We start from the raw sequence: 57671 nt of genomic DNA, 5'->3' as shown, positions 1-57671 counted from the left end.
CTACGCGTTGCGGTTTCGGTAATGATTTATTATGGATAATGCCCTTGTGACCCATTAAGCCGTATTGCGAAAAGTCTTCAGACTGGGCGAGTAAATCAGTACTAAAATAATTGCGAATAAATTGCCCCGGCGGAATGGGTTGAGCCAAATTTTTTACTTCTATTTTTATTTCTGCTGACTCATTTTGAGGAGCGCCTACAATGGCTTTACGCTGGTTTTCAACCTCCCACTCTTTGGGGAAAACTAAAGTAAAACCGAGTTTGTTATGAATATATCGATTTTCGTCTTTCTTTTTCGCGTCTGCCGCTTGTTTAGCTTGCGTCATCATTGCCGCATAGTTATTGCCAAACACCAGCCCTTCCATTGCTTTACGAAAACGCACATTCTGCTTGTTGTAATTAGATTGCTCCGACGGTTCGTACGTGCCTGCTTTTGCCACTACTTCTTTTAACCGTACGTCGTTTCTTGGGTGGCTGGCAAATACACCATGATAACTGCGCGGCTTTTGTCCGGCATCTTTCGCGCGGTAACGTGAAAATTTTTCATGATCTTTCAGTACACCAATGGCTTGCACCATTGCTTGTGGGTCGTAACCTGTGCGGTATAAATACTCGGCACCAAATTGATCGGCTTCTAGCTCCATGTCTCGGCCATAACCTTTTACCGCCGCGGTGCTCCATAATGACGTTACATCACCCATTGCCATGCTACCCGTAGTTAATACAGATAAAAACGATAACACGCCTGCGCCTTTTCTTGCGGCGTCTTGCCGTACTGCATGGCGTGCCGTTACATGGCCAATTTCGTGCGCCAGTACTGCGGCAAGTTGCGCTTCAGAGTTTAAGTAAGCTAACAGCCCCCGGTTAATAAAAATATAACCCGCAGGCAGTGCAAAGGCGTTAATGTCTGGCGAATCTATAATGGTAAACACGTATTCGTATTCTGGACTGTCACTTTTTGCTGCAACCTGCTGTCCAATCTCTTCAATATACTTTTGTAACTGTTCGTCTTTGTATATCGGCATCGATTTTATGATTTTTTCGTAGTTTTCTTTGCCAATTTCTTTCTCACGACTTTTTGACATTAATACTGTATCGATGGAGCCCGTAGCAGGGTTTACCGCACAGCCTTGCAAACTTAATCCTAAACCAATTGCACTAGCGGCAATTAGCCAGCCAGAATAAGCACTTACTAACGCTGCTGTTTTAAAAAGCGGCTTAGATTTTGAAGTTGGTAAAGCCATGCTATTTCCTTAAATTAAGTTACTGGTTTAAACATAAATAAAGTAACGCTATAACGATTCGTCATCATCTGAAGAGGCGCTATCTAAACCTAAAAATACGCGCAACTGGGCGCCCATTGCTTTACAGGCATCGCCTTGAACAGGTGCGATAATAGGAATAGGAACAACAATTGCTGGCATGTAAGACGTACCATCAGCGGTGCTACTTACTTTGCCAATTAACGTTTTGGTTTTGTAATCCCAAATAGACGCTTCGTAATCTGCTTTTTTATCCCAACTGCCAAAACCAAAACAACTAAATCCCGCCGCGGTTAAACCGCAATTTATTTGCCCAAAACTATTCATGGTTTGGGTGCTGCCATCTACCCATACAAAATAACGCACGTTGTAATCATCAATAATGTTGGCGAGTTTTTCGTGCTCAACTAAGCGATACAGATCTTTCGCGCGAACAGGAGCCGTTCTGGGTTCAAACCACGGGTATAAGCTGTCTACAAATTCAGCTTCGGGAATTACATGAATGTTTGTTGAGCCGCTACTTAATACTTTGCCAACACAATCAACCAAGTCAGGCTCAGTTTCATAATCCGTTCCGCTTCGTCGACCAATCACCACGACGGACTCGCCTTCAATAATATTGGTTTCTGCACGACGAGTTTCGTCGATAGTCACGGTGGTACAACCGCTTGATATAACAATGGCTATCAATGAAAAGAGAGACAGCAAGGAAGCGTATGTCTGTCGAATGTATCCGTGCAGTTTGCTAACACTTTGCGTACATAGAGTGCAGCTGGGTTTTCGATTGCGTTGCTTACCGTAAACCCTCACGTTTTCTGTTTTATCAACGCTTGATTCTTCAGCACTTACTGTATCAACACTTATTGTATTAATAGGAGCCGTATAATTTGCCCTGCTAGTTAACCACATACTCAACCTCTCTTGCCGTGCATTGGCTGGCTTTCTCTGCTGCTACTTTGTGACCTATTAAAAGCCACAAGCGGGTATTTACTTGTTCATCTTTTTTTCACTACTTTTACCACTACTATTGTTACTGCTTTATTTGAGCCCATTCTAGTTGCTCGCTTTGTCTTGTTTTGTTGCCTACTCACATAACAACTAATTGTTAGACAGCTAATTATTAGGCGACTAATGATTAGACAACAGGGAAGCATTAGCCGTTTCCAAACTTGCTAATTTTGCGTTCTGTTTTTTCAACCATGCATTAATCTCTGGTACTTTGGTAAATGTAAGCGACACGCCCGCCCCTAGATCACGCAATGCAATGACCATGGCTTGATTAAGTGCTTCTTCATTTGATGTCATAAAGCCAACAGGTGTTTTGCCATACGCGGTTAAAATCCAGTCTGCGATTAATTCACCGTCTGGTTCATATACGCGCAGGTTGTACTTCATCCATACTTCGTACATTTTCACTTTGGTTTCTTTAGGTAAGTTATATTGAAAATCAGTTAGTACTGGCGACAAGACTAAATCCACATTGTTTGCCATGGTTTCTGGTTCAATTGCTCTATTACGTTGTGTTGCGGCGGTTACATGCGACAATGGTACAACCGCTTCAAACATGGCAGGTAAAATGGTGGAAAATAGCTCTGTTTGAGCGTCTCCAATATCAATATGCCACTCGGCTCGCCCTTTTGCTGATTCCACATATTCGTAATTTCGAAATGCATCGTCGTATACCACGCCCAAGGTATAAGGTAATTGATTTACTATCGGCGTAGGATAGTCCCCTTCAACTTTAAAACTAGACGAGCAACTGATTAGCAATATGGAACTTGCGGCTAACAGCACGCCGAGCCAACTCGTTTTGTTTAATGTTTTATGCCCAAGTTTTACCATCCTATTCTCCTTTGCTATTACGCCTAGGGTTTAAAATCGTTTAGCCCCACAAATGTGCCGCCATTTCTGTGTGTGAGTTCTCGCATTAATGTAGCAAATCGAATGCCCGTAGCTTGTAAATTTTCAGGGCGTGAAAACTGCACTGGAAAGCCCACGGCATGAATTCGCACCATGCGCTCTTTGTTTTGGTTCATACGGTTGAGCCGCTCTACTGTGTCGAGCACTTGTTTAATCGACCGACCAGAAAATTCGTCACCAAATACATACAGGCTAATTTTTTTGTTTTGGTCGTAAAAACTTCTTATCGCACGTTGTACACCTTCAACTGGCGACGAATTACTAAACGGATTCCAGCTGCGTAGCCGCTTGATTATGGCTTTGCGACGCCCCGGCGTATCGGGGATCCATTTTCCACGGTAGTTGGTAAACATGTAATCGCCCATGTCGTTCATAATTTGTAAGCCTTTTACTTGCGGATATATATCAAGAGTAGCAATTAGCTCGTCCATCATGCGCTGCCAACCATAATTAAACATACTGCCAGAGGTGTCGATAATAAAAATGATGTACTCGCTATCGACTGGGATCCCTGCAATCATATTATTTTTACGTTGATAACTTTGTCCCAGTAGCCGTTCCATCTCTTCAGTTAAGCTTTGTAATGCAAGGGTAAGTTTACCTAGCTCTTCACTGCTCATTGATGCTGCTTTAGCAATTTGCGCATACTGGGTTTCTAGCGTAGCAAGTTGTGTTTTAAGAATGGCAATGCGTTTTTTTTCTAACGACAGTTGTTCATGTTTGGCGTTGAGATCGCGATTATAAACAGTCGTTTCACCGCGAATGGTGAATAAGGTTTGTTGCAGCTTTTCGACTTGTCCATCTAAATTAACGGTAGACTCTTCTAACACCACAGGCTCAGTGGTTTTTGTGATCATAAGTAACAACACAATAGCGCCAAAGCCACAACAAATGACATCTAAGAAAGACACATTAAAATGTTCTGAATTACGACGGTTAGCATGACTCATGGCCAGTCCTTAGCGGGGCTGATAAATGAGCCGCGAGATGCCAGTGCTAATTTCCAAAAAGCGGAGGCAGCCATAGGATCGCCTTCCATCGGCCATAGCAGCACATTAATAGGTATGCCTTGCGGCATCACTGAAACTGCGTTTTTAAACAATTCCAGCCTATCTTTCGCACTTACTGTATTACTTTTTGGTGCGCTTAACCCTTGTGTAGGTAGACCATCTGTTAATAAAAACACGTTGTCCGGCAGCGGATCCATTTGTGCAATTGCCCAAAATGCTTTAACTAAACTGGTGCCGCCTTCTGGCACTTGTTCCCGCAGCGCTTTTACTACTAGCTCAAGTTGATCTCTATCTTCGGTTAATAACCACTCGTTGGCCGTGGTCGCTAAGGCGGGTTTAACCTGCGTATTAAAGGTAAGAATTTGATATTGGCTTTGTATTGGCAATTGCGCGGTTAACCATTCAATGGTCATAATGGCGCGTTGCCACTTTTTAGACGAGCGTTTTGTGTCGTCCGACATATTTTTACGGCGAATAATATTTACAATATCTTCATCTAGCATGCTAGCCGAGATATCAAGCAAGATAACAATGCGATTACCACCTAAGTTAAGCCCCGTTAAATATTGCCTATTACCTGTTCCTACAAAACGTCTTACTTGATTGCCTTGTTGCTGTTCATCTTCTAGCTTCTTCTTTTCTTGCGCGATAGTTTTTAATTTTTCTTCAAGTAATTTAATTTGTTGATCGCTGTCTAAACTATCTAATTCGACAATTTTGTCTTCTACCGCATCAATTTGATCATTAATCCTTCTTGCTAATCCTTCAGCGGTCACTAATTGCTGATCCAGTTCTGATACGGTGTTTCGCACTCGGACTAGCTGCTCTTGTCCGTCTTGTATGTCTTCTTCAAGTAAAGACACTTCTGCCAGCAAGTCTTGATTTTCTATCTCAATTTTATTGTCTACGTCGTGTTTAATGATTAAAAAAACCAACACAACCGCGCCGAATCCGCACGACATAATATCGAGAAAAGATAAGCTGAAGGCGGAAAACGAACGCTTACGAGCCATACATTCCCTCGCTGGGAGTTAACGTATCTGTTTCTGGTTTGCTGGTTACATGAATAATTTTCAGTACATCGTCACTACCAAGTATGCGTATTTCGTCTCCTGTAGTTATAGCGATACGCTCTGAGTCTGCTAATGATTTGCCATTAACTTGAATGATGCGTTTTTCTTGCTGCGTGAGTACTGTTAAGTAAAGTTGGTTACGTTCACGAGTAAACTTGCAACAAGCATGGGATGATGGTGAAAGTGACAATACAAGCCGACTTGCGAGCCGACTAATATCGCTGCGGTTAATTTCACAATACAGCCCTTGTGCATTTATAGGACAAGCGTTGTTGTTTAATAAAACATGCTGCCTAGCTGATGCGCTAACTTCTTTACTCGCCTGTTTTTCTGGGTGTGAAAACTCTGGGTGTGAAAACTCTGGGCGTGATAGCTCTGAATGTGAAAGCTCTGAGTGTTTAAGCCCAGAATGTTTGAGTGAACGGGCAGAGGAAATAGATGAAGATTGGATGTCGGTATCATGCGCATGCTGACGCACCATTTCTGCACTAATATGAAACGGCACCGATGAAACATAATGCACGTCGTCATCATCAAATAATATGTGCTGTTGAAATTGACATATTTGATGTGCAATTTGCCTATGACTGACCCCTTTATCATGAATGTGGATGTCAATAGATGGCATTTTTAGCCGAACCTCATCTACTTCATGATGCAATTCAGCCGACAATCCTGAAATACTGGCTAACTGCTGCCCCATCACAATATGCAGCGAAGCAGGAATGCCGTGCAACGATGCCGTTTTTTGATGTGCACCGCAATGCAACTGCATAAATGTATTTAACCCCTGCTTAATTTGATGAAACAGAGGTTGAGATTTAGCGATCAGCGTTTTTCTATCCACTTTTACCTGCTTGTCATCGATTGCGACTTGCACCACATCGCTGCGGGCTGAGTGCACAGGCTGGATTAATAAGTCAGGTAACAGGTTATATAAGGCTTGTTCTGAGTTAGCATGATGCAAAGGATCAAACCGACAACTGTGGACAAATTCATTGGTTAATAAGTGTGCCCATTGCTTATAAATATCGACAAGGCCGCATTGGTTAATCACGTAATGATCCGACAATTGCAGCTGATACTCCGCTTGCTTATTAAGCTCGGTAAGGTGCTTAGGTGAACGTGGTATACGGGCGATGTCAGAGGCTTGCGCTGTTAACGCAGACTCTAATCCTGCATCTGTTATTTGATATAAACTTAACAGCACATGATGCAGGTGCAATTCTGCATATATAATCTGATGCTCAAACGCAGTACCGATATTACGGGTAAAATTAATCGCCGACTCTGTGCTCGCTAATAAGCCATTGTCCACAATGCCTATCACTTCGAACGGGCATTGTTCTGCAATGCCCAGCAATAACGCCAGCTGTTCTTGATTAAAATGACTGGGAACCGCCAAGATGATGTGTTCACAACTTGTATCATGCTGATAAAGGTGCAATAAGTGCTGATACGCCAAGTCAGCAAAATTAGCGACTAACTTATGGTCAAAAGACAGCGGTTCTAACGATAGGCGATGCCAGAAATGGTCTACACAACGCAGTGGATGTAATCTAGATTGTTGCCATGCTTGTTCACCAAACAGAATCTCGTCATCATTCACTACCGCTATCGCCATACTTTGCCAAGCACGTTGCGTATAGGGCTCTGAATTTTTTTTCGATGTGGCAATATGGCTAGCATCGTCTGTTGTACGCTTGCTGGCGACCGTATAACACACCGACACATCGTTTATTTCTATAATTCCAACACTGTGTAATGGATTGATTTTATTCATATCACTTTTCTCATCTTACAGCTGGCCTGTTTTTAAGTGTGACAATAACTTATCGTCGCAATAATCTAAGGTTCGTTGGACTAAGCGCTCTTGTTGTAATTGCAGTTGATGGGAAAAAAACATGATAAAAATACTGATCACCAAAGCAATAAAAGTCGAGTTAAATGCCACGCCTAAATTGAGTGTTACGCCTGCAATATCGCCTTCTACTGCGCGATGCGCTTGCCCCAATGCCGCTCCTATACCGCGCACGGTACCAATAAACCCAATCGACGGAATTGCCCAACCAATGTAGCGGATCATCGATAATTCACTGTCTAACCTATCTGCCTCTGCATCACAGGCATCTTTTACCGCTGTTGCAGCAGCTGCAACATCTTCCGTTGAGCCAAACCGTTGCAAACCAAGTAACAATACTCGTGGCGCTAAACGCCGTTGTTCAGACGCAGGTAATTGCTGAATAACACGGGCATAATTGCGCGTATCATCCGGCAGAATACTGGTGCCTTCATTCAGTGTTAATAAATCACGGTGCAATGCCGCACGTTCTTTTTTTAGCAAATAGGCTTTATGTCCCATAATGAGCAACGCCCACAACATCAGCACTAAGCAGGTTTCTTGTTCATAATCTTTAAGCACCACATATACCGAGCGCTGCTCTACATAAACTTCACCCGCCGCTTGTTGTGCCATTTGATGCTGCACAATGGCGTCGGCATTTGGTCTGATTAACATCACGTATATTGAATGAATAACGATAAACGAGAACATTAATGCAAACAGTTGATACAAAAATTCTGAACCTGATTCTTTTCTCATTATTCGTACTCGCTATATATCAATCGGGAAAGACACGGCTAAATCTTCTGAGATTTCTTCTGTAGGAATAAATCGCTCTTTATTGGAAGCCTGCTGTGCTGTGTCGCCTTGTTGCTGCGAGCTTTCTGGTTTACTGTTCACCTTAGAGTCGGCCGCTTGCTGCTCTTCAGGTGTAACTGTTTCAGGCGGTGGTGTGGCCGCTGTTGTTGAACGCGCATTCGCCAAAGAGGCTCTGTACAAATCCGTTAATGTGTAATTTGGCTGCGCTTGCGCCTGACTTAATTCCACCACGGTTGAGCTGTTATTATTGCCTTGCTCAATATCTTTAATGTATGAAGACTGATAAGAATGAATGCCTACACCCGCGCCTAATAGCATTAATGGCGCAAGCTTGATGGTCCCCGAAAGTAGACTCGATAAGCTGGAACTTATGCCCGTTTCTGAACCTAAAGAAGGCGCAGATTTCTGTGGCATCATGACTGAACTTGAATAAACCTTACTATTACGCATAGCTCCCCCATTAAATAACTTCACCGCTTTTACTTATTTGATCCCCATTAATAACGTGTAACTTTCCTAACCTAAACACCTAGGTGTATAGGAAAGCGTGCCAATGCACGAGGTCTCGTTAAGTAAAGCGGGTGTGGGCCTTACTATTTCTGGCAAGTTTTTGTGAATGCTTGTTCATTCACCCTAGCTTGTCAGTACCGCATAAATGTTTAACCCTGTATTATTTTGTATTGTTAAATTTTGTATAGTTAACTTTTGTATAGATAAATTCTATCTTGTTTATGATGACCTTAATTAGCTTGTGCTAATTGACTGGCCGACTGCAAACCACCTTTCTCTTCTGGTGGTGTTTCTGTTTCGTCTTGTGACTTTTCATCTACATAGCGGGCAATTCTAAACCCAACATCAGTGCGGCCTTCAAAGCCATAGTCGCGATAAGCAAGCCGCAATGTGGTCATGGTGCCATGGCGCCAACTTGAACCTCGGATCACATGAAAGTCACTTTTCGTTTTACCAACAGGATCAACTTCCGCCTTTAATGATAATCCTGTTTTAATTTGGTAATAATCATTCGTCCACTCTGCTACATTTCCCGCGAGATCCGCGATCTCTTCAATTAAATCGCCTTGAAAGGTATTCACCGGAGCAGCCACAATAAATCCGTCATCGTAATTAGGTACGATATTCCCCAAAATACTTGCAGCAGTGCGGTCTGCAAAATTGCCTGACTGCACACTAGGAGGTAGTTGTTGCCCCCAGCTATATTTAGTGGTGGTCAACGGAGCGGCAAATGCCGAGGATAATTTGGTGCTAGCCGTCATGGTAGAGGTGTCAGCCATTTTTCCTTTATAACGCGCTAGCCACGTAAACTCAGCTTCGGTAGGCATGCGATATCCATTTGATGATTCATTCATTCCTACCACCACACCCTCTTCAACTTTATAAAATGCAGGTAGGTTTTCCTGTTCTGAAAGCCAATTACAATAAAGTGCAGCTTGATTCCAAGTTACTTTTACAACTGGAAAGTTTTCATTGTTTAAGCTATTTCCCTGTACATTGCCAGAAGAGTGCATCCGTTCAAAACGGCGAAATTGCTTATTGGTTATTTCATACTTAGAAATATAAAACGGGCGAGTTAACTTAACAGTATGCCGAGCCTCGTTAGCACGACGCCCTTGCTCACGCCGAGAAGAACCCATCATAAAAGTGACGTTAGGCTTAAATAGCTTTAGTTCTGGTCCTGCATCAAGCGTAATTTGGCGGGCAATGGTTTCCCATTTATGCTGCTCTGTAGTTTTTAATTGAATATTTAATACTTGTTGCTGGCTGGGTAATGGCGTAACTGTGGTTGAATAGTCTACAAAGCCGTCTTTTTTCACTACCACTTCATGCGCTTTTGCAGATAAACGAACGGTTTGCGATGCCCTGCCCATTAAAATGCCATCAATATAAAGTAACGCGTCACTAGGATTAGCTTGTAATTTTATCTCACCTAAATCGGGCTGTAGATTAATGGTGAGCTTGTCGGTTTCGCCTGACGCTAATTGCACTGTTTTAGTGGCGGCTTGGTAGCCATCTTTGAACAACGTAAGTTGATGCTTTTCATCAGGTAATAGCGCCACACTAAGCGGAGTATTTCCTAAAAAAACGGGGGCTTGGTTAGGCCGAGTTAACGTAACTGACGCATTGGAGGGCTTAGAGCCAACCACTAACTCGCCATCTAAACGCGTAAGCAGCACATCGTTAAGGGAAAATGCTTGCCCGGGAGTGAGGCTAATGTCTTTACGCCATGATTTAAACCCTGGCTTTTCAATGGTAACCAAGTAATCCCCAGCTATAACTGGCGTAACAATGGGTGTTTCACCCAGCATCCATAAACCTGAACCGACTTGCTTTGAAAGGTTTTTCTGAGTTAATTTCACCTTTGCATCTAACGGGGTTGAAGCGATGTTCACATCAGCCCAATTAGGCGCTAAAGTAACCGATATCACTTGATGAGAGTCAGCGCCGTTCACCGTTATTTCTTGCTGATAAGGCTGATACCATTTAGATTTAATCGAGAGTAAATACTGGCCTGCTTCAACATGTTCAATTCGCTCTAATAGGTTACCAACTACTTCATCGTTTAACGAAACCGTGGCCTGCGCTAGCACATTTTCTTGGGGGGTTGGCGTGGCTAATACTTCTACTGTAATGTGACCGGGCAGTATTTGCAGCGTAAGTGGCAATAGTTGATTTTGTGCTTTACCCACTGAAATAGTTTGTTTTAATGGCTGAAACCCTTCTGCGTGGGCAGTTACCTGATAATCACCGGGTAGCATTAAGTAGTGATCAGCTAATTCAAATAGTACGCCGCCTTCAACGTTAATTTGCGCAGTGACTGGCTCACCTAAATTAGATTCAGTGGAAAAGCGTACCGCCTTAGCGGTAAATAAAAACCATATCACTACGGCTCCCGCCAAAAGCAATATACCAAGAACTACAAGCGCAGGCTTAATAACAATGCTTAATCCTGAGCGCTTTACTTGAGTCGGTGTAAAACTGGTGGGTTTTATTACCGTATCATTGACGTTGTGCTTTAAAGACATACTACTTCCTTCTTACGAATACGAGTGATGCCGCTTTTACCACTATTTTGAAGACGTATCTTCAATGGCATTAGGTGTACATTAGATATAACGCCGCCATATATTTATATCGGCGCGAAACAACTTCAATTAACTATTTTTTCTTCACATCGCACCACTACTGTTAACGGTGTTGCATAGGGTTCAAGTGTAAATTCCTGTCTTACGTCGCGATAACCTTGGCGCGTACCAATGGCCGTGTATTTGCCCGGCGTTAACTTTACTTGTTTGTCAGAAAACGCACCCAACGTACCTAATCGATGTAATTTTACTAATGTTTGATTATCAGATTGCAGGTTAACTAATACTGGTTTTTTTATAGCTGCAAGTAATTGGTTTAGCTCATTAATCTGTTTTTGCAATATTGGGCCAGCTGATTTAATCCCTTTTGCATCGGCCAAGGTACGCTGCGCAGCTTGATACACACGCGCATCAGCAAGCCTTAATGGTTTATCAATGGCGTGTGATATTTTTTTATCGAGTTGCAATCGGGTGTTCGTTTTTATTAGTCCGACTTTTGCTTTTACTAAACTTTTATCTACATCCAATATTGCTTGATAGGTGTTTTTTGCTTGTTGCCACGCCTCTTTCTTTTCCGCAGTTTGCGCCTGCTTAAAGAGTTTACTAACTTGTTGTTGACGCTGTTTGTTACCGCTTAATGTAACCCCTTGCTTTGCTTGCTTGGCATTTGGCTTGATAGCAAGTGCCTGTTCAAATGCTTGTTTAGCGGCATGAAATTGATTTGCACTTAACGCGGCGTATCCAACCGACATTTTATGCTGATAGTTGTGATCTTTAATTGTGCTGGAAACCTTCTCGACCAACTTTGTTGCACGCTGCGAATGTCTATCTAACTCAACCGCTTGTTTCGCCATAGTCAGCGCCTGCGCTAATGAGTCTTGAGTTTTCGGTGCTTTTAACGCTAGATTGACTTGTTTTTCAATATCAATAATTTGCTTTAATACCGTTGCGCTACTTAGCCCTTGCTGCGCCTTCTGATCATCCTGATCAATAGCTAGTGCCAATTCAAAGTGCTGCTGCGCTTTGTTTGCTTTACCTTGTTCAATTGCAGCCAATCCGCTTTTAACCTGCTGATTAAATACGCGGTCAGTACGCGCTTCAAGCTCTTCAAAAATCGCTAACGTTTTTGCGTAGCCTTGTTTAGCTTGTTCAAACTGACGCTGGCGATATTCAAGGTCAGCTTGCTCTGCTGTTGCCATCGCTAATTGATAATCAGCAAGCCCCCATTGTGTTACTTGCTGTTTTTCTAATCGGCTTTGTAAAGTAACAATACGCGATAAAATATCCTGCGCTTCACGTCTTTGTTTCGCCAGTTGCGCATCCTGCCAAGGCGACTCTTTAATGGCAGTTATTCCAGCTTGGTTTGTTTCCGCACCGTTTTGAATGCTTTGTTGAGACTGTGTGGAAAGCGAACTATTTGGATCAGTTAGTGCGACCTGCACCTTGCCGGGTAACCAAAACACCACGATCGCGGTCAGCGCACTAAACAAAATAAACGCAAGCGTCTGCCATTTTGCCTGCTTCCACCAAGGCACATAAAAGTCATCTGCATCTGCCATAGCATCTGTGCCTGCTTGGCTGGAACGCTTTACTACATCAAGACTTTCATCTGTCTGCTTTGTATGTGATTTATTTTCTTCCATATTAAAACACTACCACCTTAATTATTGAGCCTACTGACTTGCGCTAACTTTCACTTGTTGTGTTAACTCAATGAATGACCCTTTGTTCAGCAGTCGAGTCTAATTTATAAATGTCGTGCAGTATTTCTCGCCATTGCTTGTATTGATTCTCTACTGTACCAGTTAGTGTTACCGTACGGTCTTCTAACTCGATCACTTGTGGTTCGATGCTCGCTTCTAGCGAATCACCGAGCTCTTGCAGTGCTTCAACATGAATTTGCGCTTCGGCTTCTTTGTCAAAACCGCTTTTAGTTATATATGATCCCGCTGCGGCTGCCACACTTCCCGCTGCTCGACCTAACTGGCTATTCGACTTACCCATTGCAAGCACCCCCGTCAGTACTGCTGCAATACCCGTAATCTTGCTACGATCTGCACTGCGCTGTAATGCTCGCATGGCCATTACTTCCGAGTAACTTTCTTTGCGCCATTGCTGATAAGGCAGTTTCATGGTGCGGGCAAAACCGCCATAGTATTCTTGTAGCGTGTCTATATATAAATAGTCGCGTTCTCTAATTTGTCTAATACGATTAAACATAGGATCTTGTTCAGACGGTAGTCGCACAACAACAAGTAACCCGTCTTCATCTTTTCGTAAATACGGTTCAAATGCTTGCGGTGAGAACATTGCAGCAAATTTAAGTTCAGCAACGGTATGAATAGTGGCTAGCTCATTCATTGCTAAGCTTCTGCGGTAATTTAGAATATCGTTGGCGATTCGGTTGTACACATCCTGAAACGGATCAATATCCACTTTATTGCGTCTATCATAAGCATAACGGCTTGATTTATCTTCATATTGGCGTGTAAACCAGTGTTTTCCAGTCGCGTCCTGCACCGATATTTCAAGGCTTAATATTTCACCGTCAGATTGTAAAATTGTGCCATCTACTAACACATCCACTACCGCTTCGCTGCTAGGCACTACCCTTACCGCGCCCCACGCCGCACTCTGTTGAATGGTTTCCATCAACAGGTAAGAGAAATAGCGCGATTCAGCATGACGAATTTCCGCAAATACGATCTCATCTTCATCACTCTCGTCTTCTTCGCGTGCTAATCCAGGATCGAATAATTTAATCCCTACATCTAGCAACATTGTTTCTGGCAGTTCTTCACGTTCTTGAATCACAGGCGTCACCGAGGTGCTTTTTACTTCAGTAGTCGACATACACCCTTGTAGCATTACGGCTGTTGATAACAACAAAAGCATCAATATTCGTTGCCCCACTAACTGTCCCAGAGAAGTATAATTTTGAGTATTGCTCATTCGTCTTCCCCTCTTACTTGGTTTTTATATTTACGATATTCCTGCCATAGTTTTTCTCGTAGCTCTGGATCTTGCTCTTTTAGCGCAGCTTCACGAATTTGCCTTGCTACCACATCGTCATCGCTACCATCGGGAATATCGACTGGCGCGGGCGCTGCAGGTGCCGTGTGCTGATAATCGCCTTGTCGGGCGGTTGCTGGTAAATTAGGACGAGAACCACCACCTGATGCACCATTATCAATTCCGCCAGCGCTGGCTCCTTCACCTGCATTGCCAGACTGCACTGTGGTGGTGCCATAAGGATTATTGCCACCCTGACCGTCAGCTTCATCTAATCCTGCTTCGTCATATAATGGTCCTGTTGACGCTTGTTCTAATAAATCTTCACTGCCCTGTTCATCCGCTCTGTTTTGAATATATTCGCGTTCACGCAAAATCATGCCATCGTAATCGCCCATTGACTCATCTAGTTGCCCTTCCATTTTGGCAACTTGCTCTGACACCGTAAGTACCTGTTGACTACCAGCACTTCCTTGGCTTGATTGCTGAGCGGAGGCTGGGCTACCTTGCATACCGCCTTGACCTCCCGAGACGCTTGCTGATGCTGAGCTATTTGAAGATGAACTGGAGGAAGCACTTTGTGATGCTGATGACGAAGCCGACTGGCTACTCGAATTCGATGCGCTGGCCGCTGTTTGTTCTTCTTCTGAAAAGTCCACATCATCACTTTGCGATTGAGACTGCTGTCCTGTCATGGGGTCGTTATTAGCGCTTTCACTGTTATTTGCCCCCGCATTTTCCGCTGTTTGTTGCGCCTGTGCATCTGACTGACTACTGGCAGAAGATTGCTCGGTAGGCAATTGTGGCTCCATATAAATATCCGACTCTGATTGCGTGCCTTGTTGTTGCTCGGCAGAAGATGATGAAGCGGTTTGTGAGCTAGATTGACTTCCACTTGGCGCACTAGACTTGGAAGATGACTGGCGACTAGATGACGACGAGGTTTGCGATGACGAACTTGAACTGGACTGCGATGAACTGGATGACGCACTGGAAGGTGACTGCTGGCGTGATTGAGACTGAGACGACGAACTGCTTGATGTACTTGGCGAACTTGGCGGACTCGCTGATGGCGCACTAGGCGTGCTTGGTGGTTGTTGCTGCGAGGTTTGAGTAGACTCACATCCGGCCAACATCACCAAACATGCAGCACTGAATGTTATTAAGCAGCGACGATAATGACTCTTGCTGGTAGTAGAAGCATACGACTTAATGATGCTGGTTGCGATATTGTGTTTAGTCATGATGTCTTTACTCTTCTCACTTGCTGTTCAAGTATTAATGTCAATCCAGTCTGTTTTATTTATTGATACATAACAAAGCCTAGCTTGGTATTCAGTGCCACTTCGGGCTCGCCATTAACGATTTTTGGACGCAATTTTGCAGCCCTTAAACTACGGATCACTTTCGGGTGAACTTGTTCACCGTCATCTAAATTAGACTCAATAACTTCTATATTTCTCACTTTGCCAAAACGGCTCACATCAAACGAGACCAGCATGTATTTTTCTTCTTTATCGATATTTTCAATATTTTTCTCGGGTCTCAGTCCGCGTTTTGCATATTCAATTTGGGGCAATAGTTCTGGCGAATCGAACAGATCTTTAAATTGCATTTCGTCTGCCTGATGTAAGCTGAGTAATTCGTATGCTTCTTGGTAATTTTGAAACGCGGTAGAACGCTTATTGAACAGTAAAAACCAATCAGCCAACATTACTTGAGCACGCGCAATTACATAGGGGTGATCAGGTTCGTTCACTTTTATCACATCAATAATTTTTTGATGTGCTTCTCGGCCACGGCGATAACTCAACTGAATAAGGCGGTACATATCATCAACTTTTTTTGCTCCCATACTATGGGAGTTTTCAGCCGACATAGTTTGTACACGTGAAGATCGTTCGCCTTTATAAGTCGCAAAATAGTAATTAGTTAAAATAATGCCTTTTAACGGTCTTAATAAACGAATATCAGTAGGTGAGTAATGCTGCTCAATTAAATTAGCACCATGTATGAATAGAGAGTTAGCAGTGATCAAATGGGCTTCGTAGCTGTCACCTATTTTCAACGTGTATGCTTTAAGGTGCCACTGCGACAGTTTTTCGATTGCTGGCAAAGTTTCAATATTATTTTCACCATAATGCCTAAAGGTGAGCCAAAGGTAATATTGATATTTATTGTTTACTTCTTCCCACTTTTTCTGTGCCGCCAAGCTATATATCATGTGATCAATGATTTGCAGTTGCGTGATGTTGTATAGCCCTTCATGAATGCGAGTAAGGTGCATGGCACGGCCAAATATTTTATTCGCTTGTGCATGGCGATTTTTATGCTGATAGGCTAGCCCTAAACTAACCAGCTGCTGTGCAATACCATCACCATAATATCCAACCTGATCCTCTAGTGCTTCTATCGCATTTTCATACTCTATAATTCGCTTGTTAATCGATTCGATCGATTGACCGTCAAACATTTTATGCTTGGCTTTTAGTTGGCCATCACGAGAAAAAATACTGTCAGCTGAAATAACGCTATTTGGTTTATTGGGTATTTTGATGGTAACTGGCGGAAGTGGCGTAACAGGCGTGTAATTTGCCAATTTTAATCCGGTATTATTTGGTGCCTTACTTGGCTGTTCATCATCCAGCGCTTTCGCGTGAAGATTGCTCGAATTAATAGTCGTAAAAATAAGTAATATTAATGCCGTTGCTAACGCGTTAAGCCGGACTTGATAGCGAGCGACATTGGCGGCATGAAGATGCTGATAGACGCGTTGTCGAAAATTAACCAACCGCGTGACTTGCTTCAGAGTAGGAACCCAAAAGAGTAATGATCTTAAAAAATGATTCATAATTCCCCCACCAATAACCCGCTTGTTTGCTAAGTATATTCACGTGACCCAAATGCTATTGATTACAACAACTACATTAAGCAGCTTTATTTACCTAACTATTCACTCCGTCCTACTGGAAAACGCCTTGCTTGGCTAGGGTTGAAGGGGGACTACTCAATATCATGTCAATATTGAACACCTATAAACCTTAACTTTCAACGCGTACCGCTTTACTATCCAAGTAAACGGCGCAATCAATAACGTATCACTTTGCTGGTGGGCTAACTTCGCCTAAATAAAATAGAGAAACATGCATATAAAAACATTTAAAACAGCAAGTTACGCATCATATTTAAATAAATAACGGCTACATACCGATATCATTCAATAATTCTTTGTTGTTCATAAAAGTATAGATAACATTTTTTATTTGACCTCATTCAATTAAAAAAATGAGCAATTTTTTATTTCTTAAAAACGTTATTTGTTTACCTAATACATGTGTTCAAATGACTTAAACCCCATTCGAACATGAACAAAAAATGAACAACTTTAAAATTCAGATATTCAAAAACTTAAATGGTTCCAAATAAATTCAACTATTTTTACGCTAAATCCGATTAATTTTGAGAATCACTCTAATTTTTTTAGCAAAGTCAGCTAGATGCGCTAAATCATGCTAAACTTTGACGATACTTACAGCCCTACTCTGCGGGTAATAGCTTCATATAGGCATCACTTTTTTAAATGTTTATCAATAGTATACGTACAAACCTTATCTTAATTTCAACCGTTGCCATTCTGTGTTTTGGTGCAAGTATTTTGTACGTTACACTTGAAAAGCATGAAACCTTATACAGAGACTCTGTACAGCAAAACCTCGCCGCCTTATCTGAAAATATGGCATCAGACTTAGTGAGGCATCTTGCCATTGATCCTCAAGATATCGATCCAATCGAACTCACTACCTTATTGCTACGTTTAGAAAAATATCACAATGTTGAATACGCCAAGGTGTTCGCAAAAAACTGGGAAGAAATCACCCCTTATTATTCGCCTAAGTTTATGAAAAACAATTCATTAGAGGATGCATTTGACACCAATACCTTGAAGTATTTGGATGTGGGTATTCACATTTACAAAGGAAAACTAATTGCCAAGCGCCCCGTAGGTGAAGCAAAGCTTACGCTGGGTTATCTTATTATTGTTACTGAATACCAAAAACCTATTATTCAAAGTAGGCAATCGCTGCTATTAGGGCTACTCCCCTATTTTTCGTTAGTCATGTTAGTTACCTTTTTGGGGTTACTATGGGCGCACCATCGCTTTTTAACGCCGCTGTCGCATTTATCATCCTTTGCTAAACGTGTTCAAAAAACCAAAGATTACTCAACCAAAGTACCCGCTGTGGGTGTATATGAGGTTGCTGAACTGCGTAGCAATATTAATAAGATGATGAAAACCATTCATGCCGAAGTGAATAAGAACACACGTTATACGCAACAGCTTATTGAACAACAAAAAACCATGGAACGATTAGCTAACTTTGATAGCTTAACTGGTCTACCTAATCGTCAATTTTTTATGGAAAATGTGCGTATTGCATTAGCACGAAGCAAGCGTTATTCCTCCAATATTGCGTTAATGTTTTTTGATTTAGATGGCTTCAAAGAAGTTAATGATGCGTACGGACATGAAGTTGGCGATTTCTTACTCATTGAAGTGAGTGAGCGCTTAAAGCACTGTTTTCGAGATGAAGATATTATTGCGCGATTAGGCGGCGATGAATTTTTAATTTTAGTGAACGATGAGCCAGACGACTTACAACTGATCACCATTGCTGAACGCGTGATAGAACAGTTTAAGCGCCCCATTATGGTTAAGTCTTGGGAAGTGCAAATTGGGGTCAGTATTGGCATTGCACACGCCAGCGACTCTAACTTTAATTTATCGAACTTTATTAGTAATGCCGACATTGCCATGTATCACTCTAAAGCAAGCGGTAAAGGCACTTACACCATGTTTGCATCGCACATGATGGAAGACGCAAAAAGACGACTAATCATCGCTAACAGCTTAGCCCCTGCACTACAGAATGATGAATTTACTTTGTACTACCATGCCAAAGTTAACGCTGATGAAGAGATCGTTGGCTACGAAATTTTATTGCGTTGGATTAGCAAAGAGCACGGCTTTATATCACCTGCCGAATTTATTCCTATTGCAGAACAAACTGGTAAAATGTCAGCGGTTACTCAATGGGTATTAAAACGTATGTGTATTGAAATGCCCACACTTTTAGAAGTAAACGACCCGCCAGTTAGTGTGGCCGTTAACTTGTCTGTGTATGATTTAAAAGATTCAAATTTAATTAATTACATTAAAGACTTATTTGATGAGTATCGAATTGACCCTAAGCTAATTGAATTTGAAATTACTGAATCAGCCTATTTAGAAAATTTTGAGAAAGCAAACGCCTTCTTCGAACAAATAAAAGAACTTGGTAGCTCATTGGCACTGGATGATTTTGGCACAGGTTACTCGTCATTAGGTTATTTAACTCAGTTACCAATTAATACGTTAAAGATAGACAAGCAGTTTGTTGATAACCTTGGATTATCCGAGCGCGATACACTCGTTATTCAAACTATCATCAACATGGCACATAGCCTAAAACTAGATATTTGTGCAGAAGGTGTAGAAACACGTGAGCAGTTTGATGCATTGGTGGGTTATGGCTGCCACCAGCTTCAAGGTTACTTGTTTGCCAAACCAGTCCCTCTATCTGATCTTACACAAAGAAAATCATAATAAAAACGTTTGATTTTCCTGCAATTTGACCGGGCTTTGCTACACTTTCATTACTTCCTATAATTGGTTATTTTGTTAATTGTTTATGAGAAAATCACGGCTCTGCCTTACTAACAATTCAGCTAAACTGTGTTCAGCGTTAATGCTTGCAGTAAGTTGTTGTGGTTTTTATTCTCAGGCGAACGACAACCTCCAACTTAGTGGCTTTGGTACACTAGGCTTAACATTAGCTGACTCAGACATTTATGGCTTTCGTTATGATGTATCACAACCTAACGGCGTTTATAAAGATGAAATAGACTTTAGTGTTTCATCGTTAATTGGCGGACAAGCTGAGTTTACGATCACGCCTGAATTTGATGTGGTGACTCAAGCAGTAATAAAAAAGCGCTTTAATGCAGATATTGATGACTACATAGAGCTCGCTTTTTTACGCTATAACCCATCGCCTGACTGGACATTTCGAGTTGGCCGCATGGGAGCCAATATGTTCATGATGACGGAGTATCGTGATATAAGCTATGCCTACACCATGACTACTCCTCCTCCAGAGTTTTATGGTTTGATCCCGCATCGGCAACTAGATGGAATTGAAGCCATTTATCGTCAACCTGTTGATCGAGGTATTTTACAAGCCTCCTTATCGTACGGCCGCTCTGAGGCGTATATCGTCAGTGATTCATTTGAATGGAACGTCAAGCTTTCTCCTATCCTGCTGATGGCGCTTGACTACGAGTATGACAACTGGCTTTTTCGCTTAAATGCGACACGAGCTAAAACCACCAATACCAGCGACCCGGGCATATTTGTTGAACAGTTTATTAGCGAACTTCCAGAATCAGTTTGGCCTAATAAAGATAAAACGCTAAATAGAATCAAATCAAAAGATAAATACGCAAACTACTATGGGCTGGGATTCAAATACGACAACTTTATTTGGCAAGTGCAATCGGAGATTGCTTACATAGACTACAAAACGGAGTCATTACCCGACTCATTAAATGGCTACCTAAACGTGACAAAGCGATTTGATGAACACGCCGTATTTGCTGGCATATCAAGTACACGCTCTCACTTTTTAAACTTTACGGTGCCGCCACTGGCTAAGCAAATTCCAGAGCTGGAAGAAAACTTTCTATCATACGTAAACTTCTACGGGACAAATCAAACAACATTATCAGCAGGGTGGCGCTGGGATTATGCAGAAAATTGGGCGTTTAAATTACAGTTAAACCGAACTCAACCACAGCGCGGAGGCGATCGAATTTACTTAAAAAGCGTTGATGGAGGGCATGAAAACGCCGTTCATTCTCTAATACTTAGTGTGAGCTTTATTTTCTAATGAACCAAATTAAGCTCTTATTCATCACAATATTACTTATTTGCACTTCGAAGATATGTCACGCCAATGATCCATTAGTGATCATTGTTAATATTGATAACAAACACGATACCCTTACTAAAAAGCAATTAATTGATTTATATTTAGGTCGGTATGTTGCCTTTCCAGATGGCACCACTGCCGTCCCACTAGATCGTGAAAAATCAGCATCAATCAGAAAAGACTTTTTTGAAGCATTAACCGAAAAGCCCATGTCACAAATTAACGCCTACTGGTCTAGAATTAAATTCACAGGCAGGGTATCACCACCACAAGTTGTTAGCGACGATCAAGCCGTTATTGATGCTGTATCAAAGCAAGTTGATGCAATCGGGTACATTCCTCTATCTAAGATTAATAATAAGGTTAAGGTGGTTTATAAAATTGCTAAATAGACAAAGCCTAATAACTCGGTTAACACTTGCCATCTTTATCGTTTCTCTTATTGTAGGTATAACCGCTGCAATAATGTATTACAGTTATGCTTACAAACATGAAGTTGAGCACGCGTCCACCAGCATCGACCAAATTGTCAAAACCATCTCCAGAACAGCTTCAATAGCGCTTTATGTTGAAGATAAAGACTTAGCGACAGAAGTTATTAACGGTCTAGCATTAAATGACACCATTACAGCCGCTGCAATTGCAGACAAATCAGAATACCTCGCTCAGGGTGAAAACTTTAACATTACTAATGCCCAAACTTACCCTTTAACGAACCCCTTCTTTACAGATGAAGTGTTAGGTTATGTACACATAGTTCCTAATACACAAATTATCATTAATCAGGCAAATCAAATTGCTGTTGGTAATGCCAAAGCGTTGGCCTTACATACCCTTGTGGTTGTGATTATATTTATTTTTGTCGCTTACTACTTAATCACTAACCCCTTGGGTAAATTAAGCCAAATGATGCAGCATATTATTCCTGGGCACGATAATCGAGTAGCACCACCTAAAGGCCATAAGCACAGTGAAATAGGCAGTGTTAGTGATAGCATTAATGCATTTTTGGATAAAACCCAATCTCTATTTGAACAGGAGCGCAAGCTAAGAACAGAGCTAGAAGTGCTCGGAAAACGCTTGCGGCTATTATTCGAAAATGCAGGCACTGCATCCTTATTAGCTCGGCTTGACGGTGAAATTATTCTTTATAATTCAGCAGTCACCAAGCTTCTTAATAAGCTTGGTTTTGAAATGGAAGACAACTTTACACGATTTATTAAAGACGTGTTTCAAGACCCTGCTACTCTTTTAGCATTGTCTCAAACCGCGATTAAGGAAAATGAAGTGGTACAAGGTGAGTTTCAATTAAATAATCATTGCTCAGATGATGAAATTTGGATCCAAATTTTAATAATGACCACGGTCAATGATGAGGGTGAAACGTTCTTACAAGTGTTTGCTAACGATATTAGTAGCCGTAAAGCTGAGCTTAAATGCCTAAAGCAAAAAGCCAATTTCGACAAGCTTACAGGATTATTTAACCGCCAAGGCGCCATTCCAGCTATTGAAGAACAAGTAAAACATAACAAAACCGTTGCCGTATTACTGTTAGATCTTGACGGCTTTAAACCTATTAACGACATTCATGGTCACGATGCAGGCGACAAAATGCTGCAACATATTAGCGAAAAAATTTCTTCTTCAATACGTAAAGATGATATTGCTGCCCGTTGGGGCGGAGATGAATTTGTTGTCACCATTCATGACATAGACAAGCATGCAGCGCGAGTTATTGCCGAAAAACTCATTGGTAATATTTCCACCCCACTCTATTTAACGGCACAACAATGTAACGTCACCGTTGGCGCAAGCATCGGCGTTGCCTTTTATCCAGAAGACGGCGATAGCGTTGAAAAGTTGATTGAACACGCTGATGAAGCGATGTATGAAGTAAAACGCGCAGGCAAGAATGATGTGAGTTTTTATCGTAAAAGTGTGACCCATCACTAATTCGACAGAACTTATGACGACGAAAGTAGCAAAAAAACGTTATATGACATAACCTTATTTACTCAATCACCATTTAACATCTAAAAATAATAAGAGAAATCCCATGGAGCAATTGACCGAGCTTTATTACAAAATGCTAGATGTTTTACCTTTAGTGCTGTTAGGCATACTCATTTTGGTGGTGTTTATTTACGTTTCTGGGCCTATCACTCAATGGTTAATGCGACCACTCAGTATGCTAAGTAAAAGTCAGTTGATACAAGTTGTCATGCGAAGAGCACTCAGGTTGCTAATTATCCTTATCGGCTTATATGTCTTTTTATATTTAGCCGGGCTCACTCAATTCGCAGTAGCGATAATAAGCGGTACAGGCGTAATGGGGTTAATTCTCGGTTTTGCTTTTAGAGACATCGCCGAAAACTTTATCTCAAGCGTATTACTAAGCGTGCAACGACCATTCAAAATTGGCGATGTCATTGAAGTGCAAGGGCAAACGGGTGTGATTAAACAGGTAACTGCACGTGCGACCACCTTGGTTGATTTTGACGGCAACCATATTCAAATTCCTAATGCAACCATCTATAAAAATATCATTAAAAACTTTACTGCTAATCCTAAAATGCGAGGTCACTTTATTCTAGGCATTGGCTACGATGCCAGTATTAAACAAGCTCAGCAACTCGCGATGAATATTTTAAAGAATCATCACGCAGTATTAGACGAACCAGAACCTCAGGTGCTAGTAGACAACTTAGGCTCAGCAACCGTTAATCTTAAAATCTACTTTTGGATAAACAGCGAAAGTAATAGCATTCTTAAAGTTGGCTCCTTACTTATGCGACTTGTAGTCAGAGAGTTTGATAAGCATGACATCAGTATGCCTGACGACGCCCGTGAACGCGTTTTCCCAGAAGGGGTGCCGCTCATTACCGCCGAACAAGCAGATACCAACTCAACCAGTGGCGAAAAGGGAAGTAACGAAAAAAACAGTAACGAAAAAACCAATGCGTCACCAAAATCAGCCGCGACTAAAGGTGACGTATCAGATGAAACAATAAAACATGACCAAACTGAGCAACCAGAAACAGATGATGTTTCGAGCGACACTGATGAAATTCGTCAGCAAGCCGAACAAGCAAGAGATCCAGAACAAGGGAATAATATTTTATAAATGACAAGAAAAGAAAAAGCGCGGAATAATCCGCGCTGATTTATGAAAGCTACTCCGCTTGGGTACTCACTCAGTTTTCACTCGCTAGCACACAAGTATTACCTTATGCGCCATGCGCGATATTTTTTACCTTTAATTTTTCCATTTTCAAGCTTTTTAAGCGCAGCTGCCGCTACACCTTTATCTACACCAACATAAGCGCAATGGTCAAAAACATTAATTTTACCAACGTGTTTGCTGTCAATGCCAGTGTCGCCAGTTAATGCGCCTAAAATATCTCCTGCCCGTACTTTTTGTTTTTTACCGCCGCCAATGCGAATAGTGCCCATCGTAGGTGTGTATACCGCTTGATTAAGTACACTGTCATCAGGTAATGCTGACTCTTCTATACGCATGTCTAAGTAATCTTCAATATTCACCACTTTATGCGAATCATTATGACTGAATAGACTGCATGCAACTCCTTTACTGCCTGCGCGCCCCGTTCTGCCAATACGGTGTACGTGCGTATCAGGATCATGTGCAAGCTGATAATTAATTACTGCGTCTAAATTATCGATATCTAAACCACGTGAAGCCACATCAGTCGCCACTAAAATAGAGACGCTTTTATTCGCAAAGCGCACTATTGCTTGATCGCGATCTTTTTGCTCTAAATCACCATTTAATGCCAGTGCGCTAAATCCACAACTAGCCAGAAAGTCGGTTACCTCTAATGTTTCAATTTTGGTATTACAAAAAACCACGCATGACGCAGGTTGATACTTCATCAGTAACAGCTCTAATCCGGCAAGGCGCTGATCATTAGGCACATTAAAAAATAACTGCGAAATGCTCGACTCACTATGTGTCGATGCCACTTTCACGGTTTTTGGGTTAACGAGTAACTTACTGGCGATTGACTCGATTTGCTTAGGAAAAGTGGCGCTAAATAATAATGACTGACGTTGCTTTGGAGCTTGTTCAATGATTGCATCTACTGCATCCTGAAACCCCATTTCGAGCATTTTATCTGCTTCATCTAACACTAATGTGTTAATTTGCGACAAATCTAAGCGCTCTTTTTCTAAATGATCTAACACTCTACCCGGGGTACCAACAATGATGTGCGCACCATGCTCTAACGAACTAACTTGAGCGCGCACAGGCATACCACCACACAAGGTTAAGACTTTTATATTTTGAATGCCGCGTGCTAACTTTCTAATTTCAGTTGCAACTTGGTCGGCAAGTTCTCTGGTTGGGCATAAAATTAACGACTGGACGCAAAACTGAGTGACGTCCAAGTTTTGCAGTAACCCTAAACCAAACGCGGCCGTTTTACCTGAGCCTGTTTTAGCCTGTCCTATCAAGTCATGTCCTTCAATGATTAAAGGCAGTGACTCCGCTTGAATAGGTGTCATTTCGTTATAGTTTAACGATGCGAGGTTACTAACCAGTTCGCTTTTTAATGAAAGTGAAGAAAAAGATAATTGCGTCAAGTGAATGCCTTAATGAATGTAGAGATGAAATGAGTGTAGAAAATATCGATAGATTTGCGCACCTAACAGCGATTATTTAATCATCGCTGTTAGGTGTATTTTTGATAATCGTTTATATCAGTGCACTTATGCGAGTGTTATTTATGCAACAGTAACTTTTGCAAACTTACGCTTACCAACTTGGTAAATTTCAACGCTGCCGCTTGCTACTTGCAGTTTATTGTCAGTAATTTTGTCTTTACCGTTTAACTTTACAGCCCCTTGTTTAATCATGCGCATTGCTTCAGAAGTAGAGGCTACTAAGCCAGCTTCTTTTAACAAATTAGCGATACCAATATTACCTTCCTCAGCATTGACTGTAACTTCTGGAATGTCGTCTGGTAATGCATTCTTTTGGAAGCGTTTAATAAAGTCTTGGTGCGCTGCTTCAGCATCTTCTTCTGTGTGGAAGCGGGCAATGATTTCTTTTGCTAATGCAATTTTGGTATCACGAGGGTTTGCGCCATCTGCAATTTGTTGCTTAAACGTCTCAACTTCTTCAACTGGCCTAAACGACAGCAATTCGTAGTAACGCCACATTAATTCGTCAGAAATAGACATGATCTTACCGAACATATCGTTTGGCGTGTCTGTAATGCCAATGTAATTATTTAACGACTTAGACATCTTTTGAACGCCGTCTGTCCCTTCAAGTAATGGCATCATTAATACCGTTTGCGGACGTTGGCCTTCTTCTTTTTGCAACTCACGGCCCATTAATAGATTAAAGCGCTGATCGGTACCACCAAGCTCAACATCAGCTTCTAATGCTACTGAGTCCCAACCTTGTACAAGTGGATATAAAAATTCATGAATCGCAATCGACTGACCGTTAGCATAACGTTTTTTAAAGTCGTCACGTTCTAGCATACGTGCAACGGTTTGGCGTGCAGCTAATTTAATCATGCCCGCAGCGCCTAATTTATCCATCCATTCAGCATTAAACGCAACCGTAGTTTTTGCAGGATCAAGTATTTTAAAAACCTGCTCTTTATAGGTTTCAGCATTTGCAAGCACTTGTTCTTTTGTTAGCGGCTTACGGGTTGCATTTTTACCAGTGGGATCACCAATTAATGCGGTAAAGTCACCAATCAAGAAAATAACTTCATGGCCTAATTCTTGGAATGTGCGCAGTTTATTGATTAACACGGTATGACCAATGTGGATGTCTGGTGCTGTTGGATCAAAGCCAGCCTTAATTTTAAGCGGCTTGCCCGTTTTCAATTTTTCTTTTAATTCATCTTCTAACAAGATTTCTTCTGCACCACGTTTTATTTCTAAAAACGCTTTTTCCAAATCAGCCATGTTTTACTCCGCGCTAGTACCAGCAATAGATCTTAATAATTTTTTCTGCGCGCGATTCTACTTGAAACTGGCTATTAATGAAATACAGCAAAATAAATGTACATTTTTTATTCAGCCGTATTTTTTATCTATCCGTTTGGAATATAAATAAAAAATGCATAAATTTCAGATGTTCACCTACAAATGATAATGCTAATGAAGCGCGCTAATTGGCCGATAACATTGTAATTAATGCGAAATAATTATATTCTCAATGGTGATTAACTCAATTTTCCCTACAATTTATTCAACCAGAAGTTAATATTTATGCAGCAGTTAGTTCAAAACTTACCAAAAAAGCACCGCCTGATTATCGCCTCATTAGTGGCGCTTATTACGATTATTGCTTTATTACCTTCCCAAAAAGCAACAGCATCTAAAGTTACAAATACAACTGCATTAGAGATTGGCAAGCGCTACGAGCTGGCATTAGAGCTTGAACAAGCGCAATTAGCCGATCAAGAAGAACAACTCATCGAAACTACGCAAAAAACAATAAAAGTTAAGCGTGGAGATAATTTAGCAAAAATATTCAAACGTGCAGGCTTTAGCTCTCAACTACTACATAAAGTTATTAATTCAAATTCAGAAGCTAAATCATTAACCAAAATTCATCCGGGTGAGCATATTGTATTCATTAGCAACATGCAGCAAGAGCTGGTCGCACTTCACTATGCAGTAAACCCAACCAAAACCCTCATTATTGAAAAACAAGCCAACGACACATTTTCTTCAACATACGATATTAAAGAAGTTGAAACACGTAACGAGTTTGCGTCAGCTGAAATTACTTCTAATTTCTGGAATGCAGGCATTGAAGCGGGCTTGTCAGAAAAACAAATCATGCAAGTTGCTAACATTTTTGGTTGGGACTTAGACTTTGGATTAGACATTCGTAAAGGCGATAGCTTTTCTGTTATCTATGAAGAAAAATATATAGATGGTGAACATGTTGGCGAAGGCGACATTGTTGCTGCCGAATTTGTAAACCAAGGTGAAAAATTTCAAACCATTCTGTACAAAGACGGTGAATATTACACACCTGAAGGTCGTAGTATGAAAAAGACCTTTTTGCGTGCTCCCGTTAACTTTAAATATATTAGCTCTAGCTTTAACCCTCGCCGTAAGCACCCTGTAACCGGTCGCGTTAGCGCGCACCGCGGCATTGACTACGCGGCAAGAACAGGCACACCTGTTGTTTCACCCGGTGCAGGAAAAGTAATAAAAGCAGGCTATAACCGATTAAATGGTAACTATATTTTTATTAAACATGGTGAGCGTTATGTAACCAAGTATCTTCACCTTTCTAAAAAGATGGTAAGAAAGAATGACTGGGTTAAACAAGGCCAATTAATTGGTAAAGTAGGTGCTACAGGTCGTGTAACAGGCGCGCATTTACATTATGAATTTTTACTAGACGGTGTACACCGCAACCCAAAAACCATTATGAATAAGTTGCCTAAAGCGAACCCTATTTCTAAAAAAGAACGTGCTAATTTTGCACTTCACGCAGAAGAACTTCTGCTAGCATTAAACACTAAAAAGCGTGTATTACTTGCTATGAGAAATTAATCGATGTACATCGGGATCATGTCTGGAACCAGTATCGACGCCATAGATGCCGTACTGGTTTCATTTGACGATAGCGGCACACACACACAACCTACTTTAATTCAACAACACACTCATCCATTTTCCTCTGCATTACAACAAGCGTTAAATCGGTTATGTCATTCCGGTGATAATGAAATTGAGTTGATGGGGCAAGCAAGCCATCAATTAGCAATAGAATACGCAGACGCGGTTCAAGCATTACTAGAACATGCTGACATCAATGCTGATCAAGTAACCGCGATTGGTTGCCATGGACAAACCATTCGCCACAGGCCTAATCAAGACCACCCGTTTACCCTGCAAATTGGCGATCACTTTACCCTAGCCGTGAAAACAGGAATAAACGTAATAGGCGACTTTCGCAGCAAAGATATGGCGTTAGGCGGGCAAGGTGCTCCCCTCGTTCCTGCATTCCATAAAGCGGTCTTTCAAAACGATAAACACGATGTAGTGGTTGTTAATTTAGGTGGCATTGCAAACATTACTTATCTACCCACGAATACCGCAAAAGCGCCTCCAATCATCGGCTTTGATACAGGCCCAGCTAATACTTTATTAGATGGCTGGATCAGGCACGTTAAACACAAGCATTATGACATGAGCGGTGCTTGGGCGAGTCAGGGGACAGTTAATCAGGACTTACTAACTGCTTTATTAGCAGATCCCTACTTTGCTCAGGCTTATCCAAAAAGTACTGGGCGCGAGTATTTCAACCTTGACTGGTTGGCATCACTATTACCAAACGGTCAACAGTTAAATGACTTTAAGCCAGAAGATATTCAGGCGACTTTGGCAGAATTAACCTGCATTACAGTGGCTGATGCAATTAAGCAAATTTCAGATTCAGCACATGTTTATATTTGTGGGGGCGGGGCTTACAATCAAAAATTAATGTATGGCTTGTCACATCACCTACCAAATTACCCCTTTGCTGCAACAGACATGTTAGGCATAGCACCCAATTGGGTAGAAGCAATGGCATTTGCATGGTTAGCCTATGCCTACGAAAAACGTATTTCAGGAAATATTGCCAGTGTGACTGGTGCTAGCAAAGACACCGTATTAGGGGTTAAGTACAGCTTCAACTAATCAATGATTAAGTAAACTGTGAGTGGGTGAAGTCATCCCTGACTTCGTGGTTGGTTGTCTATTTTTGTGGGATTTACTTCAGCTGATTAAATTGACCATGCCCCATGTTAGGTGCTTGCCACTTATCAAGTTGCTCTACCTGTTGCAGCACAATCATGCGGCTTTGATCAACCAGTTTTACTTGAGTGATATGAATCGGTGCACGAAACCCTTGTAGCTTGCTCATGTTAAATGGTATTTCAACACTTGCTTTACCATTTAGCCATTGCGCGACCTCAACGGTTTCAATTTTTTCTAATTCACCGCTTTTATTTGTTGCTTCTAATGTCGCAGTAATAGCGTAACGTCCTGCTTCAAGTGCATTTACTGGAATTGCAACGGTACGCTCGCCATGTGCGTTAATACGTAGTGTTGAACCTACATCTAACTCTGCAGTTTTAACAACATTTGAAAATGGCACTTTGATGGTTCGCTTAACCGCCTTTCCATTCACCATTTCTGTTGTTGTCAGCTCAATGTCATAAAACCCTTTATGTGCACCAACATGCATTAACGGCTGTTGAAATACAATGTTGCCTTGCTCAAACGCTGCAGCTTTTGCAATGCCATCTGGATTAATTAAGCGCACAGTGGTGTTACTATCAGAAAGTGATTTAGCATTGATCTTTGCATCAAGCTCAAAGCTGCTTTTTACGTTTGCTTGAAACACACGCGGTGCTGTTACTGCTAATTTAACTTGGCTATTTTTTTCAACTACGTGAACTAAATAACGATCATTCGCAGCCAAACGCTGTTCAGATTTTAAATACAAAGCAGATGCTTTATGCGTGTTAGCTTTGCTGAGCTTTGTATTGTTTACTGGCTGACTATCAAGCTTAATCGCAACACTACCATCATTAAAGCCAGCAAATTCCATGTCTTTTTGTGACGCTAACTGCGCCACTTTCGCGCGTTGATTAGTCGTTTTATCAATAATATATAACTGTTCTGCCTGTAACGGAGCAGCATTTGATGACGTAGTTTGTTTGCCAGTCGCCTTCGGTGCCAATCTAACAAAGGCATCTGCGCTGCTGTTGTACAACTTAACGCCTTGATTAAGCTGCTTTCCTGATACCTCTTGCCAATACTCTTTACTTTCAAGGTTTTGTTGTTTAGCCGCAACACTCATTGCTTGCTGAACTTCAGGCCATGTATAACTTACACGCTGTTGACTATGCTCGATGCCAGCAGACACCGCATGCGTTGGTAACACTTGTACTTTATAAGCGGCGGCGTTATCAGTGTTAGCAATGGCAGTTTGCGCAAATAACGCTGTAGACAGTGCCGCAGTTAGGGCTGTAACTTTTTTATTATTAAATTTCATGTGGTTCTCCTAGATGCGGTCACGGATTAGTTTGTCTAAATCAAAACACTTTCTTCGGCTTTGCTGATGGCTTAAAGGCTCTTGCCCCTTTGTTTTCTGTTTATCAACAAACCACGTGCTGCCTGCGGCTGATTGCGACGAACACTCTAAAAAGCCATCAGAGCATGAATTTAGCCAGTTTTGTGTTACTTCTAACCCCACTTGATTATGATAACCACCACAATAGCTGTCACCATCCCACACTGCAGAATCCACATCACTCCCCACTACCGCTTCAAACGTTTTTGGTAAACTTGGACGCCCTGCTGTGCCAAATAGCCAATCTTGATTGTAATTAGCCATCCAGCCAACTTGCTGCATTCTTACTGCATCATTTTTGACTCCAACTAACCACCCCACAACCGACTCAAATACATTACCTGCAATTGCTGCATCTGCTAATGGTGTACCACCACTAGAAGGCGCAAGTGCAATCACTCGTGAAGTTTTATCAATAATGTTTGGATAACGACTATCCCATGTAGGATTAGACATAATCCAACGCATTACATTACCCCCATTTGAATGCGTAATGACTTTTAAATCAGTGATTTGTTTTTGCGCCATGAAGCTACTGACCTGATCTGCTACACAGCCTGCCGCACGAACATCCCACATATATTGCTCAAAATCACAATTGATAACTGTTACAAGCGACTCGTTTGGAAGCCCTTTTTTTACGGAGTTAATGAAATCCCCAGTCCAATAATCATCATATGCATTGGTTTGCTTACCTGTTCCATGAATTAATGCAAGCCCTGTATTCGCAGAAGCGATTGACGACGCAAGGCTTAGCGCAACTACCCCGATAAGTTTTTTATTCATATCTTCATACTCTTTTTTATTATTAGATATCGGGTTTTACTGTTGTAAAACCGTTAGATGTCCGAGGTGCGTCCTCAGACCTCATTAGGTATGGTCGATATTTATTTATAGCGCAAACCTTTTTAACCAAAATTATACATTTTCATGAGCAATAAGCCGTTTTCTATGAGTTAATTACTACCTAATTTAGGGGCTTGAAAGCATCATAAAGATAGAGTAAAGGTGGTTTTAGCGCTAAAATTTAACGAATCTGCTAAAAATTCATCTTGGAAACTAGCCTTGCCAGCCTTCAAAAAACGCTATTTTTTAATTTGATTTATATCGTTGTTGTTATCAAAAATTCATCTATATTTAGGTTACCTGTGGTGGAACAGGAGACAAGATGAATATACAAGATTTACACATAGGCATGTTATGTAATACCAGAAAAGGTTCGGGAACAGTGGCATGGGTAGACGCAGAGTCGCGCTCAGTCCATATGACCGACGTATCTGACAATCATCACTTTGAAGTTAACTTTGAAGATATTTTTGATGATGCACAAATTCACAATAGAGAAGATACGTATTATTAATGTGCTTAGGTAGCAAATGAAGGTACACCCTAGATGAGCTAAAAACATTGTGCTCATACGTTACTACTCGTAAGTAGTGAAAATACCGTCATTAGCTGTACATGGTGTAAGTTTTAAAGCGGCGAGTAGCAAAAGCGACAATAAGCGAACGATGCCACGCTCAATAAATATCAATACGCCGTGGGCTAAATGCTAAAATCGCTAATTCATTGGTAAACGTTACATACATACCGTATTAATGTATTAAGTGCCTGCTGTTATGCTTACATCCATATTAATTGCACGTGCAAGAAACAAAATGGCCCACCATAAGGTGGGTCGTTCTCTTTCTGTGCTTACATTCTTTCATCATATGCATTCACGCATAAGCGCTATCACTTGTTAAGTTTCAGTTAATTTATTTTCCAATATCCTTGTAAAACTGACTTTTAGCGATTAAATTAATTTATGTCTGACTAGGGCGTGCCCTAATTGTTGACCGTTGTGGCAATCAGTGAGATAAGCAACACAAGTTTTCAAACATATATAAATTGCAAATAGAGGAAACACGTAAATTTGCGCTATGAATGTAGGCTGTTGTTGCGCTCAAATCTAAATTACTTAATTAACCCTAAAAAATCTTAAGGATTGAGTATGAAAAAATTAATCACAGGGCTTTGCATTTTACTATTCAGTATTTCTGTTCACGCCGACCAAGCACTTTCTAAATCGCTTATCAAAAAATATGTCGCATCCACCGAAGAAGTCGATATGCTTGCCGAGAAATATCCGGTCGTTAATCAGCAGTTAGAAGACTTAATGACTCTTGATAAAAAAGAAGTCATTACTTCTATGAAGTCATCTGGGGCTTATTCAAAAATTCAATCTGCTATCGCATCCTATGGTTTTAATGATGTTGAAGCCTACCTTGATATTGGCTACCGAATTATGGGAGCTGTTTATAAAAGCCAGCTGCAACAAATGCCAGACAGCGCCTCACTTGATACCTATGTCGAGCAAATGCGACAGCAAATAGATGCAATGAAAGAAAGAGGTATGCCAAAAGAAGCGTTAGCTGAAATGGAAGCAAGTATTGAAGAGCAACTTAGTAGCATGGAATTTATGAAAAAAGCGGCGGCTTCTGCCTCAGAAGAAGATGTTAAGTTTGTGAATGAAAACATGGCTTGGATCATGAGTGTGATGCCAGCAGAATAAGTACATTCATAATAATACATTGTTGTTCGTACTATTATGCGTTTGTGCTTACTTGCCGTTTATATTTATCGTCATTGCGCAGCATTAATATCAATTTTCTGAAGTGATAAAAATGCTGCCAACCGTAAGTGAAGTTAAAAGGGCTAGTAAGCTCTAAGTTATCTCACTAGAGCTACGCCCCAACACCTAGCCTACTAATGCTAGCAAAATACCTGCGGCAACCGCTGAGCCCAATACACCTGCCACATTAGGGCCCATCGCGTGCATTAATAAAAAATTATGCGGATTCGCTTCCAACCCCACTTTATTAACCACCCTAGCAGCCATTGGTACTGCAGAAACACCTGCGGCACCAACCAGCGGATTAATTTTACCACCTGATAAGCGGCTCATTAACTTTGCCATTAACACCCCTGATGCAGTGCCTATAGCAAATGCCACAGCACCTAATGATAAAATGCCTAGGGTTTCAAACGTTAAAAACTTATCTGCACTTAGCTTTGAACCAACTGCTAATCCTAAAAAGATCGTCACTATATTAATGAGTTCATTTTGTGCAGTTTTGCTCAGTCGCTCAACCACACCCGACTCTTTCATTAAGTTGCCTAAACAAAACATACCTACTAGCGGCGTCGCAGCGGGTAAGAACAAAATAGTCATCAATAACACAGCTAAAGGAAATAGCACTTTTTCAAACGTAGAAACAGGGCGTAATTGCTCCATTACAATACTGCGCTCTTGCTCTGTTGTTAGTAACTTCATAATTGGAGGCTGAATAATGGGCACTAAGGCCATGTATGAATATGCGGCTACGGCAATCGCGCCTAGCAAGTCTGGCGCTAGCTTTGATGCCAAAAAGATTGCAGTTGGTCCATCGGCGCCACCAATAATCGCAATGGCCGATGCATCTTTCAACGTGAAATCAAATCCTGGAATTAAATTGAGTAAAATCGCACCAAATAGTGTGGCAAAAATACCAAATTGCGCAGCAGCACCTAAAAATAACATTTTAGGATTGGCAATAAGTGCACTAAAATCTGTCAGCGCACCAACGCCCATAAATATAAGCAGTGGAAAAACGCCCGTACTGATCCCTACTTCGTAAATATAATACAGTATCCCCCCTGCCTCGCTAAAACCTGCAGTTGGGATATTCGTTAAAATCGCACCAAAGCCTATTGGTAATAACAGTAGTGGTTCAAACTTTTTTCTAATTGCCAAGTAAAGTAACAACGCGCCCACAGCCATCATTATTAACTGGCCTAACTGAAAGTTTGCAAGCCCCGTTGATAGCCATAATGTTTCTAGTCCTTTCACCAGTACGCTCCTTAGGCCAAACTAAGTAAAGCGTCACCAGCGTTAACCGCATCGCCTTCTTTAATATTAATCGCCACTATTTTGCCTGCAGTTGCAGCTCGTACTTCGGTTTCCATTTTCATTGCTTCCATGACAATCACAACATCCCCGGCAGCAACTTGATCACCTTCAGCCACCTTAATTTTAAAGATGTTACCCGTTAACGGGGCATTTAATGTTTCTGTACCGGATAAAGAAGTAGATTGAGGCACCGTTTCATCTTGTGACGGTTTGATGTCTGTTAACTCTCCTGTAGCAGCCACCTCAACCGAAAATACTTTACCGTCAACTCTGACCGAATAAGATTGTGCAGCCTGATCGCCAGCACTTTTTCCTGATGACTGAGTATTAGACTGCTGTTTAGCTACTCCTTGCGCTTCGGAAGGAGCTGTAGGTGCAGGCTCAAATGCGCTCTTATTATTACGGTTCTCAATAAACTTTAACCCTACTTGTGGAAACAGTGCATACGTAAGTACATCACAAACCTTATCATCAGATAACGTAAGGCCCTTCTTCTGCGCGATATCTGTCAGTTCAGCGGTTAAACTAGCTAATTCTGGTTCAATATTATCTGCTGGGCGGCATGTAATAGGCTGCGCCCCGTCCAACACTTTTTCTTGAAGGGTTTTATCTACTGGTGCAGCTGTTGCCCCATATTCTCCTTTAAGCACACCTGCGGTTTCTTTAGTAATCGATTTATAACGCTCGCCCGTTAGCACGTTTAACACGGCTTGTGTACCAACTATTTGTGAAGTAGGTGTAACAAGTGGAATGAAGCCCAAGTCTTGGCGCACTTTTGGAATTTCTAATAACACTTCGTCTAAACGATCTGCTGCGTTTTGTTCTTTGAGCTGATTCTCCATATTGGTTAGCATGCCACCCGGCACCTGAGCCAATAAAATTCGTGCATCAACCCCTTTTAAACTGCCTTCAAATTGAGCATATTTTTTTCTAACTTCACGAAAGTATGCTGCAACCTCTTCCATTAAACTTAAATTCAATCCGGTATCGCGCTCAGTACCTTCAACCATGGCAACAACAGTTTCTGATGCAGTATGTCCATAAGTCATACTCATAGAAGAAATTGAAGTATCTAGCATATCAATACCTGCATCTATGGCTTTTTGATACGTAGCAGTGCTTAAGCCTGTGGTAGCATGGCACTGCATGGTAATAGGTATATCAATCGTTTCTTTTAAGCGAGTTATTAACTCTTCACAGTCATACGGCTTTAATAATCCAGCCATATCTTTAATGCAGAATGAATGGCACCCCATGTCTTCTATTTGTTTTGCCATATCCAGCCACGTATCTATGGTGTGAACTGGGCTAACCGTGTAAGACATAGTTCCTTGAGCATGTGCACCTGTATCAAGCGTGGCTTTCACCGCAGTTTGCAAATTACGAATATCATTCATTGCATCAAAAATTCGAAATACGTCTACCCCGCTCTCATGCGCCTTATGCACAAATGCCTCAACAACATCATCGGCATAATGTCGATAGCCTAATAGGTTTTGCCCTCGCAATAGCATTTGCTGACGTGTATTTGGCATCGCTTTTTTAAATGCTCTAATACGCTCCCACGGATCTTCACCTAAGTAACGAATGGCAGCATCAAACGTTGCCCCACCCCACGACTCCAGCGACCAATAGCCAATTTGATCTAACTTATCAGCAATCGGCAACATATCTTCTAAGCGAAAACGAGTCGCCAAAAGTGATTGGTGGCCATCTCGCAATACCAAATCTGTTAACAGTAACTTTTTAGTCATAAGGACACCTTATTATTAATTATTTTTATCCTGACGATATTGATGTACGGCCGCTGTAATGGCGGAAACTATTTCGGGAGTAACGACTGAGGTTTCATTAGATTTAATGGTAGGGGTTAATGGCGTAAGTGGTGTACTAACCACGCTGGAAGAAAGTGACAAGGAAAGCCTATGCAATAGTTTTATTGCAAATACCAACATACCCAAAAAGATAAAGACCACTACCATACCCATCAGCATGATATTGGCAGCTTCAAAAAATAATGCACTGACCTGTGCCATTTTTACCCCCTAGTGCTAAAGCTTTAGACTCCAAACATCGTTAATACACGTTTTAGAGTATTTACTCTTGCATAGAAAAATTAATAAGTTAAGAGCACAACTGTTTGTTTTGATTATGTTGAATATAGCAGGAGAAAATAGAAGCGTAATATTTGAGGGTAGAATTATTGAATTTTTATTACTTTGGTATTAACCGCCTCACTATTGCTTGAATAATAAGGCAGTTAATGGCTAGGTAATTTTAAGATCGCTTATTAACTAATGTATACCCAATACCTCAGCTGAGCGTATCGGATCGAATGGTTTAGTTAGCACATGAATTTTCGAGAGCTTTTCTCGTGTTGCCTTATCGATTTTATTAAACTCTATTTCATCTTCTAACAACAGCTTAAAGCTATTAATAATCAATTTGTTACTATTAATAGCCGCTACCTCGTACGCCTCATCCAACGAAGAAAGAACAGCTGATGCAACTAGAAGCTCCTTTACCGCTTCGCTTGAGCACTCAGTTGTTGACTTAATAAAATAATACGACAGTGCCGTTATTTTATCTTCTTTTGATAGCGACACTGACTTAAAGGTATCGGCAGGCAATACTATGGCTGATTCTCTGCATTTACTCTCAACCTGTTCTAGCGCTATCAATTTTTTATTGAAGTTGTTCGAAGCCTGCGTGACTATGGCTTTATCATCATTAGCGCTAACTGAAAAGGCTAAGTGTAAAATAAGCCCAAAAAGTATATATTTCATATTATCCTCAGTTTAATTTACAGCCATAATGAATAGCTTTCCAAAACTGCTTTTCTTTACTGTCTTGTATTTTTAAAGCCATTCTTCCTGAAATATCCCATACTCTCTTTCTTGCGATAGATGGAGCTTCCATCATGGCTGAAGTAAATGTGCGAAAATCATTTGAATAAACAGAAAAAGTTGACTTGATAGCGCCATTTCCTACAAACAAATTTGCTACCATGCCTACCGCAGACATTTTGACTAAATAGGGTGATAAGTCTTAGATATCTCGTATATCTTTAACGGCTTGTTTACTACGAGATGATTACTCTAAATTACTTATATCTGGACACTCCATTATTTCCCCTTGATTATTTCCTTATAAAGTTGCGTCATAATAATCAGAGCAACACTCCAAATCAACAAAAAAACACATTTAAGCAACATTAATTACACAACTAGGAATTGCTTGAATAATAGTGCTGAAATGAAAATTGTTTGAGGGGATGATTACATTCAGCTCAAATAGAAAAGATCAGCTGAAGTAAATAATGAAAATAGAACGAGACTAATAACACTTTTGTATGAATATTGAGGTTTAATCTAAATATGGGATTGATATACGCGAAAGCTTTATAAGTTAGTGAAATTGGCCCGCTCGGAAGGATTCGAACCTTCGACCGCCTGGTTCGTAGCCAGGTACTCTATCCAGCTGAGCTACGAGCGGGCTGTAATGTTTGAAATATACTTATAAAGTATATCTCTAATTTCACTAATCATCCTGATTAAATCATTGTGAACACAATGAGGATTTTATTAATATTACAGTCTTAATAAAAACTGGCCCGCTCGGAAGGATTCGAACCTTCGACCGCCTGGTTCGTAGCCAGGTACTCTATCCAGCTGAGCTACGAGCGGGCAACACAAGAAACATGGCGGAGAGGGAGGGATTCGAACCCTCGATAGGGCTACAAACCCTATACTCCCTTAGCAGGGGAGCGCCTTCGGCCACTCGGCCACCTCTCCGTTCTGTTGTGGGCGTGTATACTAATGGATAATGAAAATATGTCAACGCCTTTTTTATAAGTTTTTTCTATTTGGCGAGCTTTTAATCAAATTAGCTATTAAACGTTCAAAAATCATTGGTAGTTGATAACTTTCTACCAATTATCACCTATTAAACGAGAATGTACTGCCCTGCACCTTGGTAAATCGGGCTGTACATTCTCATTCTTACTTATAATAAAACTAAGCTTGTCGCCTTAACACTACACGTACTGAGCATAGCAGCAAGAGCAATAAACAATGTATGAGTGAAAAAGCCCCTCCGCTCTTTTTATTTTCTGGAATATAAATTGGTACCGGATTTGGTGGATTTTCTTCCGCTTGAGACGAATCGTCATTCTCAATTACAACCAACATACTATTATGAACACTAACGTTGCTTCCACTTAGCTTCAGATAGAACTCTCGACTGTTATCCACAACATCGTTATTAAAAATAGTGAGTGTAATTTGCTTTTCTAGTTCATCGCTTTCAAATACGATTTCTCCAGTGTTGTCTGCATAGTCAACGCCCGAATATGCAGTACCATTTTCAGTCCAATACGATATAACCGCACTGCTATCATCTCCGCTTTCTCGTTTTACGGTAACAGTCACACTGCTGACAGCTTCACTCACTGTGATAGCGTCTGTGGTAAAACCAAAAAAGCTCAACTCGATGGGAGTCGTTTCAACACCTAAAAACGATAAGTAATATTTAAGTAATGGCGCTCTAAGCTCACTAGGTAGTTTTGATAACAAACAACTTGCAATCACTACTTTATAACCTGCGCGTTCATGGGCTGCGGCACAAGTGCCAATCACCTCAACATGAGTACTACCTATATATTCATCACCTATCATTGATACCAATGGCAGTGTAACCCCACTAGTATTGCTTAGTTGTAAGTTATCCATTTCAGAATACCTGTAATATTGACCACTAATATCGGCAAAATCAGTATCTTGATTTCCTTGGATTTGGTCGATAAATATGGTCTTTCTACTATCCGAAAGTAAGGAAACCCCCATGGCTTCACTAAAGCTTTCTGAATTTGCACTACTCAGTACGTTTTCACCTTCTAAAATAAGTTTTCCGCCCTCATTTAAATAATCCACCATTATTTGCTGCTCACGGGCTGTTGCAGCTCGTGCATTTAGATTAGCAACTCCATCACCATCTTCATCTGAGTCTCGATATGAACCATAATTAATCATTACCAAATCAAAGTCATTTGTTGAAAGTGTAGGAATAAAGTCACTGACGATTGGAGTAATACCCTGTGCTTTTAGCATGTTTATTATTGAGCTTGGCGAGTCTGCATTGTCTTTACTTAACGTAATCAACAACGCTGTGGGGCTATTAGGTAAACTGATGATAGATGTGTACTCAGAAGTGCTGTAGCCCTCTGAGTTATAGGCTTTTACTTGTAACTCATGGCTGCCATATTCAGCAAAACTATCTTGCCAAGTAAAAGTAAAAGGGGCGCTATTATCTTGACTCAGCAGCTCGCCTTTAAGGTAATACTCCACCTTAGCAATGTCGCTTGGCATCGATAGTGTAACTGATTTCCCAGCCTTAAATACTGGATTACTGATAATTTCATTTATATCAAGTTTTGGTAATAAAGCCTCTGAAATAATTTCAGCTTGAAAAGTCATCACACCGTTCTGCAACTTAATTTCACTGATAACAACGCCCGTATGCTTTCCACTAATGTCTTTACTTGCAGGTTTAGTATCTGGCGAGAACACATCACCGCTTTGGAAGAAGTCACCGCTATCAAAAGGGCGTAATAGCTCAATATCCCCATTACCATCAGCTTGAATGAGTTTAATCAGCTTATGCTCAGTGTCTCTGTTATTATATTTCCACCCGCCATTTTCTTGCTGAACACCATTCACATGCCAAATTGCAAGGCCAGTGTTACTGCCTAAACTGCTATCGTTGCCATTGTTGTCTCTATATTCAACAAGAAAAAACTCATCCAGATAGTTTTCATCTACTTCCCCTGGCATAATGATGAAAGCATCACCGCTTGAGGAAGCTGGTCTTAATGATACTTGTTGTATGCTGCCAGTCGCGATTTGCGGCGTAATCCACCCTAGCATCATTTTATTATAAGCATTATGATCGCCCACTAACATAGCATCCATAATGCCTAAACCACCCAGCCCACCAGGCGCCCCAACACTGACATTCACGTCATATAAATCTGACAGTCCGAATGCATGACCTATTTCATGAATTAATACACCGGGCGAAAAAGGTATAAAAGGATAGTTATTACTTTCCTGCAACGATGCAATGCTACGAAAGCGCTTACCATCTAGCATAAAGTCTAGATTCTCTAAACCAACTACCGAACCAAAATGCGCATTCCATGCTGTTCTGCCAACGTATGGCCCCGTCCAAATAACAATAAAGCTATCAATGATCCCGTTGCCGTCATTGTCGTATTGAGAAAAGTCATGTCCCTGTTGGTCATAATAAGTAAGCGCTTTCAACACCTCCTCTGCTTGGTTGGTATCATCGCGATTTGCATTCACTTTATACCAACCCAGCACATCGCCTTCTATTTGTAACTTCCCATGTGAGGAGCGTTGATAAAAATTAGTCAGACTTTCATGCGGATAATCTTCTGCTACCCCATCACCAAAGATTTTTTGATACATAACATCTGCAGTATCAGTTTCAATATGAGGATAATCTTCAAACTCCAACAACAATACAAAGGTACGTTGCACTCCTAAACTAGGTAATCCTGGCGGGGTCGGATGCATTAATTTAGTGAGTGGCGTTTGTGCCACTGTGCTCTGATTTAATGCATCAAAAGCAACACTGCTCGCATTACTTCGTTTTGCCTTTTGGATAAGATTCGAATGACAAGCACTATTTTTTAAACAACTATGTGGCGCTGGTAATACAACCTGCTCAGCTAACAAGAGTTTAGAAAATAATGAAGAAAATAAAACAATGATAAATACAAAAATCGAGAAACGATTCATCGCTATACTGTCCTTAGTTTGATGCCAATGTTTTAGGCATACTAGTAATTAACTTTGAATATCTCTTAACAGCAGTTTCAACTCATATTAATCTGAGCATGGATTCTATATACGAAGCGAAATATCGACCATAAGAGTCAAATACACACTTCCCACACCATCATTACCTTAAATAGAGTAAAACATAGGAAAATATTTTCGAGGTTTAAAGCAAGTGAGAATATAGCCGATTATTGGTTAATATAAAATCGTATAAACAATTTAATTTCAAATAGTTAAAAAGTAGTCGTTGTAAAAAGTAGAGTAATTGAAGGTGAAGGAGTTAGATCGAGATTTATTGCAGATAAAATAAAACCGACTTTCGTCGGTTTCTTTTAATGTTACGCGCTTTCGCCATCCGAGCTTTTTTCAGCCTGTATTCGCATATAGATTTCTTCTCTATGTACAGACACTTCTTTTGGGGCATTGACACCAATGCGAACCTGATTTCCTTTAACGCCTAAAACGGTAACAGTCACATCGTCACCAATCATTAACGTTTCCCCAACTCGACGAGTCAAAATTAGCATTCGCTTGCTCCTATCATTCCAAACTTAGGCAGTTTTTAGCCCAATAATAACCAAAATCACAAAATGTGAATTCTATCACACATTTTCGTGTAAACCGAATGCTGAATGTAATGCCCTTACACACAGCTCTAAATACTTTTCTTCTACTACAACAGAAATTTTAATTTCTGAGGTAGAAATTAGTTTTGTTTTAATACCTTCTGCTGCTAAAGCGCTAAACATGTTCGCCGCAACACCTGAGTGAGACTTCATCCCAACTCCAACAACAGAAATCTTAGCAACGTTATTGTCAGCTTGCACACTTTTTGCACCTATTTTTTCAATAAGTTGCGATAATAATGCATTTGTTTCGTCAAAATCGCTGCGATGAACGGTAAAGGTAAAGTCGACTGTACCATCACGCTGAATATTCTGCACGATCATATCCACTTCAATACCCTGCTCAGCTATTGGCGACAAAATATCTGATGCTAAGCTTGCCGATTCACGTATACCGGTAACCGTTAAGATGGCTTCATCACGATTAAACGCTATACCTGACACTAAGGGTTTGTCCACTTTTTCTTCCTCATAAGTAATTAGTGTACCTTCGTCTGGTGAAAAGCTTGAAAGCACCCTTAACCTTACTTTATGGATCCCTGCGTATTCTACGGCGCGAATTTGTAATACTTTAGCACCCAAGCTCGCTAGTTCTAGCATCTCGTCAAACGTAACACGCGACATTCGTCTGGCGTTAGGTTCAATACGCGGATCAGTAGTATATACGCCGTCAACGTCAGTATAGATCTGACATTCGTCAGCTTTTATTGCAGCAGCCACTGCAACTGCCGTGGTATCTGTACCGCCACGACCAAGGGTAGTGATATTTTTTTCCTTATCTCGCCCTTGAAAGCCAGCAATAATAACCACTCTTCCCTGCTCGATTTCTTCTAAGATACGAGCGTGATCGACCGATTTTATTCTTGCTTTGCCAAATCTATTATTGGTTTCAATCCCCACTTGATCAGCCAACAACGAGATTGCCGAATGACCACGACGAACTATCGCCATAGACAATAACGCAGCGGTTACTTGCTCACCAGTTGATATCAGTACATCCAGTTCACGTGAGCTGGGCTTAGTATCAACTTGCTGAGCAAGTTCAATTAGTCGGTTTGTTTCTCCAGCCATTGCAGAAACAACCACCACAACCTGATGGCCTTGTTGGCGGCTGGAAATTATTTGCTCAGCAACTGCTTCGATACGCTCAACTGAACCTACCGAGGTGCCACCAAACTTTTGAACAAGTAATGCCATACAAGCGCGCTAGCTATTACAGCTTTTCGCTTACCCAATCATTTACAGAATCAAGTGCAGCTGGCACTGAATCAGGCTGATTGCCACCAGCTTGTGCCATATCAGGGCGACCGCCGCCTTTTCCACCCACCTGCTGAGCAACCATATTGACTAGTTCACCTGCTTTTACTTGCCCAGTTAAATCTTTAGTCACGCCTGCAATCACACTTACTTTGTCGCCATTTACCGCGGCCAGTACAATAATGGCAGAACCTAACTTGTTTTTAAGGTCGTCGACCATACCACGCAATGACTTAGGATCAGCTTGTTCAAGATTTGCCACTAATAACTTAGTGCCTTTAACGTCAACAACGGCATCCGTTAAGCTTGCTCCAGCTTGGCTGGCTAACTGCGCTTTCAATTTATCGATTTCTTTTTCCATCGACTTAGCGCGGTCTAGATTTTGCTGAACACGCTCTGCCACCGAGAACACGTCACCTTTTACAAGTTGCGCGGTCTGTTCTAACTGTGCAGTTAAACTATCAACAAATTCTAATGCAGCTAAGCCTGAAGCCGCTTCAATTCGGCGTACACCGGCAGCAATACCAGCTTCTGATACAACTTTGAAGAAACCAATATCACCGGTACGTTCTACATGCGTACCACCACACAATTCAATTGAAAAGTCGCCCATACTAATAACACGTACTTCATCATCGTACTTTTCACCAAATAAAGCCATTGCGCCTTTTTCTTTAGCAGCGTCAATATCCATTAGCTCTACTGTTAATTGCTCATTATTTATAATCTGTTGATTAACCAAATGCTCAACTTCTTTTAATTGGTCGTTGGTTACGGCTTCATAATGTGAAAAGTCAAAACGTAAGCGATCTGGACCTACCCATGAACCTTTCTGTGTAACATGCTCGCCTAATACTTGTTGTAATGCAGCATGAAGAAGGTGAGTTGCAGAGTGATTTTTTTTGATTCTTTCGCGGCGTATGTCATCAATTTGTGCAGTTACTTCATCTGATACATTCAATGTACCGACCGCTTTTCCTTTATGAGCAAACGCGTTACCTAATTTAATGGTATCTTCAACAATAAATTCGCCAGATCCAGCGATTAACGAGCCTGTATCACCTATTTGTCCACCTGATTCAGCATAAAATGGCGTTTTATCAAGTACAACTATCCCTTGTTCACCATCATTTAATGCCGTCACAGGAGCACCGTCTTTAAATATCTCTAACACAGAGCTGGTTGTTTTAACGTGCTCATAGCCTTCAAAAGAAGATGCATTATCAGACTTTATCTGTTCGTTATAATCTGTGCCAAAGCTACTCGCTTTTTGTGCGCGCTCGCGCTGCGCTTTCATTTCTGCGTCAAAACCTGCTTGGTCGATCGTTAATTTGCGCTCTCGTGCAATGTCTGCGGTTAAATCTGCAGGAAAGCCATAGGTATCATAGAGTTTAAATACGATATCGCCAGGAATAACATCACCTTCTAACGCGCTAAGATTATCTTCTAAAATCGCTAATCCACGGTCTAAGGTTTTTGCAAATTGTTCTTCTTCAATTCGCAACATTTTTTCAATAACGGCTTGTTGCTTAACTAGCTCAGGATAGGCTTCTCCCATTTGCTCGATCAAAGTAGCAACCAGTTTGTAGAAGAAGTTTTCAGTGGCACCTAATTTATTACCATGGCGAACAGCACGACGGATGATACGGCGTAACACATAACCACGGCCTTCATTAGATGGCATTACACCATCAGCAATTAAGAAGCTACAAGAGCGAATATGATCAGCAATCACGCGAAGCGATTTGTCTTCAAGAGAACTAACACCAATAATCTCGGCGGTAGCTTTAATTAGATTTTGGAATATATCAATTTCATAGTTACTGTGAACATTCTGCATTATTGCCGCAATACGTTCTAGCCCCATACCCGTGTCAACTGAAGGCTTCGGTAATGGTTCCATTGTGCCGTCGGCATGACGGTTAAATTGCATGAAAACCAAGTTCCAAATTTCAATGTAACGGTCACCATCTTCTTCTGGCGTGCCTGGAGGACCACCCCAAATTTCTTCACCGTGGTCAAAAAATATTTCAGTACAAGGGCCACAAGGACCTGTATCACCCATCGACCAGAAGTTATCTTTGGCACCAATGCGTGAAACACGATCAGGTGCAACCCCGATTTCTTTAATCCAGATTTCTGCGGCTTCATCGTCTTCTTCAAATACTGTCACCCACAGCTTTTCTTTAGGCAGCTGTAATACATCGGTTAAAAACTCCCATGCATACTTAATAGCGTCCGTTTTAAAATAATCACCAAAGCTGAAGTTACCCAACATTTCGAAGAAAGTATGATGGCGGGCTGTATAACCAACATTTTCTAAGTCATTATGTTTGCCACCTGCACGAACACAGCGCTGAGAAGAAGTTGCACGCGTATAAGGTCTTTTTTCAGCGCCTAAAAAGACATCTTTAAATGGCACCATACCCGCATTAGTAAATAATAAGGTTGGATCATTGCCTGGAACTAAAGAACTACTATTTACTTTTTGGTGCTGTTTGTTTGCAAAAAACGTTAAAAACGCATTGCGGATCTCAGCTGTGGTCATGGTCATAAGAATTCGAACCTTTTTATTTCTAAAAACTTTTATACTTAATTAATACTAACGCTACTACTAACACCCGCTACGCGGAAAACTAATTACCAAGAAAATGGTGCTTCATCGTTAGTTTGTTCTTGAGCCGCTTGCTCAATTGCATAATTTATTTCATCAAAAGAAAAGCCGCGATATTGTAAATAACGCATACATTTTGCTTTGTCTTTATAATCTGTCACTGAAATACCAGAAAACTTTCTATTATATGCTGTTAAAGCGCTTTGAAACCAGTCTATTTCTGTACAATTTAAACACGTTTCTACAATATTTTTTGGAATGCCTTTTTGTGCCGCATCACGTAAAATTCGCATTTTACCCATACCGCTTGCAACCCTTGCTGCAATAAAGCGTTCGCAATATCGCTCATCGTCAAGCCACCCTTCCTTTATACACGTATCAATGACCGAAGTAACATGGTCGCTTGAAGCACCGCGCTGTAATAACTTGTCAGCTAAGTTCTGTTGAGAATAGTCGCGCTGCGATAGCATCCGCACCGCAGTACTATACACTTTGCTTTGACTATCTAAAGTTGCAGTGCTTTTTTTAAACATTACCCTAAAAACATACCATCGTTGCCATTATTACTATCGTCTTCATCCGAATTTTCACTTTGCTGAACAATCAGCGAGGGAGCAAAAATATTAATAAAAGAAAGATAAAACGAAATCGTTAGAACAGGGATAACGATAATCATCCCGACCATAAGAGTAGGAATAGTTAAGGCGATAAGTAGCATACTGATAATGCTGTACACTGTAAGTGGAATTACATTGCGCCAACAAGCAAAAAAGCTCCCTTTAAAAATTTCTGGTAAACTTTTTTCTTTAGTAAATACAGCAATTGGCACAGCATAAGCGAATAGCATCATATATATCGCAGACACCACTACCACTAACACTATTTGACCAAAGTCAGGCTTAGCACCCTGCTGCAATGTTTCAAGAATAGGACTCAATGCAATTGAAAATAATGCAGATAGTAATAAGGAAACCACAGCTAACCGGAATAACGTAAGTTTATTTGGTAAGTGTTTTATTGCCGAAAAAAACTGCTCAAAACGAATATGATGGCCTTGACGTGCATGTTCGATAACAACGTAATAAGCCGCCGTAATAAAAGGGTTAGCAAACATAATCAATAATCCAAGTATTGGATGAAGTTGACCTGCAATAAAGAGTGATGATGTAAAAATGCTGATTGCAATAAAGCTAGCGGGTTTAATTTTTAAAATTTCCCATGCATGCTTTATCCATAAGCCACCATTTTTAGCTTTAAGAGATAAGGTATTTAGCGCCATTTTGTTTTCTATAGAAGACTGAATAAATTAAATTGGCGACATAATATAAGAATTAACAACAATAGTCAGTTATTGCGGTTACTTTGCAGGGTATTTTTAAGAAGAATATTGCACTTGGCGCTACCATTTTTGCCAAATCAGCAGAAAATTATTCGCTGGCATTTCAATTCTCTCTTGTAATTGCAGTTCAGTGCCTGCCCACTTTTCAAGTTCAGCGATATCCCTTATACCACCATACCCTTGCTGCAATAAACGTTGATTAAATGCGACATTTGATGCTGTGGTACAGCGACCGTTCATTTTAAAAGGGCCATATTGCGCAAATATTCCATCTACGGGTAGGTTTTTAGATATTTCTGACATCATGATTGCTACCTCGTTTGCTTGCATAATATGTGCGGTATTCGCTGAATACACGGCATCTACAGCTAAGGGCCATTCATCAAGTGCCGCATTATATTCAATCGGGTCAATGATATTAGACAGCGCAGCTTCACTAATCCACGCTGCAATCCCTGATAAATTATTTAATAGATCACTTGGACACCACACTAAATGTGATAACCCACGCGCAAGATGTACAGCGTGCTGCCCAGTGCCCGAACCTATCTCCAGTACTGTTGCACGGGTAGCAAAATACTGTGTTAACTGCTGAAGAATAGGTTCTTGGTTATTCTCTGCTGCTTGGCTAAATCGTTTAGTCACCGTGTTAACTCACTTCTTCCCTATTTATATCTCAATTTAGTGTAACGAGCATCTCCCAATAATTGAAGTTTCGTTACCAAGGCTTACGTGGATTAGATCCAAAATTTACAAACATCTGTAAATATTACAGAGGCGGTACGTATTGAAACCATCACAAAACGACACAACGTATTGATTTTAAATAATTTAATAAATTGGCACGCATGTTGTAACCATTGAATCACAAATATTAAAAACCTTCCTCCGGCTTTCGGTTGAAGTGGCAAAAACAACATGGAGCATCATTATGAACAAACTATTACTTACTACAGCAATCGCGGCAGTGTTAACTATTCCAGCTTGTGCAAACCATGTAGACAAAATCGACAGTGACTTCGCTAGCCTTGATAATGACAACGATGGTTTAATTTCTAAGGTTGAAGCTGATGATGACAATATTTGGGAGCACTTCTCAAATATTGATACCGACTTAGATGGCAACATCAGTCGTGTAGAATATGACACGTATATGAAATTAAACACTGGCCGAGTTGCTGAAGATTCAGAGATCACTGAGTCAGCATTTAAAGCAGAAATTAAGAAATTCGATCGTATCGAAAATAGTTTTGCAGCATTAGATAATGATAGCAGCGGTTATATTTCAATTGAAGAAGCCGATGACGATGATATTTCTAACCACTTTGGTTATATAGATACCAATAATGACCGTCGCGTTAGCCAATATGAATTTACTAGTTACATCAATAAGTATGGTAAAGATGTAGCTGAAGATGAAGCGTTAACAACCGTTAAAAACAAATAAAAACCAGTATTTTTCATCTGTAAAAAAGGCGTTAGTCCCATGACTAACGCCTTTTTGTATTTATTATTAGCTCTTAATTAACCCTAAAACAAATTAATTACATTTCGCGTTTAGAGCGCTTATCATCATGATCAGATTCCATTGTGATCAAGTCAAAATGATTTAATTCTGGTATTTCTGTTTGTAATTTAAACTCTAAATGATCTAGTTTTTTCACTTTTTCACAGAAAGCATCAGCACGAACTTCTAAAGACTCTGCTCTATGCTCAATCATCTGTTCCATGTCTTCACCCATTTTTTCCATGCGTTGTTCAAACTCAGATAAATCACCACCATTCATAACCAGCTCCTGCCCTACATGAATTAATAATGTTCCCATTGCACTTTTCACCGCACTTTCAAGGCTTTCTTCAATTTTCCTTTCAAATTCAGGGCCAAATATTTGATTATCTTTATAGTCTGAGTGCTTAAGTACAACAGTATCTGAGTCTAGAAAATGAGATGAAATCGTTGTTTTCACATTATGCAATTGACCGTTCATCTCGCCTATTGCGTCATGCCCCTCGCCTAAAACAGCTCCTAAAGCTTTATTCACTGCATCCATTGCTAATTCTACTCCGTCGATTGCTATATAAGCCATTTCAGGAATGGACTGTCGCACACCTTGTGCGTATTCCGACACCAATGATTGTTGGTGCGAGTTAAGTTGGACATATTTTCCATCTACCATTAATGACTGGTCGCTAGCAAATACAACTTTGTGCCTAGCATCACTGACCTCAACAGCACCTTGATTTATCTTCAAGTCTTGCTGAATATTAATATTACACTCTTGATGCGCCGCAACATAACTCGTCATCATCAGCGATGATGCAACCAGAATAGACTTATGAACTGAGTTAAATTTAGTTAATGCTTTCACGATAGGTTCCTTTTTCTACTTTTAGTCAGCCTTAGGGCTTTTTATTCTTCACTCTATGTAGATTTTACAGCAACCATTAGGCCAATTTAATTTGCCTTTAAATATCAATAGGTTATAAAGTTAATTTATAATACTCGATTTCAGTGGATAAACAAAGTAGTCAAATTTACTATTTTTTAGTTAACTTATTATCATGGATGAATAAAAGCATTTAGTTTATTCGCTCACAATCGGCTTTAACTCCACCGAGTTACCATCAGGATCTTTAATATAAATTGAGTCACTATAGCCAAATGCGCCATACCTTCTGCCAATTTCTCCGACGTCCACCTGCTGTGTCTTCAAGTACTGAGTTAGTGCATCTATATTAGTGCCACTTATCGTAAGACAAAAATGATCAAGGTTATTGCCTGTGTCGCCAGGTGCTTCACCGCCTATTTTACCTAGCTTGCTATTCACGCCCACAATATCAATTAACGCACTACCTGCGCGTAATTGGGTTAAACCAGATGTCGCTTGATGATCTCGCTCTACAGTTGCACATAGCACGTCACAATAAAAACGAATTAGTTGCTGTGGATTGGCAGTTCGAAGCACTAGGTGATCAAGCGCAACTAATTGGAAGGGTGTTGCCATATTGATTCCTTTTGTGATGAAACCCACCTGTTTTAGTCTTCTAAAGTGACTAAAGCAAGTGGGTGAATGGATAAACTAACGCTATAAAAGCTGACAGTAGGAGATATTAGCCTAGCCCGGCTAACAATACGAGAAGATGTATGAATATAGCAATACTGATGAAACCAAGCGCTAACACATCGCTTTTAATACACACCCCATTAGCCGTTTGCACTCCAACTAACATTGACGCAACAGCACTAATGGTTAACAACACGGCCGATGAAGGAAGTGTTAAGTAAAGTGCAAAATAAACTGAAGCGAGTGATGTGGTTATTGACAATAATAACCACGCATACACTTTCAGCCTAAAACTAAACTCTTTTTTATTTTGAGTATGATTACTCTCTAATGCTGGGCTGTGTAACGCCGTACTTTCCAGATTAGATGTGTGGTTGACCAATTCCATAGTGATACACTTATATTACATAACTCATTGGAGTTTATGATACGGTAAAATTTATGTAAACAAATTAATCTAATTACCATAAAGTTTTTTAATTCATATGTTTACAGGCGCTACATAATGTCAATTTTAAACGTGATAAGCCCTGAATATCAGCTACTTATTACTTGTTGAATGCAATGCAATACGATTTCCCTCAGAGTCTTTAATTATTGCTCTACATCCATACGGCCCAATATCATGAATTGGATCAATGACTTGCCCACCTTGTTCCTCGACTTGCTCTAATGCGTCTTTAATACGACCATCCACATTTAAATAAATAAGCACTCCAAGTTGATCTGTGACTTCATTTTCATGTGGTATTAGGCAACCTCCATTTCCTTCATTATGATCTAACACCCCAAACGTAAAACCATCATGGGTTTCAGTCGTTACCTTTACCGCTAATACTTTTGCATAAAACTGCTGGGCACGTTTTAAATCTTGAACAGGTATATCAAACCACACGCATCGGTTGTGCGTAGAATTTAAATCACTCATAGTAAATCCCTCTTAATTAAACTCATTTAAATGTATACCAGTCTGTCAGTATTGCAAAAAAAAACCGCTGTAAAATTATTAACAGCGGCTTTTTAATTCAAAGACTTACAAACGTAAGTTTGTTTGGAAGAGGTAGCTACATACTATAAGCAATACCGACATATATTTGTCTGTCTTGCGTGTTATAACCAAATGCAGTTTCGTAATCTTCATCAAATAAGTTTGATACTTTCGACTTCAACTGCCATTGCTGATTGATTCGATAATCAGCAGCTAAGTTTACTAAATGATAACTATCAAGCTCTTCTGGCCCCATGAATGTTGCATCATCTCGATCACCTCGAAACTGATACTCTGCAATCAGGTTTACTTCATCAAATTGCTTAGTGAAGGAGTAATTAACAAGCTCTTTTGCTCTTCTAATTAATTGTTTACCCGTTGATTTATCTTCAGTGTCAATATAACTCATGTTGAGATGGTGTAATCCGCCCAACCCTTCAAACTGTGCAGATATCTCCAAGCCTAATATCTCAACTTGATTAACATTTTGCGGGCGCCAAGTACCACCAGCATCAGGCTGCCATTGAATAAGGTTTTCAACATCATAGTGATAAATACTAAAGTCGAGCTGAACATCGTTCACGTCTGTTTTCATTAACAACTCAACCGTGTCAGACGACTCTGGTTTTAGCGCGAGAAAGTCTGTCGAACCAGCTTCTACAGGCCAAAATAGGTCATTGAATGTTGGTGCTTTAAACGCTGAACCAAGATTTAAACTAATTAATGCATTATCCGTAATTTCGTAACCAAAGCTTGCATTATACGTTGTTTCAGAATCAACAAACTCAATATCGTCGTAGCGCACTGCCATTTCAAGAATAAATGAGTTTAATTGATAGCTTGATTGCGCAAACACGGCAGATACATCGCGCTCAGTTTTAATATAACTGACACCACTACTGATTTTTTCTTGGTAGTAATCCGCACCAACATTAAGTTGCCACTCATCAGATAATTGACTGTAATTTAATACTGACACTTCATTACGGCGAGATTCGAAAACACTGCCTTGGCCTTTTAGCGTTCCGTTACCAAAGTTTTCTCCTGAGTCACGGCTCTGTCCGATTGAGAACGACAATACATTATCGGTAAGCCAATTATATTGCGCGCCTAAGCGCCATGCATGATTATCAATTTCCGTCTCATTTTCGCCCCAGCTGTTGTCATACTCATTTTCACCTGTGTAAGCATTAGCTAGCCAGTTAACTGACAATGCTTTATTAATATTTTGCGCACCGTTTACTGATACAGAGGTAAATTTGTAGCCATCATCATCAGGCTCTTGGCCTTTTGTTACGTCAAAACCGTCGCTACTTTCACGTGCAACCGTAAAACTGGTTTTACCGTCGCCATGGGCAACACCTAAATTGGCATTGTACGCTTGATAATTATCAGTACCTGCTGTCGCACCAATATTAACTTCGTGCTCATTCGCTTTGCGGGTAAAAATTTGAATAACACCACCTATGGCATCAGATCCCCACAATGCCGCACGCGGGCCTTTTACAATTTCAATACGCTCTATCGTTTCTGGCGAAATACCTTGCAGGTTTGCTAACCCTAGCGTTGCCGAGCTAATTCGAACACCATCTAATACCACTAGCGTGTGGTTTGCATTCGTTCCACGTAAAAAAATAGATTGATTTTGCCCTCTGCCACCTTGGCTAGAAATATCCACTCCTGGCACAGACGATAATACATCCGTGATCGATTCAGGCTGTAATAACGCTATATCTTCACGAGTGATAACCACTTGTGACGTTAGCGCATTACTTAATGGCTTCGGTGTACGAGACGCTGTAACCGTTATCGTTTCCATATTATTAACTGCTTGCGGCACTGCTTCTGCCGCAACGTTAGAAGCAAATAATGTACTGCTAACCGCTAATGCTAAAGATGAAAAACTAAATAGGCTTGATGGAGTTAAACGTGTTTTTTTTGTGCTTTTATAATTCATAATACCTCATCCTATGATGCCCACCGCATCACTTGTGGCAATGCCACTATGGTTATAACTGCTATTGAGTTCCGGACTTTTATTTTCACCGTTGCGGGGGCAGTGTTGAATTTGCATCAACTTCCTCGCGAGCAGCCAAGAATGGTTAATCAGTTTAGTAACATTACTGCTGTTGATTAACCGCGTTTATTGTTTTGCGTACGTTATCAATTTGCTGACACATATCTGCTAAGCCATCCAACATACGAAAACTAAATCTATGTAATAAATCTGCATTAACACTAATAAAGCGCTGATGTTTTACCGCAGGAATTTCAGGCCATTGCTGCCAATTAATTGTGGGCTGCGGTTTATCCGTACGTTCATCAGGAATAATAATTAACTGCGGTTGCGCTAGCATGACATTCTCGATACTAATTTGTGGGTAGTCGGCAGTATTCTGCGCAAACACATTACTTGCACCACAACGCTGCATTAATTGATGTATCCAAGTGTTGCGATTAATAGTCATCATTGGCTCTGACCACAACTGATAAAAGCTAGGTAACGATTGTTTAGACTCGTAATCACGGGTAATCTGATTTAACAAGGTTAAATATGCTTTGGCCTTTTGAGTAGCCTCAACCTGATGCCCAGTTAACTTGCCCAGCATGTTAAATTCATTGGCTATGTCGGTCAGTTGCTTTGGTTGGCTAAACACAACCTTGATGCCAAATTGCTGTAATTTAGCAATATCACTATCTTGATTACCTGTTTTCCAAGCAATCACCAGATCAGGCTGTAAGGCAATGATTTTTTCTATCTGCACACCGTAAAAGCCACCAACTTTAGGAATACTTAAAGCCTGCTCAGGAAAATCAGCATAATCCACAGTAGCGACAATATGATCGCCCGCGCCAATTTCAAACAGCATTTCTACAATGTGTGGAGACAAGGCAACAATACGCTGCTTATGCTCATGCTCAGTTAGCTCTGAAGCATTAACATCATTGAAAGGTATACATACACTGATAACTAAAGCGAGCAAAGTACTCAGTACGGAGTATTTCAGCATATTAATAGTCGAAACCTTCCAGCGCTTTAATGCCGTTATCAAACGCATGTTTTACATTACGAACTTCGCTTACTGTATCTGCTAAATCCGTTAACTTTCTGTGAGCAGCACGACCTGTCACAATCACTGACTGCATACTAGGACGATTTGCTATCGCTGTAAGCACCTCATCTAAGTCAATATATTCGTAGGTCACCATATACGTTAATTCATCTAACAGTACGACATCAATAGCGTCATCCGCTAACCATTTTTTTGCTTGCTGCCACGCTTCTTGAGCCGCTTGCGTGTCGGTTTCACGGTTTTGTGTTTCCCACGTAAAGCCTGTTTTCATGACGGCAAACGGCACACCAGACTTTTCTAATAAGTTACGCTCGCCACATTCCCACATCCCCTTAATAAACTGCACAACTGCCGCTTTTTTTCCATGGCCTACACAACGAGTGACAACGCCAAAACCTGACGTAGACTTGCCCTTACCATTACCTGTAATAACTTGGAAAATGCCTTTTTCTATTTGAGATGATTCAACATGAGCATCTACCTTTTCTTTTAATTTTTGTTGTCTTTCTTGATGCTTATCTTGTTTTTTGGAATCCGTCATACTAATGCCCTGTAATTTTTATACTTGATTTATATTGTTTTTATTAAAGTTGAGCAATAAATTGTCTTACTCTGCACGCTTTCGATACAGTAATGCTAAAAAGAAAATACTGCCTGTTGCGGCTGTTATAATACCCACAGGTAGCTCTTGATTATTCAATAATGTGCGCGACAATACATCTACCCATACCATAAATACACCGCCAACTAGTGCCGTCATTAACATTCCCTGTGCAGAACCCTGCGAAATAAAAAAGCGCACAATATGTGGGATCATGAGTCCTACAAAACCAATACCACCACAAATGGATACCAAGGTTGCCGTAATTAATGAGCTTAATACCAGCATCACAATACGAAATTGTTTAACATTTATCCCTAAGGTAATTGCACTTTCGTCTCCTAGTAACAAGGCATTTAGCTGTCTTCGGCTCGCTACCATAAATACCAAGCAAGCCACCACCACAAGCGTAGGAAACACTAATCCAGACCAGTCAGCACGACTAAAACTGCCCAATGTCCAAAACAAAATAGCAGTTACCGCTTGTGGCTCTGTCCAATACAACAATAAGCTTGTTAGCGCACTAAACAAAAAAGAAAGTGCGACCCCCGCCAGCAGCATAATCTCTACCTGATAGTTTGCATGCCTACTGGTAATTGCTATCAATAAAAACATAGCCCCCAAACTACCAGCGAATGCCGCTATTGAAATAGCGCCTCCCGCACTACTGCCGATTAACGCAATTGTAATCACTACGCCTAATGAAGCTCCGGACGAAATACCAAATAAATAAGGATCTGCTAATGGATTTCGCGTTACCGTTTGTAAAATAAGTCCAGCTATAGCTAACCCAGCCCCCGCCAGAAACGCTAATAATGTTCGCGGTAAGCGTAAATCCCACACAATACGCTCGTAGAATGCCAAGGGTTTGTCGGTCACGGCTTGGTTAACAAAGGTTTCAAGTACTTGTTGAAAGGGGATAGTTACTGCACCCAAACACAGTGCCATTAATACGCTGAGCAACGCAAACCCAATAACCAAACCCAACGCTGGCAAATGTGCCGACCGATTCACCATAGCAGCACTAAACATGCCCGCCTCCTTGTGAAGGCGCTGATTGCATTGGGTAATTGTAAAAATAAGTGATATGCGGTGCGTGGTGCTGCGGATGCTGTGATACCTCGGCACAAACGCCAAAAACCGTTGAAAGCATGTCAGACGTGATCACCTCTATCGGTTTACCTTGAGCAACTAATGCTCCGTCTTTCATTACTAATAAATTATCACACATCGCCGAGGCCAAGTTTAAGTCATGAAATGACGCAATGACGGTGATACCTAAGGATTTCGCCAACTCCATAATTTGTATTTGATACTTCACATCAAGGTGACTTGTGGGTTCATCCATAATTAAGAGTTGCGGCGACTGTAAAATTGCACGAGCGATTAATGCCCTCTGCTTTTCTCCACCAGAAAGGTGTTCAAATAATTGCTCCACCTTGTGGTGCAACCCAACTTGTTCGATAGCGCTGTTAATCTGCTGCAAATCATGTTTTGACACTCTACTAAACATGCTTTTATGCGGAATTAACCCTAATCCCACTACATCAAATACGGTTAAATTAAATTGTGAAGGGGTTTCTTGCAGTACAACGGCAACTTGTTTGGCATAGTCAGTTGCAGACCAGTGTGATAAAGATTTGTTGTTAAAAGAAATATCACCTGAAGCAGGTTGATGAAAGCGATACAAACAACGCAATAAACTCGACTTTCCCGCGCCATTAGGCCCGACTAAGCCAGTAAAACTGCCTGTTGCGATAGTAAACGTAATACCGTTGAGCACTTGCTTTTTACCAGCGAACCAACATAGCTGGTCGACACTCAATATAGCGCAAGAAGAATTAGCAGAAGATATTGTATTCATCAAACTATCTTAGCCAGTTTATTTTTTAGCACAGTAAGTTATACCTATTGCTCGTTTTAATCATTAAACACGCTATAAGATGCGCACGTAAAACGGACAAAGATGTATTACTCACGCCTAAACTTTAGCATGCATACTTTGTGCATTTTCAAGCCAAAATAAATTAGTAGTAATAGATCTTAAACCGCCGAGTAGCCCGCTCGAACATTTAAGTAACGTTTACACGCCCTTGAAGGCTTTAAACTATCTGCTG

48 protein-coding genes, 3 tRNA genes and 2 riboswitches (2 of these 53 only partly in view) are annotated in these 57671 nt (G+C 40.7%); of the genes, 10 read left to right on the top strand and 41 right to left on the bottom strand.

Translation table 11 applies throughout. The features are described from left to right. The 13 genes from HUU81_RS04320 to HUU81_RS04260 form a co-directional block, all read right to left on the bottom strand. A protein-coding gene (locus HUU81_RS04320; RefSeq protein ID WP_199611039.1) for a M48 family metalloprotease crosses the window boundary here: on the bottom strand, positions 1-1243 show its 5' portion. The gene continues 305 nt to the left of window position 1, outside the view; the window shows 1243 of its 1548 coding nt (coding positions 1-1243); the start codon lies at positions 1241-1243; the stop codon falls past the left edge of the window. A 48-nt stretch (positions 1244-1291) separates the two neighbouring features. Continuing rightward, entirely contained in the window at positions 1292-2170 is an 879-nt protein-coding gene (locus HUU81_RS04315) for a hypothetical protein (RefSeq protein WP_199611038.1), read from the bottom strand. 219 nt (positions 2171-2389) lie between these two features. Further along, entirely contained in the window at positions 2390-3103 is a 714-nt protein-coding gene (locus HUU81_RS04310) for a hypothetical protein (protein ID WP_199611037.1), read from the bottom strand. Positions 3104-3126: 23 nt separating this feature from the next. After that, positions 3127-4131 carry a vWA domain-containing protein gene (locus tag HUU81_RS04305; protein WP_199611036.1) on the bottom strand — a complete coding sequence of 335 codons (1005 nt, stop codon included), beginning with the start codon at positions 4129-4131 and terminating at the stop codon, positions 3127-3129. After that, positions 4128-5204, bottom strand: a complete 1077-nt coding sequence (locus HUU81_RS04300; protein ID WP_199611035.1) for a vWA domain-containing protein — start codon at positions 5202-5204, stop codon at positions 4128-4130. The genes HUU81_RS04305 and HUU81_RS04300 overlap by 4 nt, the downstream gene beginning before the upstream one ends. Next, positions 5194-7047: a hypothetical protein gene (locus HUU81_RS04295; protein ID WP_199611034.1), complete on the bottom strand. Its 1854-nt coding sequence runs from the start codon at positions 7045-7047 to the stop codon at positions 5194-5196. The genes HUU81_RS04300 and HUU81_RS04295 overlap by 11 nt, the downstream gene beginning before the upstream one ends. Positions 7048-7062: 15 nt before the next feature. Next, positions 7063-7866, bottom strand: coding sequence for a MotA/TolQ/ExbB proton channel family protein (locus HUU81_RS04290; protein WP_199611033.1), 804 nt, complete (start codon positions 7864-7866; stop codon positions 7063-7065). 12 nt (positions 7867-7878) lie between these two features. After that, a complete protein-coding gene (locus HUU81_RS04285) occupies positions 7879-8376 on the bottom strand; it encodes a hypothetical protein (protein WP_199611032.1) in 498 nt (165 codons plus the stop codon). A 290-nt stretch (positions 8377-8666) separates the two neighbouring features. Then, a complete protein-coding gene (locus HUU81_RS04280; protein ID WP_199611031.1) occupies positions 8667-10964 on the bottom strand; it encodes a PEGA domain-containing protein in 2298 nt (765 codons plus the stop codon). Positions 10965-11089: 125 nt separating this feature from the next. Continuing rightward, positions 11090-12667: a tetratricopeptide repeat protein gene (locus tag HUU81_RS04275; RefSeq protein ID WP_199611030.1), complete on the bottom strand. Its 1578-nt coding sequence runs from the start codon at positions 12665-12667 to the stop codon at positions 11090-11092. Positions 12668-12734: 67 nt separating this feature from the next. Then, positions 12735-13976 carry a hypothetical protein gene (locus HUU81_RS04270; RefSeq protein ID WP_199611029.1) on the bottom strand — a complete coding sequence of 414 codons (1242 nt, stop codon included), beginning with the start codon at positions 13974-13976 and terminating at the stop codon, positions 12735-12737. Continuing rightward, complete coding sequence (locus HUU81_RS04265) at positions 13973-15280, bottom strand: hypothetical protein (protein WP_199611028.1); 1308 nt, start codon at positions 15278-15280, stop codon at positions 13973-13975. Before HUU81_RS04265 ends, HUU81_RS04270 begins: the two co-directional genes overlap by 4 nt. Positions 15281-15339: 59 nt before the next feature. After that, positions 15340-16887 (bottom strand): energy transducer TonB, encoded by a 1548-nt coding sequence (locus HUU81_RS04260; RefSeq protein ID WP_199611027.1) that lies wholly within the window; start codon positions 16885-16887, stop codon positions 15340-15342. A 729-nt stretch (positions 16888-17616) separates the two neighbouring features. Here HUU81_RS04260 and HUU81_RS04255 point away from each other — a divergent pair. The 5 genes from HUU81_RS04255 to HUU81_RS04235 all read left to right on the top strand — a co-directional run bounded on the left by HUU81_RS04255 (position 17617) and on the right by HUU81_RS04235 (position 24188). Beyond that, complete coding sequence (locus HUU81_RS04255; protein WP_199611026.1) at positions 17617-19680, top strand: EAL domain-containing protein; 2064 nt, start codon at positions 17617-17619, stop codon at positions 19678-19680. 142 nt (positions 19681-19822) lie between these two features. After that, positions 19823-21022, top strand: coding sequence for a hypothetical protein (locus tag HUU81_RS04250; RefSeq protein WP_199611025.1), 1200 nt, complete (start codon positions 19823-19825; stop codon positions 21020-21022). After that, positions 21022-21456 carry a type 2 periplasmic-binding domain-containing protein gene (locus HUU81_RS04245; protein ID WP_199611024.1) on the top strand — a complete coding sequence of 145 codons (435 nt, stop codon included), beginning with the start codon at positions 21022-21024 and terminating at the stop codon, positions 21454-21456. Before HUU81_RS04250 ends, HUU81_RS04245 begins: the two co-directional genes overlap by 1 nt. Beyond that, a complete protein-coding gene (locus tag HUU81_RS04240; protein ID WP_199611023.1) occupies positions 21446-23017 on the top strand; it encodes a sensor domain-containing diguanylate cyclase in 1572 nt (523 codons plus the stop codon). The genes HUU81_RS04245 and HUU81_RS04240 overlap by 11 nt, the downstream gene beginning before the upstream one ends. A gap of 103 nt (positions 23018-23120) precedes the next feature. Beyond that, positions 23121-24188, top strand: coding sequence for a mechanosensitive ion channel family protein (locus HUU81_RS04235; RefSeq protein ID WP_199611022.1), 1068 nt, complete (start codon positions 23121-23123; stop codon positions 24186-24188). Between the two features lie 98 nt (positions 24189-24286). Here the strand turns inward: HUU81_RS04235 and dbpA are convergent, their stop codons facing one another. Next, on the bottom strand, positions 24287-25669 hold the full coding sequence (gene dbpA / locus HUU81_RS04230; RefSeq protein ID WP_199611021.1) for an ATP-dependent RNA helicase DbpA: 1383 nt from the start codon (positions 25667-25669) through the stop codon (positions 24287-24289). 141 nt (positions 25670-25810) lie between these two features. After that, the gene (tyrS, locus tag HUU81_RS04225) at positions 25811-27013 is read right to left on the bottom strand and encodes a tyrosine--tRNA ligase (RefSeq protein ID WP_199611020.1); all 1203 of its coding nucleotides are present in this window, start codon (positions 27011-27013) and stop codon (positions 25811-25813) included. A gap of 306 nt (positions 27014-27319) precedes the next feature. On the opposite strand from tyrS, the gene HUU81_RS04220 reads away from it, so the two are divergent. After that, positions 27320-28624, top strand: a complete 1305-nt coding sequence (locus tag HUU81_RS04220; protein ID WP_199611019.1) for a peptidoglycan DD-metalloendopeptidase family protein — start codon at positions 27320-27322, stop codon at positions 28622-28624. A gap of 3 nt (positions 28625-28627) precedes the next feature. Further along, on the top strand, positions 28628-29755 hold the full coding sequence (locus HUU81_RS04215; RefSeq protein ID WP_199611018.1) for an anhydro-N-acetylmuramic acid kinase: 1128 nt from the start codon (positions 28628-28630) through the stop codon (positions 29753-29755). Between the two features lie 73 nt (positions 29756-29828). Here the strand turns inward: HUU81_RS04215 and HUU81_RS04210 are convergent, their stop codons facing one another. Both HUU81_RS04210 and HUU81_RS04205 read right to left on the bottom strand, forming a co-directional pair. Further along, positions 29829-31118 (bottom strand): DUF4785 domain-containing protein, encoded by a 1290-nt coding sequence (locus HUU81_RS04210; RefSeq protein WP_199611017.1) that lies wholly within the window; start codon positions 31116-31118, stop codon positions 29829-29831. Between the two features lie 9 nt (positions 31119-31127). Then, positions 31128-31982, bottom strand: coding sequence for a hypothetical protein (locus HUU81_RS04205; protein WP_199611016.1), 855 nt, complete (start codon positions 31980-31982; stop codon positions 31128-31130). 382 nt (positions 31983-32364) lie between these two features. Between HUU81_RS04205 and HUU81_RS04200 the strand changes: the two genes are divergently transcribed. Further along, complete coding sequence (locus HUU81_RS04200) at positions 32365-32556, top strand: hypothetical protein (protein ID WP_199611015.1); 192 nt, start codon at positions 32365-32367, stop codon at positions 32554-32556. A gap of 633 nt (positions 32557-33189) precedes the next feature. Continuing rightward, a complete protein-coding gene (locus tag HUU81_RS04195) occupies positions 33190-33750 on the top strand; it encodes a hypothetical protein (RefSeq protein ID WP_199611014.1) in 561 nt (186 codons plus the stop codon). A 186-nt stretch (positions 33751-33936) separates the two neighbouring features. On the opposite strand, the gene HUU81_RS04190 is transcribed toward HUU81_RS04195, so the two are convergent. From HUU81_RS04190 to HUU81_RS04120, 15 genes are all read right to left on the bottom strand, one after another. Beyond that, positions 33937-35067 (bottom strand): sodium ion-translocating decarboxylase subunit beta, encoded by a 1131-nt coding sequence (locus HUU81_RS04190; RefSeq protein WP_199611013.1) that lies wholly within the window; start codon positions 35065-35067, stop codon positions 33937-33939. Positions 35068-35078: 11 nt separating this feature from the next. After that, complete coding sequence (gene oadA, locus HUU81_RS04185; RefSeq protein ID WP_199611012.1) at positions 35079-36881, bottom strand: sodium-extruding oxaloacetate decarboxylase subunit alpha; 1803 nt, start codon at positions 36879-36881, stop codon at positions 35079-35081. 15 nt (positions 36882-36896) lie between these two features. Beyond that, entirely contained in the window at positions 36897-37163 is a 267-nt protein-coding gene (locus HUU81_RS04180) for an OadG family transporter subunit (RefSeq protein WP_199611011.1), read from the bottom strand. A 258-nt stretch (positions 37164-37421) separates the two neighbouring features. Further along, positions 37422-37913: a hypothetical protein gene (locus HUU81_RS04175; protein ID WP_199611010.1), complete on the bottom strand. Its 492-nt coding sequence runs from the start codon at positions 37911-37913 to the stop codon at positions 37422-37424. A 7-nt stretch (positions 37914-37920) separates the two neighbouring features. After that, a complete protein-coding gene (locus HUU81_RS04170) occupies positions 37921-38151 on the bottom strand; it encodes a hypothetical protein (protein WP_199611009.1) in 231 nt (76 codons plus the stop codon). 394 nt (positions 38152-38545) lie between these two features. After that, positions 38546-38622 (bottom strand) — tRNA-Arg (locus HUU81_RS04165). Between the two features lie 114 nt (positions 38623-38736). Beyond that, positions 38737-38813: transfer RNA gene (locus HUU81_RS04160), tRNA-Arg, on the bottom strand. A 15-nt stretch (positions 38814-38828) separates the two neighbouring features. Further along, a tRNA-Ser gene (locus HUU81_RS04155) sits at positions 38829-38921 on the bottom strand. Positions 38922-39143: 222 nt separating this feature from the next. Further along, complete coding sequence (locus HUU81_RS04150) at positions 39144-41948, bottom strand: M6 family metalloprotease domain-containing protein (protein WP_199611008.1); 2805 nt, start codon at positions 41946-41948, stop codon at positions 39144-39146. Positions 41949-42328: 380 nt separating this feature from the next. Continuing rightward, a complete protein-coding gene (gene csrA, locus HUU81_RS04145; RefSeq protein WP_199611007.1) occupies positions 42329-42517 on the bottom strand; it encodes a carbon storage regulator CsrA in 189 nt (62 codons plus the stop codon). A gap of 75 nt (positions 42518-42592) precedes the next feature. Continuing rightward, positions 42593-43813, bottom strand: coding sequence for an aspartate kinase (locus HUU81_RS04140; RefSeq protein ID WP_199611006.1), 1221 nt, complete (start codon positions 43811-43813; stop codon positions 42593-42595). Positions 43814-43829: 16 nt separating this feature from the next. After that, positions 43830-46427 (bottom strand): alanine--tRNA ligase, encoded by a 2598-nt coding sequence (gene alaS, locus HUU81_RS04135; protein WP_199611005.1) that lies wholly within the window; start codon positions 46425-46427, stop codon positions 43830-43832. 86 nt (positions 46428-46513) lie between these two features. Further along, positions 46514-47020, bottom strand: a complete 507-nt coding sequence (locus HUU81_RS04130; protein ID WP_199611004.1) for a regulatory protein RecX — start codon at positions 47018-47020, stop codon at positions 46514-46516. Next, the gene (locus HUU81_RS04125) at positions 47020-47766 is read right to left on the bottom strand and encodes a hypothetical protein (protein ID WP_199611003.1); all 747 of its coding nucleotides are present in this window, start codon (positions 47764-47766) and stop codon (positions 47020-47022) included. Before HUU81_RS04125 ends, HUU81_RS04130 begins: the two co-directional genes overlap by 1 nt. 120 nt (positions 47767-47886) lie before the next feature. Next, positions 47887-48471 (bottom strand): DUF938 domain-containing protein, encoded by a 585-nt coding sequence (locus HUU81_RS04120; RefSeq protein WP_199611002.1) that lies wholly within the window; start codon positions 48469-48471, stop codon positions 47887-47889. Positions 48472-48757: 286 nt separating this feature from the next. On the opposite strand from HUU81_RS04120, the gene HUU81_RS04115 reads away from it, so the two are divergent. Then, positions 48758-49273 (top strand): EF-hand domain-containing protein, encoded by a 516-nt coding sequence (locus HUU81_RS04115; RefSeq protein WP_199611001.1) that lies wholly within the window; start codon positions 48758-48760, stop codon positions 49271-49273. Positions 49274-49370: 97 nt separating this feature from the next. Here the strand turns inward: HUU81_RS04115 and HUU81_RS04110 are convergent, their stop codons facing one another. The 9 genes from HUU81_RS04110 to HUU81_RS04070 form a co-directional block, all read right to left on the bottom strand. Next, a complete protein-coding gene (locus HUU81_RS04110) occupies positions 49371-50195 on the bottom strand; it encodes a DUF2884 family protein (RefSeq protein WP_199611000.1) in 825 nt (274 codons plus the stop codon). A gap of 216 nt (positions 50196-50411) precedes the next feature. Continuing rightward, positions 50412-50831: a VOC family protein gene (locus HUU81_RS04105; RefSeq protein WP_199610999.1), complete on the bottom strand. Its 420-nt coding sequence runs from the start codon at positions 50829-50831 to the stop codon at positions 50412-50414. Positions 50832-50937: 106 nt separating this feature from the next. Beyond that, positions 50938-51279, bottom strand: a complete 342-nt coding sequence (locus HUU81_RS04100; RefSeq protein ID WP_199610998.1) for a hypothetical protein — start codon at positions 51277-51279, stop codon at positions 50938-50940. A 153-nt stretch (positions 51280-51432) separates the two neighbouring features. Then, positions 51433-51819: a VOC family protein gene (locus tag HUU81_RS04095; protein WP_199610997.1), complete on the bottom strand. Its 387-nt coding sequence runs from the start codon at positions 51817-51819 to the stop codon at positions 51433-51435. A gap of 136 nt (positions 51820-51955) precedes the next feature. After that, complete coding sequence (locus tag HUU81_RS04090; protein ID WP_199610996.1) at positions 51956-53836, bottom strand: TonB-dependent receptor domain-containing protein; 1881 nt, start codon at positions 53834-53836, stop codon at positions 51956-51958. A gap of 66 nt (positions 53837-53902) precedes the next feature. Then, a riboswitch (cobalamin riboswitch) is annotated at positions 53903-53963 on the bottom strand. Positions 53964-53999: 36 nt separating this feature from the next. Next, entirely contained in the window at positions 54000-54890 is an 891-nt protein-coding gene (locus HUU81_RS04085) for a cobalamin-binding protein (protein WP_199610995.1), read from the bottom strand. Between the two features lies 1 nt (position 54891). Beyond that, positions 54892-55494, bottom strand: coding sequence for a cob(I)yrinic acid a,c-diamide adenosyltransferase (gene cobO, locus HUU81_RS04080; protein ID WP_199610994.1), 603 nt, complete (start codon positions 55492-55494; stop codon positions 54892-54894). Between the two features lie 66 nt (positions 55495-55560). Continuing rightward, positions 55561-56586, bottom strand: coding sequence for a FecCD family ABC transporter permease (locus HUU81_RS04075; protein WP_233520568.1), 1026 nt, complete (start codon positions 56584-56586; stop codon positions 55561-55563). After that, the gene (locus HUU81_RS04070) at positions 56579-57418 is read right to left on the bottom strand and encodes an ABC transporter ATP-binding protein (RefSeq protein WP_199610993.1); all 840 of its coding nucleotides are present in this window, start codon (positions 57416-57418) and stop codon (positions 56579-56581) included. The genes HUU81_RS04075 and HUU81_RS04070 overlap by 8 nt, the downstream gene beginning before the upstream one ends. A 231-nt stretch (positions 57419-57649) precedes the next feature. Then, positions 57650-57671, bottom strand: a riboswitch (cobalamin riboswitch); it runs 167 nt beyond the window's last position.

Origin of the sequence: Flocculibacter collagenilyticus (assembly GCF_016469335.1) — a bacterium.
Classification (GTDB): domain Bacteria; phylum Pseudomonadota; class Gammaproteobacteria; order Enterobacterales; family Alteromonadaceae; genus Flocculibacter; species Flocculibacter collagenilyticus.
This window is presented reverse-complemented; position numbering and strand designations above follow the sequence as displayed.

What these genes read in the sequence shown, in the direction of transcription:
- HUU81_RS04315 (WP_199611038.1), bottom strand. Translation starts at nt 2,170, where the DNA reads ATGTGGTTAACTAGCAGGGCAAATTATACGGCTCCTATTAATACAATA.
- HUU81_RS04310 (WP_199611037.1), bottom strand. Translation starts at nt 3,103, where the DNA reads ATGGTAAAACTTGGGCATAAAACATTAAACAAAACGAGTTGGCTCGGC.
- HUU81_RS04305 (WP_199611036.1), bottom strand. Translation starts at nt 4,131, where the DNA reads ATGAGTCATGCTAACCGTCGTAATTCAGAACATTTTAATGTGTCTTTC.
- HUU81_RS04300 (WP_199611035.1), bottom strand. Translation starts at nt 5,204, where the DNA reads ATGGCTCGTAAGCGTTCGTTTTCCGCCTTCAGCTTATCTTTTCTCGAT.
- HUU81_RS04295 (WP_199611034.1), bottom strand. Translation starts at nt 7,047, where the DNA reads ATGAATAAAATCAATCCATTACACAGTGTTGGAATTATAGAAATAAAC.
- HUU81_RS04290 (WP_199611033.1), bottom strand. Translation starts at nt 7,866, where the DNA reads ATGAGAAAAGAATCAGGTTCAGAATTTTTGTATCAACTGTTTGCATTA.
- HUU81_RS04285 (WP_199611032.1), bottom strand. Translation starts at nt 8,376, where the DNA reads ATGCGTAATAGTAAGGTTTATTCAAGTTCAGTCATGATGCCACAGAAA.
- HUU81_RS04280 (WP_199611031.1), bottom strand. Translation starts at nt 10,964, where the DNA reads ATGTCTTTAAAGCACAACGTCAATGATACGGTAATAAAACCCACCAGT.
- HUU81_RS04275 (WP_199611030.1), bottom strand. Translation starts at nt 12,667, where the DNA reads ATGGAAGAAAATAAATCACATACAAAGCAGACAGATGAAAGTCTTGAT.
- HUU81_RS04270 (WP_199611029.1), bottom strand. Translation starts at nt 13,976, where the DNA reads ATGAGCAATACTCAAAATTATACTTCTCTGGGACAGTTAGTGGGGCAA.
- HUU81_RS04265 (WP_199611028.1), bottom strand. Translation starts at nt 15,280, where the DNA reads ATGACTAAACACAATATCGCAACCAGCATCATTAAGTCGTATGCTTCT.
- HUU81_RS04260 (WP_199611027.1), bottom strand. Translation starts at nt 16,887, where the DNA reads ATGAATCATTTTTTAAGATCATTACTCTTTTGGGTTCCTACTCTGAAG.
- HUU81_RS04255 (WP_199611026.1), top strand. Translation starts at nt 17,617, where the DNA reads ATGTTTATCAATAGTATACGTACAAACCTTATCTTAATTTCAACCGTT.
- HUU81_RS04250 (WP_199611025.1), top strand. Translation starts at nt 19,823, where the DNA reads ATGCTTGCAGTAAGTTGTTGTGGTTTTTATTCTCAGGCGAACGACAAC.
- HUU81_RS04245 (WP_199611024.1), top strand. Translation starts at nt 21,022, where the DNA reads ATGAACCAAATTAAGCTCTTATTCATCACAATATTACTTATTTGCACT.
- HUU81_RS04235 (WP_199611022.1), top strand. Translation starts at nt 23,121, where the DNA reads ATGGAGCAATTGACCGAGCTTTATTACAAAATGCTAGATGTTTTACCT.
- tyrS (WP_199611020.1), bottom strand. Translation starts at nt 27,013, where the DNA reads ATGGCTGATTTGGAAAAAGCGTTTTTAGAAATAAAACGTGGTGCAGAA.
- HUU81_RS04220 (WP_199611019.1), top strand. Translation starts at nt 27,320, where the DNA reads ATGCAGCAGTTAGTTCAAAACTTACCAAAAAAGCACCGCCTGATTATC.
- HUU81_RS04215 (WP_199611018.1), top strand. Translation starts at nt 28,628, where the DNA reads ATGTACATCGGGATCATGTCTGGAACCAGTATCGACGCCATAGATGCC.
- HUU81_RS04210 (WP_199611017.1), bottom strand. Translation starts at nt 31,118, where the DNA reads ATGAAATTTAATAATAAAAAAGTTACAGCCCTAACTGCGGCACTGTCT.
- HUU81_RS04205 (WP_199611016.1), bottom strand. Translation starts at nt 31,982, where the DNA reads ATGAATAAAAAACTTATCGGGGTAGTTGCGCTAAGCCTTGCGTCGTCA.
- HUU81_RS04200 (WP_199611015.1), top strand. Translation starts at nt 32,365, where the DNA reads ATGAATATACAAGATTTACACATAGGCATGTTATGTAATACCAGAAAA.
- HUU81_RS04195 (WP_199611014.1), top strand. Translation starts at nt 33,190, where the DNA reads ATGAAAAAATTAATCACAGGGCTTTGCATTTTACTATTCAGTATTTCT.
- oadA (WP_199611012.1), bottom strand. Translation starts at nt 36,881, where the DNA reads ATGACTAAAAAGTTACTGTTAACAGATTTGGTATTGCGAGATGGCCAC.
- HUU81_RS04180 (WP_199611011.1), bottom strand. Translation starts at nt 37,163, where the DNA reads ATGGCACAGGTCAGTGCATTATTTTTTGAAGCTGCCAATATCATGCTG.
- HUU81_RS04175 (WP_199611010.1), bottom strand. Translation starts at nt 37,913, where the DNA reads ATGAAATATATACTTTTTGGGCTTATTTTACACTTAGCCTTTTCAGTT.
- HUU81_RS04170 (WP_199611009.1), bottom strand. Translation starts at nt 38,151, where the DNA reads ATGTCTGCGGTAGGCATGGTAGCAAATTTGTTTGTAGGAAATGGCGCT.
- HUU81_RS04150 (WP_199611008.1), bottom strand. Translation starts at nt 41,948, where the DNA reads ATGAATCGTTTCTCGATTTTTGTATTTATCATTGTTTTATTTTCTTCA.
- csrA (WP_199611007.1), bottom strand. Translation starts at nt 42,517, where the DNA reads ATGCTAATTTTGACTCGTCGAGTTGGGGAAACGTTAATGATTGGTGAC.
- HUU81_RS04140 (WP_199611006.1), bottom strand. Translation starts at nt 43,813, where the DNA reads ATGGCATTACTTGTTCAAAAGTTTGGTGGCACCTCGGTAGGTTCAGTT.
- alaS (WP_199611005.1), bottom strand. Translation starts at nt 46,427, where the DNA reads ATGACCATGACCACAGCTGAGATCCGCAATGCGTTTTTAACGTTTTTT.
- HUU81_RS04130 (WP_199611004.1), bottom strand. Translation starts at nt 47,020, where the DNA reads ATGTTTAAAAAAAGCACTGCAACTTTAGATAGTCAAAGCAAAGTGTAT.
- HUU81_RS04125 (WP_199611003.1), bottom strand. Translation starts at nt 47,766, where the DNA reads ATGGCGCTAAATACCTTATCTCTTAAAGCTAAAAATGGTGGCTTATGG.
- HUU81_RS04115 (WP_199611001.1), top strand. Translation starts at nt 48,758, where the DNA reads ATGAACAAACTATTACTTACTACAGCAATCGCGGCAGTGTTAACTATT.
- HUU81_RS04105 (WP_199610999.1), bottom strand. Translation starts at nt 50,831, where the DNA reads ATGGCAACACCCTTCCAATTAGTTGCGCTTGATCACCTAGTGCTTCGA.
- HUU81_RS04100 (WP_199610998.1), bottom strand. Translation starts at nt 51,279, where the DNA reads ATGGAATTGGTCAACCACACATCTAATCTGGAAAGTACGGCGTTACAC.
- HUU81_RS04095 (WP_199610997.1), bottom strand. Translation starts at nt 51,819, where the DNA reads ATGAGTGATTTAAATTCTACGCACAACCGATGCGTGTGGTTTGATATA.
- HUU81_RS04090 (WP_199610996.1), bottom strand. Translation starts at nt 53,836, where the DNA reads ATGAATTATAAAAGCACAAAAAAAACACGTTTAACTCCATCAAGCCTA.
- HUU81_RS04085 (WP_199610995.1), bottom strand. Translation starts at nt 54,890, where the DNA reads ATGCTGAAATACTCCGTACTGAGTACTTTGCTCGCTTTAGTTATCAGT.
- cobO (WP_199610994.1), bottom strand. Translation starts at nt 55,494, where the DNA reads ATGACGGATTCCAAAAAACAAGATAAGCATCAAGAAAGACAACAAAAA.
- HUU81_RS04075 (WP_233520568.1), bottom strand. Translation starts at nt 56,586, where the DNA reads ATGTTTAGTGCTGCTATGGTGAATCGGTCGGCACATTTGCCAGCGTTG.
- HUU81_RS04070 (WP_199610993.1), bottom strand. Translation starts at nt 57,418, where the DNA reads ATGAATACAATATCTTCTGCTAATTCTTCTTGCGCTATATTGAGTGTC.